Below are 56,849 nucleotides of genomic sequence, written 5' to 3'. Positions count from 1 at the left end.
CTGGATTCCGCCCGGGTCAAAACCGCGAGGTTTACCCTGCAGTAATCATCCTACCGTGAGCCTCAAGGGCCTGTCGCTGCGGACATGCTTTTTTGCAAAATATGCCGCTGCGTAACGTTTATTCCCCGCCGTTGCGCAGATTTTTACCATCATTGCCGTTAAAATAGGCGTTTGCAGGGGCTTAATGAGACACTATCATGGCGTTTACCGAAGTCGTCCTCGTCAATGAGCGCGATCAGTGCGTGGGCAGGATGGAAAAACTCCAGGCGCATCGCGAGGGGCTGCTGCATCGGGCGATCACGGTATATCTCTTTAATCCACGCGGTGAGCTGCTGCTTCAGCAGCGCGCCGCCGGCAAATACCACTGCGGCGGTTTATGGAGCAATACCTGCTGCGGCCATCCCATACCCCACGAGGATACCCAGACCGCGGCCCAGCGCCGCCTGCATGAGGAAATGGGCCTGCGCTGCGCCCTGACGCCGGTGTTTAAGCTGCAATACCGCCTGCCGCTGGCCAATGGGCTGATAGAACATGAATTCGATCATGTTTTTTTCGGCGTCAGCGCGCAGGCGCCGACGCTTAATCCAGAAGAAGCCATGGCCTGCCGCTACCAGCCATTGCCGGCGGTGCTGGCGGATATCAAGGCGCGTCCGGCGCGGTACACGCCCTGGTTCAGGCTGACGCTGGCCGCCATTCCAGGCCATATAACCGAATTTATGCGCCTAAAGCGCGCCGGTTAAGGTTATTCTGCCCGCGATCTCCCCGCGAGCCTTAATGTTGTCTCCATACTTTCGGTTCTATTCTTATGCTTTCTTTTTTAATGAATAAATTCTAATTTGAACTATTCTTTCAAGAACATAATATCCGTTCAACCGCTGCGGATAATTTACCAATACCTCTGAGGGGAATGAAAATCATGGTCAATTTTTTTCATCACGGACGAGCGCTGTGTCTTGCCGCAGCCATGCTGGGTATGACCGCCGGCGCTCAGGCGGCCGATTCGGCGGTACGGGTGGGATCGAAGATCGATACCGAAGGTTCGCTGCTCGGCAATATCATTGTCCAGGTTCTGGAGTCCCACGGCGTCAAGACCATTAATAAATCCCAACTGGGCACCACCCAGGTATTACGCGGGGCCATCACCGCCGGCGAAATAGATATCTACCCCGAATATACCGGCAACGGCGCGTTTTTCTTCAGCGATGAAAAAGATCCCGCCTGGAAAGACGCCAACGCGGGTTACCAGAAAGTCAAAAAACTCGATTATGACAAGAATCATATTGTCTGGCTGGAACCGGCGCCGGCGAATAATACCTGGACCATCGCCATCCGCGAGGACCTGGCCAAAAGTAAAAATATCAATTCACTGGCCGATTTGGGCGGTTATCTGAAAGCCGGCGGCAAATTCAAGCTGGCCGCCTCGGCGGAATTTATCGAACGCCCCGACGCCTTGCCCGCCTTTGAAAAAACCTATGGCTTTAAACTGCAGCAGGATCAGCTGCTGTCGCTGGCCGGCGGCGATACCGCCGTGACGCTGAAGGCCGCCGCCGAACAGACGTCCGGCGTCAACGCCGCCATGGCCTACGGTACCGACGGGCCGGTGGCCGCGCTCGGGTTGCATACCCTGGCCGATCCGCAGGGCGTACAGCCTATTTACGCGCCGGCGCCCATCATCCGCGAGGCGGTGCTCAAACAGCATCCTGATATCGCGGCCTGGCTGAAACCGGTATTCGCCTCGCTGGATACCCAGACGCTGCAAAAGCTCAATGCCGGCATCGCGGTGGAAGGACAGAATGCCAGCAAAGTGGCGGCGGATTATCTTAAACAAAAAGGGTTTGTCAAATCCTAACCCTCCCGGCGCCGGGGAGAGCCGCCCTGCGTGGTTAAAAACCGCGTCCTGCTGACCCTGTCGCTATTGGCGATTGCGGCGGGCGTTTGGCTGCCTTTTGTCAACTATGCGCCGAACCGCCTGATGTCAGGCCAGGGCATCGGGCTGGCCGCCCTGCTGGGCGGTGGGTGGTTACTGCTGCTGGCGCCGGTTGCCGCGCTGGTGGCGCTGTGTTTTGTCGCGCCCTCGCGCCGCGCGCAGCTGGCGGTTATGCTGCTGGCGGAGGTATTGCTGTGGTGCCTGGTGGCGCTGGCCGGCGACACGGCCACGCAACTGGCCGGGCGGGGCGGGCATTTGGCGCGCACCTCGTTCGGCAGCGGTTTCTGGCTGCTGCTCGCGCTGTGCCTGCTGATCGCCGCCGACGCCATCGGCCGCGCGACCGCCAGTCATACGCTGCGCGTCGTGGCCAATGCGCAAATCTGGCTGCCGCCGGTGGCGCTGATCTGGACCGGGCGGCTGGATCAACTGTCGTTATTTATCGAATATGCCAACCGGCGGGAGATTTTCCAGCAGGCGCTGGGCGAACATCTGACCCTGCTGTTCGGCACCCTGGTGCCGGCTATCGTTATCGGCATTCCGCTGGGGCTGCTTTGTCATCGCTCGGCGCGCTGGCGCCCGGCGCTGTTTTCCACCCTCAACATTATCCAGACGATACCGGCCATCGCCCTGTTCGGCCTGCTGATTGCGCCGCTCAGCGGCCTGGCCGCCGCCTGGCCGTGGCTGCGCGACGCGGGGGTAGGCGGTATCGGCCTGGCGCCGGCGCTGATTGCCCTGGTGCTGTACGCGCTACTGCCGCTGGTGCGCAGCGTGAACGCCGGGCTGACGCAGGTACCCGCCGAGGTGATTGAAACCGCGCTGGGCATGGGCATGACCCGCGGGCAGATATTCCGCCGTATTCAGGTGCCGCTGGCGCTGCCGGTGATCCTCTCGGGCATCCGCATTATCGCCGTGCAGACCGTCGGCATGGGCATGATCGCCGCCCTGATCGGCGCCGGCGGTTTCGGCGCGCTCATGTTCCAGGGCCTGCTCAGCAGCGCGCTGGAGCTGGTCTTGCTTGGGGTGATCCCGGCTATCGCGCTGGCGGTGCTGGTGGACACGTTGTTTAAACTGATCATCTCTTTTCTTGAGACGGTACACCAATGATTCAATTTCAACATGTCAGTAAAATTTTTCACGGCAAACCGGCGGTGGAAGACCTGAACCTGAACATTGCCGAAAGCGAGTTTACCGTGCTGATTGGTACTTCCGGCTCAGGTAAGTCCACCACGCTTAAAATGATTAACCGTTTAATTGAACATGACCAGGGCAAGATTTTGTTCGCCGGCGATGAGATCCACAGTTTTAAACCGCAGGAACTGCGCCGGCGCATGGGTTACGCCATCCAGTCCATCGGCCTGTTCCCGCATTGGACGGTGGAGCAGAATATCGCCACCGTGCCGCAGCTGCTGAAGTGGCCGAAGGCTAAAATACGCGATCGCGTCACCGAATTGTTGGAACTGCTGCATCTGGACGCGGCGCAGTTCCGCGGCCGTTATCCCCACCAGCTTTCAGGCGGGCAGCAGCAGCGGGTGGGCGTGGCGCGCGCCCTGGCCGCCGATCCGGAGGTGCTGCTGATGGATGAGCCTTTCGGCGCGCTCGATCCGGTTACCCGCGCCGCGCTGCAGGCGGAAATTGCCCGTATTCACCAATTGTCCGGCCGCACGGTGGTGCTGGTGACGCATGATATCGACGAGGCATTGGCGCTGGCGGACCGCATTGTCTTGCTTGACCAGGGGCAGGTGATCCAGCAGGGTACGCCGCGTCATTTACTCACCCAGCCGGCCAATGTCTTTGTCAGGGATTTTTTCGGCCGCAGCGATATCGGCATTAAATTACTGGCGCTGGGCGCGGCGGGGAGCCATGCGCGCAAAGGCGAGCGCTTGCCCGGCAAACCGATAGCGGCCGCCATGACTCTGCGCGAGGCCCTGTCGGAGTTTGTCTCCCGCCAGACCGAACTGCTGCCGGTGGTGGATGAGCAGGGCGCATCGCTGGGCGTGCTCCATTTCCGCGATTTGGTCAAACCCGGGAAGGAGGAATAGCATGCTGCGCCGGGTAATTACCGATCCGCTGTTATGGTGCGCGCTGCTGCTGCTGGCGCTGATGTTCGGCATGACCAGGCTGGACTGGCTGTTCTCGCAGTTGTTTCCGGCGCTGGATCGTCCGGTCTATCTGCAGGACAGCTTTGCTTCGCTGGCCTGGGCCCATGTCCAACTGGTATTGCTATCAAGCCTTATCGCCGTGGCGATTGGCGTCGGCGCCGGTATCGGCGTGACGCGGGCGGCCGGCCGGGAGTTTCGCTCGCTGGTGGAAACCATCGTGGCGGTCGGCCAGACCTTTCCGCCGGTGGCGGTGCTGGCCGTCGCCGTGCCGGTGATGGGCTTTAGCGAACAACCGGCGATTATCGCGCTGGTGCTCTACGGCCTGTTGCCCATTGTGCAGGGAACCATCACCGGCATTGAAACGGTGCCGGCATCCATTCTGGAAACCGCCACCGGCGCCGGCATGAGCCGCTGGCAAATATTGCGCCGGGTGGAGCTGCCGCTGGCCGCGCCGGTTATCATCACCGGCATCCGCACCTCGGTGATTATTAATATCGGCACCGCCGCCATTGCCTCCACCGTGGGCGCCAAAACGCTCGGTTCGCCGATAATCATCGGCCTGAGCGGCTTTAATACCGCCTATATTCTACAGGGCGCGATGCTGGTGGCCCTGCTGGCGGTCATCAGCGATATGCTGTTCGAACGCTGGCTGCGCTGTTTTCACCCTACCTGATGGCCGCAGGGACGTCCTCAGCTATGGACGATGACGATATAACCGGCCAGCATGACGCCGCCGATGGCGCCGAGGGCGCACAATGAGATCAGGCCGAACACGCCCGCTTTGATAAGATTCATACCCTTCCTTAAGGTCGCGATTCACTTCATTATAAGTGCTGCGCGCAGCGATACAAGCGCGATGGGGCGGCGCAGGTTACACCCCAGGCGTGGCTTATGCGCCTCAACCCGCCCGCGGCCCCTGGCCGTCTGGGCTGGATCCCGGTTCCAATACCGGTTGATAACTGCAGATATATACAGCATAAGGCTGACGCCGGAGCCGGTCTGTGGGACAATAACCCCATCCCGTATTGAGAAGATAAAGGCTCATGCCGCTGTCCGTCGCTACCAAAGCGCAAATCCATGATTGGTATAAAGCGCTGCAAAAACATATCCCGGATTTTATATCCCGCACGCCGCAGCGCCAGATGATTGCCGAAGTGGCGAAAGCGCTGTCCGGGGATATCGAACGCCATTTAGTGATTGAGGCGCCCACCGGCGTGGGGAAAACGCTGTCTTATCTCATCCCCGGCATCGCCATCAGCCGCGCCGAGGATAAGCCCCTGGTGGTCAGCACCGCCAACGTGGCGCTGCAGGACCAGATTTTCAGTAAAGACCTGCCGCTTTTGAAAAAGCTGATCCCGGATTTGAAATTTACCGCCGCCTTCGGCCGCAGGCGCTATGTCTGTCCGCGCAACCTGGCGGCCATGGCGGCGGACAACGTATTCCAGGGCGACCTGAAGCTGTTTCTCGATGACGGCCTGGTCCCCGCCGACGGTAAAGAGCGCACGTTATGCGGCAAAATGCAGCAGGATTTGGCCCGTTTCGCCTGGGACGGCCTGCGCGATCATTACCCCAAGTCGGTGAGCGACGGGCTGTGGGGTAAACTTAGTACCGATAAAGCGAACTGTCTCGGACGTAATTGCCATTATTTCCGCGACTGTCCGTTTTTTATTGCCCGCAAGGAAATTGAAAGCGCCGATGTCGTGGTGGCTAACCATGCGCTGGTGATGGCGGCGCTCGACAGCGAATCGGTACTGCCCAATCCCAAGCATATGCTGCTGGTGCTCGACGAGGGGCATCATTTGCCCGACGTGGCGCGGGACGCGCTGGAAATGAGCGGCGAAATCACCGCCGGATTTATCGCCCATCAGCTGGAGCTGTTTATGCGCCAGACCGAACAGACCCTGGCGCAGTTCAAGCCGGCCAAGCCGCCCCTGCTCAGCGGCGGTGAACGCCTGAAGAACCACTGCGCTGAAATCCAGGAACTGGTGGCGCTGTTCGAACGGCAGGCGGTCTCCGTGCTGCCCAGGGACAGCGTGGCGGGGGAGTTTCGTTTTGCCATGGGGCAACTGCCCATCGCCATGAGCGAGCTGGCCGCGCGGCTGTTCAAGCTTACCGACGCGCTGCGCATGCTGACCGAGTTCCTGCTGAATGATTTGAGCGAGAAAACGGGCAAGCAGGATATTGTGCGCCTGCACCAGGCGCTGCTTCATACCAGCCGCACCCTGGGTTATTGGGAATCGGCCAGCAGGTTATGGAAGCTGGCGGCGCAGGATAAGGCATCCAATGCGCCGATCTCCAAATGGCTGACCCGTGAAATGTCCGATGGAGGCGCGCATATCTTCCTGCACTGCGTCGGCATCCGCGTCAGCGATCAGCTGGAAAAGCTGCTCTGGTCGAAGATACCCCATGCGGTGGTGACCTCCGCCACCCTGCGATCGCTTAATAGTTTTGCCCGGCTGCAGGAGCTTTCGGGGTTGCAGGAACGGGCGGGGGATCGTTTTGTTACCCTCGGGTCGCCGTTTGATCATCGCCATCAGGGCAAACTGGTGATCCCGCAGATGCACAACGAACCGGTGATGGCGCGGGAGGGCGAACATCTGGCCGAAATGGCGGCCTTTTTCCGCGCTGAGCTTGCCGCCGGCGCGCATCGCGGCATGCTGGTCCTGTTTGCCAGCCATCGCGCGATGCAGCTTTTCCTGACCCATGTCGTCGATCTGCGGCTGCAACTGCTGGTACAGGGCGACCAGCCGCGCTATCGCTTAATTGAAGAACACCGCCGGTGCGTGGATCAGGGCAAGACCAGCGTACTGCTTGGCCTGCAGTCCTTTGCCGAGGGGCTCGACCTGAAGGGCGAACTGCTGACCCAGGTGCATATCCACAAAATCGCCTTCCCGCCCATCGACAGCCCTGTGATCCTGACCGAAGGGGAGTGGCTGAAAACCCAGAAACGGCATCCGTTCGAGGTGCAAAGCCTGCCCAGCGCCTCGTTTAACCTTATCCAGCAGGTGGGGAGGCTTATCCGCAGCCATGAATGCACCGGTGAAATCGTTATCTATGACCGGCGTCTTATCACCAAATCCTACGGCGCGCGGCTGCTGGCGGCGCTGCCGGTCTTTCCCATCGAGCAGCCGCCGATGCCGATGCCGGCCGATGCCAAGCCCGGGACTGTCACGGCCAAGGGCTGAGAAACCGGCGGGCGGCTGGATGAGCCGCCTGTTCAGGCACGGCTTTCATTGTCCAGCTTTTGCGCTATGGCATGTTCCGCGGCCAGGGTAACCCGCGCCACCAGCCCCGGACAGTTAAACAGCCTTTCGTACACCCGGTCGGCAACAGGGCGAATAAGGTCAGGGCAATCCATCTGATGGTTATTCATATACAGCCTTACCACCGCGACGGTGGACGTTGCGGAGCCGTTCTCAATGCGGGTGATATGGGCATATTGGCGCCAAATTCCCGTTTTGGTCATGGCCTGCTGGATAATATCCCGGTTAAACGTCGGGGTAAGATTCAACGGCTTATTTTCCTTAAGCCGGGCGTCCATGACCTGATCGATGGTTTTATTTATCTGCGCCGGAAGATAAAGTGCAAATTCATTTGATTTCCATTCTAGTTTATCTTTTTGTTCTTTCAATAAACCGGATTTCATTTCTTTCACTATGCCTTCCGCGGTTTGGCTAATAAAGGTTTCGCGATCGACCGGTCGGTCGTGTAATAATTCCAGCGGCAGATGCCTTTTCAACTGAAGCTGGTCGTAAGCGGCGTCCCTGTTTTTTTGCGCGGCGCTAAGATCATAACGTTTACTGTTACAACCGACGAAGGCCGGTATAAAAGATTTAACCCCTCGGCCTGGCGAGGAACCGCCGCCGTTCCTTGACTCTGACGCGGCTACGCTATCGTCGTCTTCCGCTAGCGCATTATAGCTTTCCTCGCTATCCATGCTGGATTTAGCTGCAGCCCTTGCCGAATAGCTCCTGATATTAACCAGTTTTTTGATCACGGACGTTAATACATGGGTCCTGAGTGTAACCTGGCCCTCATTCCATGATGTGATTTTCGTAAAGAAGGAGGAATTCATACCCGTTATATGCATAATGTTTTCCTGATAATAAATAACAAAATAGAAAGGTAAAAAAGTCATTTTTTTATATCACGCATCAATGTTGCATTCGATGTTTTTACTACCCATTGAGCGTTATCTACAAGTCCGGTTATAAAAGAGAGCCATTTTGGCCTTTTTAATTAAACTTCAGTAAAGAATATTAAATTTTTAGCGGCAAGGCGTGCCGCGCGAGCGACGGGCCCAGACCGGACATAGGACAGGTTATGCGCGGCATGGTCGCGGCGACGCTGAACCCGGTTATCCCTATCCCGGCGCTGTATTTGCTAGGAATAAGTTGAAGCACTTTATTAGCGCGTTAATGAAAGGTATTGTGGATTGAGACATCCGCGTGATCGCGGCGGATGGCAGAGGTTGAACTTTACATGCGTATTGGAAACGGTCGGTTATGGATTATAGCAAGGTCATAAAAGAAGTCGGACGGGGAAAAAATCATGCCCGCGATCTGGAGAGATCCACCGCTGTTGCACTCTATCGCGCCATCCTGGCCGGAGAGGTGCCGGAGCTGGAGCTCGGCGGGCTATTAATTGCCTTTCGTATCAAAGGCGAGGCCGAAGAAGAGATGCTGGGCTTTTATGAGGCGATGCAGGAGCGGGTGATGGCGCTGCAGGCGCCGGCGGATATGCCGCCGCCGGTGGTTATTCCCAGCTATAACGGCGCGCGCAAACAGGCCAACCTGACGCCATTGCTGGCGATGGCGCTCGCGCGCCTCGGCTTTCCGGTCGTGGTGCACGGCGTTACCGACGATCCGGGCCGGGTGACCAGCGCGGAAATTTTCCGCGCCCTGGGCGTAGCCTGGCACGATAACTCCCTGGCGGCGCAAAGCGCGCTGGTCATGGCGCGTGCGCCGGTATTTATCCCGGTGGGCCATCTGTGCCCGGCGCTGGACGCCCAGTTAACGCTGCGCTGGCGCATGGGGGTACGCAACAGCGCCCATACGCTGGCCAAACTGGCGACGCCGTTCCATCATCATCTGCACTGGCGCCTGTGCAGCGTATCGCATCCGGAATATATCACCCGTATCGCCGCCTTTTTCAACGCCATCAACAGCAGCGCCCTGCTGATGAACGGCACCGAGGGCGAAACCTACGCCAATCCGCAGCGTCTGGCGAAAATCTATGCCCTGCACCAAGGGCGGCAGCAGGTCATACTGGACCCGCTGGCCCATCCGCTGCCGCCGCTGGAAAATCTGCCGCGCGCGCGCGACGCGCTGACCACCGCGCGCTGGACCGAAGCCTGCCTGCGGGGCGAATTCGCCTTGCCGGAGGCTATCCGGCTGCAGTTGGCCGCCATATTGCTTGCCACCGGGCAAGCTCCCGCGCTTGACCAGGCGCTGGCGACTGTCGATCGCGCGATACCCCACGACTGACGGCGTACCCTGAACCAGAGCGGCATGGGCAAGCGCCTTTTGCCCTGACTGAGAAATGAAGCAATACCTGTTATCAGGAGATGTTATGCAACAGGCAGTAGCGTATTTTAACGCGCTGAACCGCGATTACCTGGCGGTTCATCAGACCAAGGAAGACCTTTTCTGGCAGCATTATATGGCCATCGGCGGCGAGGACGTCGCGGATCGTTTCGCCGCGGCGGAACAAGCGTATAAGCGGTTTATCGCGGCGCCGGCGCGCCCGGCGGAAATTCGCCGTCATATCGCCGCGCTGGAACTGCTGCCGCCAGGCCGGGAACGTGACGACACCCTGCACGGACTGCGCGGCTGGTTGCGTTTTTTTGACTGCAACGTAATTGAGGATGCCCGGGCGCAGACCCTGATGGATGACCTTATCGCCGCGGAAAACGACCTCTACGCCCGGCGCAAAACCCTGGCGCTGACCCATATCAACGATAAGGGCGAACGGGTGGCGGCCTCGTTGGGCGAACTGATGACCAATCAGGCCAATAACGCCGATGAATCAGCGCGCCAGAGCTCGCAGCAGGCGCTGCGCGAGCTGGAGCAATGGCTGTTGCATAACGGTTTTCCGGCGCTGGTGCGCCTGCGTAACCGCTTTGCCCGCCAGATGGGCTATCGCAATTACTTTGACTATAAGGTCAATAAAACCGAGCGGATGACGCCGGAACAACTGTTCGCCATTCTGGATCGGTTTGAACGGGAGACGCGGGAGGGTAATTTACGCAGCCTGCGGCAATTGGCGGCGGTAAAAGGCGAGAACGCGCTGCAACCCTGGAATATCCGCTACCGCACAGCCGGCGACGTGACCCGCCAGCTGGATCCCTACCTGCCGTTTGCCGAGTCCCTGGGCCGCTGGGTGGACAGCTTTAAACGGCTGCATATCGGCTTTAACGGCGCGCGGTTGCAGCTCGATCTGCTGGTGCGCAAGGATAAGTACGAAAACGGTTTTATGCATGCCCCCGTGCCGCCGTTCCGGCGCCAGGGCGAGTGGGTCCCGGCGCGCATCAATTTTACCAGCCTGGCCAAACCGGACCAGATCGGCAGCGGCATCAGCGGTATCAATACGCTGTTTCACGAGGGCGGGCACGCGGCGCATTTTGCCAATATCCGCCAGAACGCCCCGTGTTTTTCCCAGGAGTTTCCGCCCACCTCTATGGCCTACGCTGAAACGCAGTCCATGTTTTGCGACAGCCTGCTGGACGACGCCGACTGGCTGAAACGCTATGCCCTTAACGGCAACGGCGAGCCGCCGCCGGACGCGCTGATCCAGGCCGCCATCGCCGCGCGCCAGCCTATGCGCGCCTTTAACGAGCGCCATATCCTGCTGGTGCCTTATTTTGAATGGGCGCTGTATCAATGGGACGATGACCAGCTGACGCCCGACGCCATTACGCGGCTGGCGCGGGAAACAGAACAACGCATCCTGGGGATTGACGGCAGCCCGCGGCCGACGATGGCGATTCCGCATCTGTTATCGCAAGAGTCCGCCTGTTCTTATCAGGGCTATCTGCTGGCGCTGATGGCCGTGGAGCAAACCCGGCAGTTTTTCCTTAAGCGCGACGGGTATCTCACCGATAACCCGGCCATCGGGCCCGATCTTGCCGCCCATTACTGGCATCCGGGCAATAGCGTCGCCCATGACGATACGCTCAGGAGCCTGACCGGGGAGGGATTTAATCCGCTGTATTTGGCGGCGGCCTGCAACCAGACGGTGGATCAGGCTTGGCGTCAGGCGCAGGAGACCATCGCGCGCGGGATGGCGCGGCCGCAGCCGGCCGCCGATTTTGCCCTGGACGCCGTCATCACCGTTATCGACGGCGAGCGGGTGCTGGCATCCAACGCGCAGGGCGATGAGCAGATGTGCCGGGAGTTTGCCGCGGCGATTCGTCAGGCGTATTGATCCGCGGGTAAGCCGCTGCGATCAGTTTTTATGATAAACCGGGCTGTAGCCTTCGATAGCCTGGTTTTTTTCCGGGGAAAAAACCTGGCGCGGGCAATTGCCGGCGGTACTGGCGGTGGTTTTATTGATGCAGGCGCTGTCCGCGCGCGGGTTGCGCGGCATATCCGGCAGCCGATAGGCGGGCAGGGCGTAAGCCGCAGCGCTGAGCATCACAAGCAGACTGGCAAGGATTGTACGTTTCATAATAATCACGCTGTAAATAATATCATATCGGATGCTTATGATACGCTTGTTACATGGATTTTACAGCCGTGATTATTGATAAATTGCATCAGTAAATTTGATGGACAGTGACCGGCGTGTCTTGACGGACAAAGCGGCCGCCGCCCTGGGGTTAACGCGCGGGGCGATCGTCCGGACGCACTTTATCAAAGCGCTGCTCGTCCGAAATGCCGTAATACGCGCTCGGCCCTCCGGCGCGCAGTATGGGATGCGCGGCGGCGGTTTGGTATACGCCCTGCTCATTAAACAGCTTTTTATCAATATGTACCGCTACGACTTCACCCAATATCAGCCAGCTTTCGATTAATCCGCCCTGGGCGTCCTGCAACTGGATGCATTGGGTTAACTGGCACTCAAAATTGACCGGGCTTTCGGCGACCCGGTGCGCGGCCACCCGCGTGCCCTTGATGGGCGTCAGGCCGGCAAAGCTGAATTCGTCCTGTCCTGCGGGCAGCGAGGCGGAGCTGTTATTCATCGCATCGGCCAGTTCGCGGGTCGCCAAATTCCAGACAAACTCCCCGGTGGCGGTGATATTGGCCACGCTGTCCTTCCAGCCGACGCTGCAAAATCCGATGATCGGCGGATGGTAGTTAAAACCGTTGAAAAAACTATACGGCGCCAGGTTGCGCTGCCCTTGCTTATCGACCGAGGCGATCCAGCCGATAGGCCGCGGACCGATAATAGCGTTAAACGGATCGTGCGGCAGGCCGTGCCCGTGACGCGGTTCATAATAATAACGGGAAGATGAACTCATGGTTTCTCCAACACTATGGACATTTACGCCGGCGACGGGCATCGGCTTCTGTGCCGCCGGTAGCGGGCTTCGCACCGTGGTTAACACGTGGGATCGCGTGGGAAAGGGCGGCAATCCCCGACGTGGCGAGGTTGCAATAATAGTGTACTCAGGGAGCGCTCAGCGCAACTGGCTGTCTTTACTTCCCCGGCGGTTATAGCCACTGTGGGCCAGCTGTTTTTTATCTTGTTCGGACTGGCAATGCACGCACAGCTGCACACCGGGCAACGCCGCGCGCCGCGCCTGCGGAATAGGTTCGCCGCACTCCTGGCAATGATGGGCGCTTTCTCCTTGCAGCAGAGCGCTGCGCGCCCGCTGCACCGCGTCGTTGATGGTGGAATCGATTTGATCTTGTACCGCGCCTTCCGGCGCCCAGCCGCTTGCCATGGGATCGCTCCTCCCGTTAAGCCGGTGTGAAAAGTCAAAAAAGCCGGCAAGGTCATTACGCTGCCGGCTTTTGCTGCATTCAACTGATTAGCCGGCGCTAGTGCATCGCACCCACCGGCGAAGCAAGGTATTATTCGATATTAGACTCGATAAACCACAAGAATTTATCCAGATCGCGCGAAGCGGCGGTCAAGATATCAGCCGTATCTTCGTCGTCTTCTGCTTCGGAAATCGCCTTGCGGGTGTCGTTCGCCACCACGCCATAACGATCCGCCAGCGCTTTCAGATGATCCTGAACGCTGTGGATATTGGTCGGATAGCTGGTCAGCGGGGTCTTGTCATTGGTGACCTGTACGGTACCCAAGGCGACGCCGCCTAGCTGGACCACGCGTTCGGCGATGGTGTCCTGATGATCCTGGATAACGGTACGGAAACCATCAAGCATTTCGTGTACCGCGATAAAATTCGCGCCGCGCATGTTCCAATGGGCTTGCTTGGTGATCAGCGCCAGGTCGACATACTCGATCACCAGACGGTTTAACAGCGCGATACTGGAGACCTTGACCGACTCTTCCAGATCGTTACGCGTATAAATAAGTTCGGAAGATTTCGTTTTAACCAGTTTAGCGGTACTCATCATTAATCATCCTCTTAATTGATCATTATTAATTTCGTTCAGGCATAAAGTATAACAGCGTTTCGCAATCCTGCATCCTATCACTCATATCGCCGATACCTCTCAGTGTCGCCACCGCTGAACGCATTAAACAGCTTAGCAGGATAAAAGACATCAACCATGAGAGTACTCCCGGCATCACAACCGCGTTTTGTTGTTTCGGGCCGGTAATACAAATGGTTTTCATTTAAAATAATGTCTCTAATAATTATTATAGCAAAAAGTCTCTGGTTCAGCACAGCGTGCCGCAGAAACAGGCGCTGAAAATCAGGCAGAACGGCTGTGAAAGGAGATGCATTTTGTGTTCCAAAATGCCGTAATAACATAATTAAATAGTAGTGGCGGTTTTTATGAGCAGAAAATATGAGGGCGGCGACATGAGTTGCGAAAAAAAATCACGCGCATTGCACGATAGTGGTCTATTTTTTAGTCATTCAGTTCGGATTAATCTGGATATGTTGTAAGGATACGTAAAGTCTGATTTGTGACATATAGCACAAAACATAAGTAAAATGAATGGGATAGAAAGCTTTGAAAACTTATGTTACACGATACGTTTACTTGGACAACATTTATTAAGCAGAGTTTCGTGCTACTTTTTGTTATATTTTCATGGTTAGGACGTAAATTCACATTTGAGGTGGTTATGAACAAAATTGCATGTCTTTCAGCGTTAGCTTGTGTATTGGCAGTAGCGGCGGGTTCGGCGACTGCGGGCGAAAGCACCGTTTCCGCGGGTTATGCCCAAGGTGATATGCAGGGCGTCATCAACAAGGCATCGGGTTTTAACCTGAAGTACCGTTATGAAATGGATGATAGCGCGCCTTGGAGCATGATCAGCTCCTTCACCTACCTGGAAAAGAACCAGGCTGAACAAGGCACCTACGAAAAAGGCACTTACTACGGCATCACCGCCGGTCCGGCTTACCGCATTAACGATTGGGCCAGCGTATACGGCGTAGTCGGCATGGGCGTGGGCCAATTTACCGACAACGCGCAAGACGGCCGCGATTCACACCGCACCAGCGATGTTGGCGTAGCATACGGCGCAGGCTTGCAGTTCAACCCGATGGAAAATGTCGCGTTTGACGTTTCCTACGAACAAAGCCGCATCCGCAGCGTAGACGTTGGCACCTGGATCGCAGGCGTTGGTTACCGCTTCTAATTTCCCTTCTGCGATCGGGCGGCGCCGGTTTTCCGGTTAACGACCCCGGTGTGGACATGATAAGCATGGCTGAGCATTTCAGCCATGCTTTTTTTTTATCCCGGCCGCGCCCTCCCTGCTTGGGCGGCGACACTTATCCCGTATCGCCCATCCACCCTCCGGCCCGTATCAGGGCGCGCATGCTGTTTATCGAGCAGCTGCGTTTTTATATTCTTCCTGCCGCCAGAGCAGTATTTTAAAGAAGGGCAATGGTGAGCCGGGAATAATGGGCTATGGCATGCCACACCGCTATAGTGTCTCTCTTTTATCCTGCCTGACGGGACGCCCTTATTTATCGGTTATGCATTATTAGCGGTCGCCCTGGCGGGATGCTGGCGAAATGACACTGTATTTATCCTGCTCGGCGGGTAAATAAGGTATACCCTTATGATATGACAACCCTGATATTTATTGATGATGTTAATATGACAAAATATTAAATCAAATAATAATGCCTTATATTGGTTAGCGGGCCGAAAGAGGCGCGTAAGTGGCGGCCATCAGGGGCCGTTTTGCCGGCCGCGAACGCGGGCCGCGGAGCGCTAACCCGGCTCGGGGCCGCGCCGGGCACGCCAATTTTAATGCTTATGGCCATGGGCGCACACAGAGAGAGCAATTTTACAACGGAGTGTGGCATAATGTGGTTAATGTCACGTTTTTAATGAAGAGTACCTCCTTTTGCTAATCTGTAACAACATCACCATGCAATTCGGTAGCAAACCGCTATTCGAAAATATTTCCGTTAAATTTGGCGGCGGCAATCGCTACGGCCTGATTGGCGCCAACGGCTGCGGTAAATCCACCCTGATGAAAATCCTGGGGGACGACCTGGTGCCCAGCGGCGGCCATGTCAGCCTTGACCCGAATGAACGCCTGGGCAAGCTGCGCCAGGATCAGTTTGCCTTTGAACAGTATACCGTGCTTGATACCGTCATCATGGGCCATGCCGAGCTCTGGGCGGTGAAAGAAGAGCGCGACGCCATCTACGCCATGGCCGAGATGAGCGAGCAGCAGGGCTATCGGGTTGCCGATCTCGAAGTCCTGTACGGCGAGATGGATGGTTATACCGCCGAGGCGCGCGCCGGTGAGCTTCTGTTGGGCGTCGGCATTCCTCTTGAGCAGCATTACGGTCCGATGAGCGAAGTGGCGCCGGGCTGGAAACTGCGCGTGCTGCTGGCGCAGGCGCTGTTCGCCAATCCGGATATCCTGCTGCTTGACGAACCTACCAATAACCTGGATATCAATACCATCCGCTGGCTGGAGCAGGTATTGAACGAGCGCAACAGCACCATGGTCATTATTTCCCATGACCGGCACTTCCTGAATATGGTCTGCACCCATATGGCGGATTTGGATTACGGTGAACTGCGCATTTATCCCGGCAATTACGACGATTATATGACCGCGTCCACCCAGGCGCGCGAACAGCTGATGTCCGGCAATGCCAAGAAAAAGGCGCAGATTGCCGAATTGCAGTCCTTTGTCAGCCGCTTTAGCGCCAATGCGTCCAAATCACGCCAGGCAACCTCCCGCGCCCGCCAGATTGAAAAAATCAAGCTGGACGAGGTGAAGGTGTCCAGTCGCCAGAATCCATTTATCCGCTTCGAGCAGGATAAAAAATTGTTCCGCAACGCCCTGGAAGTACAGCAGCTGACCCAGGGTTATGACGGCCAGCCGCCTCTGTTCAGTAAAATAAACCTGATGCTGGAGGTGGGCGAAAAGATGGCGGTGCTCGGTCCCAACGGCATCGGTAAAACCACCCTGCTGAAAAGCCTGGTGGGCGAGCTGCCGCCGGTGGGCGGCACCATCAAGTGGTCCGAGAACGTCAGCATCGGTTATTATGCCCAGGATCATTCCAGCGAGTTCACCGAAAACATTAACGTGTTTGACTGGATGAGCCAATGGAAACAGCCCAGCGACGACGAACAGGCGGTGCGCAGCATCCTTGGCCGGTTGCTGTTCAGCCAGGACGATATCAATAAACCGGTCAGCGTCTTATCCGGCGGCGAAAAGGGCCGCATGATGTTCGGCAAGCTGATGATGGAAAAACCCAATATCCTGCTGATGGACGAACCTACCAACCATTTGGATATGGAATCCATTGAGTCGCTGAACTCGGCGCTGGAACTGTACCAGGGGACGCTGATATTTGTGTCCCATGACCGCGAATTCGTCAGTTCGCTGGCGACGCGCATCCTGGAATTAACGCCGGAAAAAGCGATAGATTTCAGCGGTAACTATGAAGATTACCTGCGCAGCCAGGGTTTAAACTAAGCTGATGACGGTTTAAACGCCGTTTTAAGCGCCGGCCCTGGTTGCGCGGGGCCGTTCCATTTCTCCTATTGCCGCGCAGTGTTCGCCGGAGCAACGCCGCCCGCGCCAAACGCGATTTTCCTCTCAGCCGGGCGACGCCGTCCCACACACGGCGCAATGCGGATCCCGCGGCAGCACCATCTCCCGAAACTGCAGCGTCATGGCGTCATACATGACCAGCCGGCCGGCCGGCGGCTTGCCGAACCCTGTCAGCAGCTTGATAGTCTCCATGGCCTGCAACGAGCCGATAATGCCCACCAACGGCGCCATCACGCCGGATTCCGCGCAGGTGAGGCTGCCTGCGCCGAACAATCGGCTCAGGCAGCGATAGCAGGGTTCGCCGGGCTGGTAGGTAAAGACGCTGATTTGCCCCTCCATACGGATCGCCGCACCGGACACCAGCGGCGTCTGGCGGGTAAAACACAGCCGGTTGAGCTGCTCGCGCGTCGTCACGTTATCGGTGCAATCCACCACGACGTCATGCTGCGCGATAAGCTCGGTCAGCGACTCGTCGTCCAGGGCGGCGTTGCGCGTGGCGATAGTGACATGGGGGTTAACCGACGCCAGGGCAAGGGCGGCGGAATCGACTTTAGCCATGCCGATGCGCCGATCGTCGTGCAGTATCTGGCGTTGCAGATTGGACAGCGCCACAATGTCGAAATCCAGCAGGGTGAGCCGTCCTATGCCCGCGGCAGTGAGATACAGCGCCGCGGCGCAGCCCAGCCCGCCCAGGCCCACCACCAGCGCACCCGCGTTTTTCAGCCGTTCCTGGCCGTCAAAATCAAAGCCGCGCAGCATGATTTGCCGGTTGTAGCGCAGCATTTCCGCATGAGTTAATTCGTCCGCCACGGTCCGGCCCTATGATAACAACAGATGATTAAAGGGTTCGATATCCACCCATTCGCCCACGGCCACGTCATCCTGCTCGGCCGGCAGCACGATAAAACAGTTGGCGGCGCTGAAGGAGCTGAAAACATGGGATCCCTGCGCGCCGGTGCTGGCGACCTCGATATCGCCGCGGGGCGTGGTATGGAACACGCCGCGCTGAAAATCCATCCGGCCGGGCGTTTTTTTAAGCCGCGTCAGCGTTCTGGCGCGCAGCCGGGCGGGTAACCGCCAGTGCGCCCGCCCGGCGAGCCTGGCTATCAGCGGCTGCACCAACTGGTAAAACGTCACCGCCGCCGACACCGGATTGCCCGGCAGGCCGCAGAACCAGGCGTGCTCCAGACGGCCGAAGGCAAAGGGTTTGCCGGGTTTCATCGCCAGTTTCCAGAAGCTGATTTCACCCAGTTCTTCAAGGATGGTTTTGGTATAGTCCGCTTCACCCACCGACACGCCGCCGCTGGTAATCACCAGGTCGGCCCGGTTGTCCGCCTGGCGGAATGCGTCGCGCAGGGCCTGGGCGTCATCGGCGATAATGCCCAGATCGATAACCTCGCAGCCCAGCTGGCGCAGCATCAGGCGTACGGCGAACCTATTGGTGTCGTGGATTTGCCCGGCGGCCAGGGGCGCCCCTATGGGCTGTAATTCGTCGCCGGTGGAAAACAGCGCCACCCGTGGCCGTCGCACCACGCTGATGTCCGCTATGCCCAGCGACGCCAGCAGCGGCAGCTCGCTCACCCCCAATGCGCGACCGGCGGACAGGACCTGGTCACCCAGGCGGATATCGTCGCCGATACGGCGAATATTCTGTCCCGGTTTTACCGGGGCGGTAAAACACACCCCATCGCCGGATAATTCGGCCTGCTCTTGCATTATTACCGCCTCCGTCCCGGGGGGAACGGGCGCGCCGGTCATGATGCGCACCACGCTCCCCGGCGGCCAATCGGCCGCGAAGGGCTTGCCGGCAAACGCTTTACCGGCTACCGGCAGCGGCGCGCCGGCGGCGATATCGGCCAGGCGCACCGCATACCCGTCCATGGCGGAATTATCAAACGGGGGAACGTTTACCGGGGAAATTACCGCGGCGGCGGTGATGCGCCCGGCGGCGTCGGTCAGCGCCAGCGTTTCGCGTCCGGCGAGCGGCCCGACCCGGGAAAGCATTTTTTCCAGCGCCTGTTCAAGCGTAAGCAGGGACGAATTCAAGGATGCCATATCAACTCCTGTAGCGTCGGCCGTTAATCCAGCGGCCGGAAGGGCAAGTATGCCGTGGCTTATTATGCCAGAAAACCTATGCCAAAAAATAAGGCGGGGAAGTAAATGCGCAAGGGATTGGCTTTGCCGCTTTTTCGCTAAGCTTAAGCGGCGATTTTACCTAACGAAAGGCCATTATTGTTGATGCCGTCAATAGTGACATTTCCGCTTTACACTGGCGGGCTGGGTTAATATAGTCAAAAATAATAACTAAATCGTTCTATGTCACATTTATTTAATTAACAACTAAAGATTGTCCGGGGCCTTCGCTGCTTCGCCAGCCGGACGCCCCGTCCCTTGACCACCGATTGCAGGGTACGTTATTTGATGAGCAAAGCAGTCATAGTTATCCATGGCGGCGCCGGCGCCATTGCGCGCCAGGCCATGAGCACCGAGAAAGAACAGCACTATCGCCAGGCGCTGGCCGGTATCGTCGAGCGCGGACAGGCTATCCTGGCGGCGGGCGGCGCCGCCCTCGACGCGGTGACCGAGGCTGTGCGCCTGCTTGAGGAGTGCCCTTTGTTCAACGCCGGCAAGGGCGCGGTGTTTACCCACCAGGGCGGTCATGAGCTCGATGCCAGCATTATGGACGGCCACACGCTTGCCGCCGGCGCCGTATGCGGCGTGACCCATATTCGTAATCCCATCCTCGCCGCCCGCGCGGTGATGGAGCACAGTGCGCATGTGATGTTTACCGGCGATGGCGCGGAAGCCTTTGCGTTTGCCCGCGGCCTGGAGCGGGTGGAACCGGAATTTTATTATACCGCCGAACGCTACGCCCAACTGCAGCGCGCCCTGGCCGATGACGCCGGCGCCATTCTCGATCATGATGCCCCGTCAGGCGGCGATCCCCTGGATCCGGACCGAAAATTCGGCACCGTGGGCGCGGTGGCCTGCGATAGTTTCGGCCATCTGGCGGCGGCCACCTCCACCGGCGGCATGACCAACAAACAGACCGGCCGGGTGGGAGACTCGCCGATTATCGGCGCCGGATGCTATGCCGATAACGCCACCGCCGCCATCTCCTGTACCGGCAGCGGTGAAGTGTTTATGCGCGGCGTGGCCGCTTATGACGTGAGCGCGCGCATGGCGTACGGCGGACTATCGCTCGAGGAAGCCGCCGGGCAGGTGATTTTCGATAAGATCCTGGCTCTTGGCGGCTCCGGCGGGCTGATTGCGGTGGATGCCGCGGGCAACGTGGCGCTGCCATTCAATAGCGAAGGCATGTACCGCGGCGTCGGTTATGTCGGCGCTACGCCCGATATCGGCATCTACCGCTGATGGCCGATCCTATGGCAACAGGACGCCATCCGGTTCCGTCACCGGCGGCAGCGCCCGGTTTACCGGAGGAACAGGTATTGTCGGTGCGTGACCTGAGCGTGCATTTTTCCCATGAAGGCCAGCGCATCGAGGCGGTGCGGCGTATTTCATTTACCATCAACCGCGGCGAGACCCTGGCGATTGTCGGCGAGTCCGGCTCCGGAAAGTCGGTCACCGCCTTATCGATTATGCGGCTGGTGGAGCTGGGCGGCGGCCGGGTGGACAGCGGCGTCATGCTGTTTCGTCGCCGTGGCGGCGAGGTGCTTGATCTGGCCCGGGCCGGACAATCCACGTTGCGGGGCCTGCGCGGCGCCGATATGGCGATGATTTTCCAGGAGCCGATGACGTCGCTGAATCCGGTGTTTCCGGTGGGCGAGCAGATAGCCGAATCCATCCGCCTGCATCAGGGCAAAGACCATCGCAGCGCCCGGCAGGAGGCGCTGCACATGCTGGATTTGGTGCGCATTCCCAACGCCGCAAGCATGCTCGATCGCTATCCCCATCAACTCTCCGGCGGCATGCGCCAGCGGGTGATGATTGCCATGGCGCTGTCGTGCAAGCCGGCGCTGCTGATTGCCGATGAGCCCACCACCGCCCTGGATGTGACTATCCAGGCGCAAATCCTGCAGTTGATCCGCACCCTGCAGCGTGAAATGCAAATGGGGGTGATGTTTATCACCCATGATATGGGCGTGGTGGCCGAAATGGCCGACCGGGTGCTGGTGATGTATCAGGGCAATGATGTGGAGTCGGCCCCGGTCGACACGCTATTTGCCCACCCCCGTCACCGCTATACCCAGGCTTTGCTGGCGGCGGTGCCGAAGCTGGGTTCGATGGCCGATAGCGATTTCCCGGCGAAATTTCCGCTGCTCAACCCACAGGACGCCGCGCCTGCGGATATCGAGGCCGCGGCCAGGGCGCCTGATTCTCCCGCGCTAAGCGCGGCCAGGGGGCAAGATACCGTGCCGCCGCGCGCCGCGCCGATTTTGCAGGTCAAGGATTTGGTCACCGGTTTTGATATCCGCGGCGGTATTTTCAACCGTGTCCGGCGCCGGGTGCACGCGGTGGAAAAAGTCAGTTTCTCCCTGTATCCCGGCGAAACCCTGGCGCTGGTGGGCGAATCCGGCTGCGGAAAATCCACGACAGGCCGCTCGCTGCTGCGCCTGGTGGAGAGCCAGAGCGGCGATATTATTTTCAACGGCCGGTCGATTACCGCGCTCGCGGGACATGAATTGCAGCATTTGCGCCGCGATATCCAATTTATTTTCCAGGATCCGTACGCCTCGCTCGATCCCAGGCTCACCGTCGGTTATTCGATTATGGAACCGCTGCTGGTGCACGGCGTGGCGCAGGGCCAGGAAGCGCAACGGCGGGTGGAAACGTTATTGACGCGGGTAGGGCTGCTGCCCGAACACGCCCAGCGTTATCCCCACGAGTTTTCCGGCGGTCAGCGTCAGCGTATCTGTATCGCCAGGGCGCTGGCGCTTAATCCTAAGGTGGTGGTGGCCGATGAATCGGTCTCGGCGCTGGATGTCTCGATACAGGCGCAGATCATTAACCTGATGCTCGATTTGCAACGTGAATTCGGCATTGCCTTTTTGTTTATTTCCCACGATATGGCCGTGGTGGAGCGGGTCAGCCATCGGGTGGCGGTCATGTATCTGGGGCAAATCGTCGAGATCGGACCCCGTCGCCAGGTTTTCGCCAACCCGCAGCATCCTTATACCCGCAAATTAATGTCGGCGGTGCCTGTTCCCGATCCCACGCGCCGCCGGCCGGAACATGCTTTACTGGTAGATGAGATTCCCAGCCCCGTCAGGGCGCTGGGAGATGAACCAATCGTTGCGCCGTTGGTTAAGGTCGGGGAGGGGCACTATGTGGCCCGTCATCCGATCGGCGGCGCCTACTGACAGGGATATTCTTGGAGAGTGCAACCTTATGATAAAAAACACGGTTAAGCGTAATATGCTTATCGCCTCGGCGGTGATGGGCGCGTTGGCATCGGTACCGGCCTGGGCGGCCAAGGACGCGGTGATTGCAGTGGGTTCCAACTTTACCAGCCTGGACCCGTATGACGCCAATGATACCCTGTCGCAGGCGGTGGCCAAGTCGTTCTACCAGGGGCTGTTTGGCTTCGATAAGGATATGAAGCAGGTTAACGTATTGGCGGAAAGTTATCAGGCCAGCGCCGACGGCCTCACCTATACCATCAAGCTGCATAAAGGCGTGAAGTTCCAGGACGGTACTGATTTTAATGCCGAAGCGGTCAAGGTGAACCTGGATCGCGCCAGCAATCCGGACAACCATCTCAAGCGCTACAATCTGTTCAAAATGATCGACAAGACCGAGGTGGTCGACCCGTTAACGGTAAAAATTACGCTGAAAACGCCGTTCTCGCCGTTTATCAATAATTTGTCCCATCCGGCGGCGGCGATGATTTCCCCCGCGGCACTGCAAAAATACGGCAAGGAAATCGGCTTTCATCCGGTGGGCACCGGCCCATACGAATTTGAGGTGTGGAACCAGACCGATTTTGTCAAAGTGAAGCGTTTTGACGGCTACTGGCAAAAAGACGCCGCCAAGCTCGACAGCATCACCTGGCGACCGGTGGTGGACAACAATACCCGCGCGGCGATGCTGCAAACCGGCGAAGCCAATTTTGCCTTCCCGGTCCCTTACGAACAGGCGGCCTTACTGGCAAAAAGCACGAAGCTGGATGTGGTGTCGGCGCCCTCCATCCTGCAGCGCTATATCAGCCTGAATGTAACGCAAAAGCCGTTTGACGACGTCAGGGTGCGCCAAGCCGTGAACTACGCCATTAATAAAGACGCGCTGATCAAAGTCGCCTATGCCGGTTATGCCGTGCCCGCCGAGGGGCCGCTGCCCGCAGGCATTGATTATGCGGTTAAATACAAACCCTGGCCCTACGATCCGGCCAAGGCGCGCGAACTGCTGAAGGAAGCCGGTTATCCGGACGGGTTCACCACCACCCTATGGTCATCGCACAATACCAGCACCTTCCAGAAGGCGCTGCAGTTTACCCAGCAACAGCTGGCCCAGGTGGGGATTAAAACCACCGTTACCGCCATGGATGCCGGCCAGCGCGCGGCCCAGGTCGAGGCCAAAGGGGTGAACGAAACCGGCGTGCGCATGTTCTATACCGGCTGGTCCGCGTCCACCGGCGAGGCCGACTGGGCCCTGACGCCGCTGTTCGCCAGCACCTCCGCGCCGCCTGCCATCTTCAATACCGCCTTTTACAGTAATCCGCAGGTGGATAAAGATTTGACCGAGGCGCTGAAAACCACCGACCGCGCCGAGAAAACCCGGTTGTATAAAGACGCGCAGGATAAAATCTGGGCTGACGCGCCCTGGGTATTCCTGCTGACGGAAAAAATGCTGTACGCGCGCAGCAAGAATCTGACCGGTTTTTATGTCATGCCGGACAGTTCATTTGATTTCACCCACGCTGATATGAAATAACCCGGCAGAATGCTGAATTATTTTATTAAGCGCTTATTGGGGCTGATCCCGACCCTGCTGATCGTCGCGGTGCTGGTGTTCCTGTTTGTCCACCTGCTGCCGGGCGATCCGGCCAGGCTGGCGGCGGGGCCGAACGCCGATGCCTCGGTGGTGGCGCTGGTGCGCCAGGATTTGGGGCTGGACCGGCCCTTGCCGGAGCAGTTTGTCCATTTTATCGCCAATGCCGTACGCGGCAATTTCGGCACCTCGCTGGTGTCGAAACGGCCGGTCAGCGCCGAGATAAGCTCGCGGTTTATGCCCACATTCTGGCTGACCGTCGCCAGTATGGCGTGGGCGGTGATTCTGGGCATGGCGCTGGGCATCGTTTCGGCGGTATGGCGTAACCGCTGGCCGGACCGCATCGGCATGACGCTTGCGGTCTCGGGGATTTCTTTTCCCGCCTTTGCGCTGGGCATGCTGCTGATGCAGGTGTTTTCCGTCGGCCTGGGCTGGCTGCCCACCGTGGGCGCGGACACGCCGCGGCATTATATCCTGCCCGCCATTACTCTCGGCGCGGCGGTGGCATCCATCATGGCGCGCTTTACCCGCGCCTCTTTTGTCGAGGTGATGCAGGAAGACTATATGCGCACCGCCCGGGCCAAGGGCGTGGGCGAATTCTGGGTGGTGGTGAAACACGGCCTGCGCAACGCCATGATTCCGGTGGTGACCATGATGGGCCTGCAGTTTGGTTTTCTGCTGGGCGGTTCGATCGTGGTGGAGGCGGTATTTAACTGGCCGGGACTGGGACGTTTGCTGGTGGATTCGGTGGAGATGCGCGATTATCCGGTGATACAGGCCGAGGTACTGCTGTTTTCGCTGGAATTTATCATTATTAATTTACTGGTGGACATGTTATATGCGGCAATCAATCCGTCTATCCGGTATCAGTAAGGACCGGCGATGAAATTCTGGCGACGAAACGCCGCCCTGGCGGCGATGCCGGTGCTTAATCCTCATCGCGTGCGCACGCCGTGGAGCGAGTTCTGGCGGCGCTTTAAACAGCAGCCGCTGGCGCTGGCGGCCGGGATATTTGTGCTGCTGCTGATAATCAGCGCGTTATTGGCGCCCTGGCTGGCGCCGTTTGACGCGGAAAACTTTTTTGATTATGACCGGCTTAACGAAGGGCCGTCGGCCATGCACTGGCTGGGGGTGGATTCCCTGGGGCGCGATATTTTCAGCCGTATCCTGATGGGCACGCGCATTTCGCTGGCGGCGGGCTTTTTTTCCGTCTTGCTCGGCATGGTCATCGGCACGGTGATGGGCCTGGTGGCCGGGTTTTATGAAGGCTGGTGGGACCGGCTGATTATGCGGATCTGCGACGTGCTGTTTGCCTTTCCGGGTATTTTGCTGGCTATCGCCGTGGTGGCGATTATGGGCAGCGGCATGGCGAATGTGATTATCGCCGTGGCGATTTTCAGCATTCCGGCGTTTGCCAGGCTGGTGCGCGGCAATACGCTGGTGCTCAAGCACCAGACCTTTATTGAATCGGCGCGCAGTATCGGCGCGTCGGACCGCACCATCCTGCTGCGCCATATTCTGCCGGGGACGATGTCTTCCATCGTGGTGTATTTTACCATGCGTATCGGCACCTCGATTATCACCGCAGCCAGTTTGTCATTCCTGGGGCTGGGCGCGCAGCCGCCGATGCCTGAATGGGGGGCGATGCTGAATGAGGCGCGGGCGGATATGGTGACGGCGCCGCATATTGCCATTTTCCCGAGCCTGGCGATTTTTTTGACGGTGCTGGCGTTTAATTTGCTGGGGGATGGGTTGAGGGATGCGCTGGATCCGAAGTTAAAGAATTAAGGAGAAGGTTGCCCTGGCGGGGGCCGCGTGCGCTTTTTGGGCTTTTACTGGTGGCGCTGATGGGGTGGGTTTGCGAGGCGGAGGCTTCGTTTGCCGGAGTGGGGTTGTCAATGGGTGAGGTGGGGATTTCGCTTGCCGCGGGCGGCGGTGTTTTATGGTGCCCCGTGCGGACAAGCGACGAGGGGCCGGCAGTCGCCCCGGCCCCCTCGACCCCCGGGCTACCGGCAGATCGCACGCCGCTGCGCGGTGCCTTCCGTCCCGGCTCCCGCCCTGCGGCCCGCACGGCACGCGCTCCCGGCGCGGGCCTAAGCTCTCGCCGCATCCCTGCGGCTCGTCCGGTCGTGAACCGTGCCGTCAGCGTGCTTGATGCCGGTCCAACGTCAACGTCAAAATCAACGACCAAGTCAACGTCAAAATCAACGACCAAGTCAAAGTCAATGTCAAAATCAACGACCAAGTCAAAGTCAATGTCAAAATCAACGACCAAGTCAAAATCAAAATCAAAGTAAAAATCAAAGTGAAGGTGAAGGTCAAAAGCAGGTGGCAATAGAAAATGGCACTATCTATAGCAAGAGCCAGTGCCAAAAATAAATGCCATTGGCAGAAGCGGCAGTCAATGATAAAAGCAACTGCCACGGACCATTACCCGCAGTGCCAATCCTTCCCTATTTCCCATCCCAGGCATCGATTCTCTCCTCCCTGATCTTCACCTTGCCCTCATCATTCACCTTAAAGTAATCCTGCGCCATGCCCCCCTCCCAATCGCCATAGCTGGGATTGGGCAGCACAATATATTTGCGCCCGAATTCCTCCTGGTGACGGTTAACAAAATCCCGCCGTTGGGTATTCAGTTTATGATAGGTCTCGCCGCTGAAATCATTCAGGTTATCGCCGACATACACCACGATATCATAGCCTTGTTTTTCCACCGCCGCGAAACGCTCAACCTTATTGGAGCTGCCGCCGGTAGGTTTCAGTAATACTGTTTGCGGGGTGACGTCGGCAAAACCCAACGCCTTGAGATTATCCACCGTGGCGGTGTAGTCAGCCTGCGCGCGGTTGGAGACATAAAAAATACGACCGCCGTGCTCCAGCACATAGTGGGAGAACGCCACCGCGCCCGGCAGCGCCTTGGCCTCGCGCGCCTGGTTCCATTTGCTCCAGGTAGCGTCGGTAAAGGGCTGGTGATGCTTGATCTGCCAGCCGGCATAGGCGCTGTTATCGATCATGGTCTCATCCAGATCCACCACCACCGCCTTCTTCAGGCCGGGGCGGGCTTTGGCTTGGGTAAATGCCGTTTCGGCGGTATTGAAAGCCTGGTAGGACAGGGCGCTGATTTCGCCCGATTGCTGCATCCAGTTAACGGCAAATACCGTTTGTTCCGTGAGCTTTTGCTGTGCCGTCTCAGGCGCGGCGGCTTGCTGATGAGGAGCGCAGCCGCTTAGCAGCAGGCTGAGGGTCAAAGCGGCGAACCCGCATTTTACAGTATGCATTGTTTCTCCTTGTCGTATCCCGAAACTGTCTATAGCTCGACCCATCGAAGCGGGTAATTTCAGTGTTGTCTGGCAGGGGGTATCAATTTTCAAGATAACTTAGTTATTTATAAATTAATAACATGCATTTTATTAATTATGAAACTAAAAACATCGTGCGATTGGACACGGGAACCACGCGAGGGAATAACGGTAATGTCAGTAAGTGTAAATCCGGCGGTGATTTATCGCGCAACCGGCGGGTCATTTCTACGCTTAAGGGGAACGATAAAATGGAGAGAACACCATGCGTTGGATAACACCTCTGCTGCTGTCGGCCGGCCTGGCGTTTTTCAGCGGCCGGCTCATGGCGGCGGAACTTCAGGTCACCCAATTGCTCACGGGTATGGATCACCCCTGGTCCCTGGCATTTTTGCCGCGGGACGGCGGTATGTTGATTACCGAACGACCGGGACGGCTACGCTACTGGCAGCCCGGCCAGCCCCTTTCGGCCCCCATCGCCGGCGTGCCAAAGGTCTACGCCCACGGCCAGGGCGGGCTGTTCGATGTGGTCCTGGCCCCGGATTTTGCACAGTCGCGGCGCATTTATCTTAGCTATGCCGAAGCGGGCAAAGACGACGCGGGGACGGCGGTAGGGTATGGCCGTTTATCGGAAAATAATCTGCAACTGACCGATTTTAAAGTGATTTTCCGCCAGCAGCCCAAACTGTCCAGCGGCGAGCATTTTGGCGGACGGCTGGTATTTGACCGGCAAGGATTTCTGTTTATCAGCCTGGGCGAAAATAATCGCCGCCCCACGGCGCAGGATATGACCAAACACCAGGGCAAAATCGTCCGTTTAACCGCCGATGGCGAAATACCGCCGGATAATCCTTTTGTCCACGACGATAATGCCCGTCCGGAAATCTGGTCCCTGGGGCATCGCAATCCGCAGGGAATGGCATTAAATCCCTGGACCGGCGTCATCTGGGAGAATGAACACGGCCCTCAGGGGGGCGATGAAGTGAATATCATCACCAAAGGCGCTAACTTTGGCTGGCCGATCGCCACTTACGGCATTAACTACTCGGGTTTGAAAATCCCCGAAGCGCAGGGCGGTGTGGTCGCGGGCACGGTGCAACCCGCCTGGTATTGGCAAAAATCGCCGGCGATAAGCGGTATGGCGTTCTATAACGCCGATCGATTTCCGCAGTGGAAGAACTCGCTGTTTATCGGCGCATTAAAACAACAGGCGTTAATCAGACTGACGCTAAAGGGAGACGTTGTGAAGTCTGAACAACGCTTGCTGGAAGACCGCCATGAGCGCATCCGCGATGTGCGCGTGGGACCCGACGGCTTCGTCTACGCGCTCACCGACGAGCGGGACGGTAAATTGCTCAGGCTTGGGCTGGAATAACCACCGGCCTGATAGCCGATGGCTGCGGTATTTGAACAGCGTAACGCACGCATGACGGGCAACGGCCGCCACGGGGATCGGGCGCTTCCGCCCGGGCCCGCATCTCGTCATCATGCCGGTCGGCAGGCCCGGGTTAGCTCAGCGGCAGCATGACCCGCGTCTTGAAGGCATGACGGGAAGAAATGGCGTCATACCAGGTTTGCAGATGGGTACGTGGTTTGCGCTCGATATCAAGCGTAAACCAGTTATACGCCAGGCATCCGATGGGAATGTCGCCGATGCCGAATTTTTCCCCGGAAAAATAGGGGTGTTTTTCCAGAGCGGTTTCAGCGATATCCAATAATTCCTCGCATCGTTTAATGCCGTTTTCTATCAATTGTTTATCACGCTTGGCCGGTGGCGTGCGGATAAGATTGATATACACCGGCTGTAACGCCGGCGACAGGCTGGATAACGTCCAGTCCATCCATTTTTCAGAGGCGGCGCGTACCGCCGCATCCGCTAATAGCCACTGGTCCTGGCCGAATTTTGCCGCCATATAGCGTACGATGGTATTGGATTCCCAGAGCACCAAATCGTTATCATCATCCTGCAGGCAGGGCACCAGGCCGTTGGGATTTAACGCCAGGAACAGCGGATCCTTGTTTTTACCGTATTCGCCGCCAGCCGGTATTACGTTGAACGCCAGTTCAAGTTCCGCGGCGCACCACAGTACTTTTTTCACGTTCACTGAATTCTCACGACCCCAGATTGTCAACATTGCGCCTTCTCCGTTATATTTTTCTAAATAGTTGGGCAATCTTCAGCGTGGCCTAACAGGGGGTTATGCCGTAAAAAAACCGGTTTACCTGCTCCGCCTTTTATCGCCGTATTAAGCCTGATTTTAGCGCATAAAAAGAAAATGAGCTTTTCCCGGACATATCTTCATGGTTTAACCGGTCTTCATAAATTATAACCTGTAAACTATTGCGCTAATTGATAATTATCTAAACATGCATCTTTAAACGATATTTTGTTTCAAAAAAAAATAGCGCGGCAAGAATCCGCGATGTCCGCCTGGGAATTATGCTTTAATCATGGGTTTTACGGCCATTGGCCGGGTCCATTCATTTAGGGAAAGGTATCGTTATGACAGTGATAAAAATCGTGCGCGCGGTTTTATCCGTAGGGCTGTTTGCCCTGGGGTTGCAATTGGCCCAGGCGAACAGCGATCCAAAAACCATTGTCTTCGGCGTCGCGCCGGGTCCTTATGGGGATATGGTGAAGCAGGCCATCAAGCCTGAGCTGGTAAATAAAGGCTATACGGTGGAGGTGCGGGAGTTCAGCGACTATGTGCAGCCGAATATGGCATTGGCCAACGGCAGTATTGACGCCAATCTTTTCCAGCATACGCTGTATCTGGAAAAGTTTGCCGCCGACAAAAACCTGAAGGTGAGTAAACTTATCACCGTGCCCACCGCCAGCATGGGTTTCTATTCGCATAAAATCACCGCTATCCGCGAGCTCAAGAAGGGCGATATCATCACGCTATCAAATGATCCCACCAACCTGGCGCGCGGCCTGCGTTTTCTGGAAAAACTGGGTCTGATTAAAATCAAGGCGGATATCGACCCCACTAAAGCCTCCGAACGCGATATCGCCCTGAATCCGCGCGGCCTGGTATTCAAGCCGCTGGAGGCCGCCCAGTTGCCGCGCACCCTTGACAGCGCCAGCGGCGCGCTGGTCAACGGCAACTTTGCCATTGCCGCGGGCCTGAAGATGTCATCGGCCCTGGCGCTGGAAACGCTGGATGAAAATCTGAAAAATGTCATTGCGGTACGCACCGACGATTTGGATAAACCTTTTGTCAAAGACATCAAGGCCGCGGTGGAATCGCCGGCGTATGCTGCGGTGATTAACCAACCCGGCTCGATGTTCAGCCAATTCCAGAAACCCGAATGGATGCAGGCCGCCCCCCAGGTTAAACCCTGACCAAGCCCCTGCCGGCACTCTTGTCCGGCAGGCGGTTTTCCGCTTTGGATGTGATTTTGGAGTATGCGGATAATGATTCAGTTAGACCATATCAGCGTGGATTTCCCACAGGGAAAGCAACCGGGCGCCCGTGCGGTGGACGACGTCAGCCTGCGGATTAAACGCGGTGAAATCTACGGTATCGTCGGCGCCAGCGGGGCGGGCAAAAGCACGCTGCTGCGCACCATCAACCTGCTCCAGCGGCCAAGCGCCGGCGAGGTTATCGTTAACGACGTCCGGGTCAGCGCGCTTTCCGGCGGCGCGTTGCGCCGGCAACGGCAAAAAATCGGCATGATTTTCCAGCATTTTAACCTGATGCATACGCGCACGGTGGCGGCGAACGTCGCCTTCAGCCTGCGGGCGGCCGGCAAATCCTCCGGTGATATCGCCCGGCGGGTACCGGAAATCCTGGCGCTGGTGGGCCTGGCCGATAAGGCGGCGGCCTTCCCGGCACAGCTTAGCGGCGGGCAAAAACAGCGGGTCGGCATCGCGCGCGCCATCGCTAACCAGCCTGAGGTGTTGCTGTGTGACGAGCCGACCTCGGCGCTGGATCTGGAAACATCGGCATCAATACTGACGCTGCTTAAGGAAATCAATGTCCGCCTCGGCATTACCATTGTATTGATTTCCCATGAAATGACGGTCATCAAGACCATCTGCGACCGCGTGGCGGTGATGACCGGGGGGAAAGTGGTGGAGGAAGGGGCGGTTTTTGACATTTTCGCCACGCCCCGGCACGAATTTACCCGGCAACTGGTTTCGCATACCTTTAATCTTGAGCTGCCGCCCCGCTTAATGCAGGATTTACGCGGTACCCTGTTGAAAATATTGTTTGTCGGCGCCTCCGCCGAGCAGCCGGTGCTGTCGGATGTCGCCACGCGTTTCGGCGTGTCGGTGAATATCCTGCACGGAAAAATTGAGTATATCGGCTACCGCGCGTTGGGCGTGCTGGTGGCGCTGTTAACCCATCCCACCAGGTCGGAACAGGTTGCCCTGGCGGTCGCCTATATCCAGGAAAATACCGCGCGCGTGGAGGTGCTGCATGGCTGATTTATGGCTCGATCTTTTTGCCGCGTTTGGCGAAACCTTCCAGATGGTAGGGATCGCCACGCTGTTTGCCATTATCGGCGGCCTGCCGCTGGGCTTTCTCATCTATGTCACCGACCGCCATCTGTTCTGGCAAAACCGCGCCCTCTATCTTAGCGGCACGGTGCTGGTAAATATCATCCGTTCGATACCCTTTGTCATCCTGCTGGTGCTGCTGCTGCCGTTAACGCAATTGTTGCTGGGCAACACCATCGGGCCCATCGCCGCGGCCGTGCCGTTATCCGTGGCGGCCATCGCGTTTTATGCCCGTCTGGTGGATGGCGCGCTGCGCGAAGTGGATCCCGGCATTGTCGAGGCTGCCGAAGCCTTTGGCGCCAGCCCGATGCGCATCATCTGCACGGTGTTATTACCGGAGGCGCTGGCGGGTCTATTACGAGGGTTGACCATCACCCTGGTCAGCCTTATCGGCTATTCCGCCATGGCGGGGATTGTCGGCGGCGGCGGGGTGGGCGATCTGGCCATCCGTTTTGGTTATTACCGCTACGAAACCAACGTCATGATAATTACCGTGGTGGCGCTGGTTATTTTAGTCCAGATAGTCCAGGTGTTGGGCGACGCCCTGGCACAACGCGCCGACCGGCGCAGTAAACGCTAAACCGCCGCCCGCCGTCAGGCGGCGGTAAGATAAAAAAATGTAAAAAGAGCTGAAAATTGATCGCCGTTGCGGCAAAGTTGAACTGTTTCGCATAGACTTGATGTGTTTGCACGGCTGACAAACCAGCACACAAATTTAAAACGGGTATGATGATCAGGAACATCGCTGTGTTTATGGTTTTGCCCATCATCCCAAGGTATGGCTTTGTCATCAAACTCTGTTGGGATCTCTACCGTGAGTAACGCGGTTACCATTGTTGAAGGGATACTCTGGCCACGCCATGAAGAATGACATTTTTCCACAAAAAAAAACCACCCTGACCCTGGGCGCACTGCTGGTGCTGGCCCTCATCCCCGCAGCCCGGGCCGATACGCCGCCCGCCGCGCCGGAAGTAAACGCCAAGGCGTTTATCCTGATGGATTATCAAAGCGGCAAAGTGCTGGCGGAGTCAAATGCCGATCTGCGTCTCGACCCCGCCAGCCTGACAAAAATCATGTCCAGCTATGTGATTGGGCAGTCCCTGAAGGCCAAAAAAATCACGGAGCAGGATAAAGTCACCATCGGCAAGGATGCCTGGGCCACGGGTAACCCCGTACTGCGCGGATCGTCGCTGATGTTCCTGAAGCCCGGAGAGCAGGTCTCCGTGGCGGATCTGAACAACGGGGTGGTGATCCAGTCGGGCAACGATGCCAGTATCGCCCTCGCGGATTATGTCGCCGGCAGTCAGGATGCGTTTGTCAGCCTGATGAACAAATATGTCGACGTCATGGGATTGAAAAATACCCATTTCCTCACCGTGCATGGCCTGGATGCCGAAGGGCAATACAGCACCGCGCGGGATATGGCGATCATCAGCCAGGCGCTGATTCGGGATGTCCCGGACGAATATGCCCTGCATAAACAAAAAGAATTCACCTATAACAAGATTAAACAACTCAACCGCAACCGGCTGTTATGGAACAGCAATCTCACCGTGGACGGCATCAAGACCGGTTATACCGATGGCGCGGGCCATAACCTGGTGGCGTCGGCTATCACCCCTGGCGGCATGCGGCTGATTTCGGTGGTGCTGGGCGCGCCCACCGACGGGGTGCGTTTTCGCGAGAGCGAAAAAATCCTCACCTGGGGCTTCAATTTTTATGAAACGCTGACGCTGATTCCCGCCGGCAAACCCTTTACCCGCCAGCGGGTCTGGTTCGGCGATCGCAGTGAGGTGGACTTGGGCGTGGCGCAGGATGCGTCTGTTACCTTGCCTAAAGGCCAGATGAAAAACCTGAAGGCGTCATTTACCCTGGCGTCTCCTCATCTTGAGGCGCCGCTGGCTCGCCACCAGGTGGTAGGAACCATTGATTTTCAACTGGACGGCAAGGTTGTCGAACAACGCCCGCTTGTGGTGCTCGATGAAGTGCAGAAAGGCGGCTTTTTCCGCAACATCTGGGATTGGATCCTACAGACCATACACGGCTGGTTTGGCAAATAGGCCGTCTCGTCTTCCGTTATTATGATGCCTCCCAGCGGGAGGCATTATCCCACCTTATTCCAGCAGCTTATACAGAATCGCCGACAGCGCGATAAAGCCTATGGCCCAAACAAAATAATTGCTGGCCGCGCCGCGATAGCGGGCCATGGCCGGCACCTTGGCTATGGCATACATGGGCAGCAGAAAAAGCAGCATGGCGATAATCGGGCCGCCCAGCATTTCAATAATACCCAGGATGCTGGGGTTGATGGTCGCCACCAGCCAGGTCGACGCCAGCATAAACAGCCCCGTCAGCCGGTGCAGTGTAACCTCATGGACGGTTCTGCCCGGCTTGCGCAGCGCCTTATCCAGCAGGCTGATAAAGCCCTCGCTGGCGCCGAGGTAATGGCCGAGGAAGGATTTGGTTATCGCGACAAACGCCACGACCGGCGCCAAAAAACCGATAAAGGGATTGTTGAAGTGATTGGCCAGGAAGGACAGGATGGAGATATTTTGCGTTTTGGCGTGCGCCAGGTCCTGGGGCGAGAGGCTAAGGACGCAGCTGAAAACGAAAAACATCACCGTCAGCACCATCAGGATGTTGCTGTATAATAAAATGCGCGAGCATTTTTGCTCGGCGTTATCGCCGTATTCCTTTTTTTTCGACATGGCGAAGGCGGAAATGATGGGTGAATGGTTAAACGAGAATACCAGCACCGGCACCGCCAGCCACAGGGTATGCCATAACCCGCCGTTTCCTGTGCCGCGAAGCGGCAGGGCGGTATGGAAAATGTCGGTGCTCCAGTGGGGCATCAGGAACGCGCCCAGGAACAATAGCACCGCGACAAAGGGAAATACCAGCATACTCATGACCTTGACGATAATCTCCTTACCCAGGCGGATGACGGTCATCAGGCCCATGATCAAGATCAACGACAGCAGCGCGCGCGGCGGCGCGGTAAGGTGCAATTGATGGGTAATAAAACTGTCGACGGTATTGGTGATGGCGACGCCGTAGACCAGCAGAATGGGGTAAATGGCAAAAAAATAAAGCAGGGTAATCACCTGGCCCGCCCGGGCGCCGAAGTGTTGCTCAATCACGTCGGTAATATCCCGGCACGCGCCGTCGCCCGACAACACCAGGCGGCATAAAGCGCGATGGGCGAAAAAGGTCATGGGGAACGCAATCAGCGCCATGATGATCAGCGGCACCAGGCCCCCGATACCCGCATTGATGGGCAAAAACAGCACCCCGGCGCCGATAGCCGTGCCATAAAGCCCCATCATCCAGACAGCATCCGTTTTGCTCCAGGATGCCGACGCGGTCCGATGGGCCAGTGTTTCCGTGGTGGCTTGAGTTGTATCCATTATATCTCCAAAAAACAAAGCGGAACGAATAATATATAAACTGCAAAGGCTTATTACATAGCCGCTTTTATTGCAATAGCAGTTACGAAAAACAGTAAGAGCGAGTCATCAGGTAAATAATATTGGGCGGTGAGATCAGATGGACATAATATAGAATTTGTTCGGGATATTCATGCGCTATGTTGATTTTTTTGATCTAAGTCGATTATTTAATGGTGCAGTACGGGTTAGGTTAATGCGTAATAATAATAACTCCTGCTATAATATTTGTAATGGTTCATTAACGTTAAAGTTAACTAACGCTTTAATATAATGATATTTTTTGACATCGGCGGCATTTTTTTCGACCTGCCGCCGTCATGAGATTAATGCCTGCCCAATAGCCTGCACCCCTATAACGCTATTGTGCGGCCAAGCACCTAATGTCGGCATTTATTATTGCTGTTATTATGAATTATCTTTTAATTAATTTACTGTAATTGAATTAGTCATTTTTCGTGGAATAATAGGGGATAATACGGCCCCGGCCCAACGACCAGACTAAAAAATCGCTGTCCGGCCTGCAGGTGGCGGCGTCAGCGCAGGGGCGCAGAGGTGCAGATTGTAGCGGGGAAACCGCCGCTCGATGCGCCAGGCAACCGTTATGACCGGGGGAATGGCGGACAATAAAAAACCCGAAAGTCTTGAACCTAATAGGCGGGACGATCGGGCTCCTCAATTTGGGGACATCAAAGAAAAGCAGTGGCACATATTCAGACTGCGGCCATAAGCGAAAGTTCTGCGTTAGATCAAAAAAATCTCATTTCCGACCGGCGCCATGAGCGCCGGGCTTATGCGTCGGCGCCCGCGCCGTACGGCAGCAGCCGGCAACGCGTACGGCCGGCGCGGCGCGCGCGGCCGGTGGCTGCTGTTTATGTAAAAAAATTAATGTAAGAGGGCGACGTGTCATCATAAGAAAAAACTGAAATTTTCATTTTATTGCGACGCCGCCATGGATAGAAAGGGTCTGATGGTGGCAAAAAGCGTTTCAGCGCCGCGCCCTGGGCAAAAAAAGAAATTATTTTATTTACCGTAAAAAAGTCAGTCTAATGACAAGGTTGGAAGCGTATCATCGGTATTATATGTCCATCGGGGTGTGATTGTTCTCTCACAATGAATAACAAAATTTCATTCTTGCGTAACAAATCGGCCACCTTAATAAGCATGGACCATAACTTTATTGTTACTAGCAACTATTTGATAATTATGATATTATCAAGTATATTTATTAGAATAAAATCTGAGAATACACCATTATTGCCGCCAGGGAAGCGTACCGGGATTTGACGGTTACCGGACGTTTGCCTTTGGCGTTGTTTTTCCCTTGTCGCCGGGAAAATATACGCCATTTTATCGCGGTAAACATTTTTCTGCCGATGACCGGCGGCCGGGATGAATTGGGCGGCATTCATCATCGGGAAACCGCGTTTTTTTTCTATGGCGTTTTGATCACAGCGTGAATTATGGGAGGCAAAAATGGCGCTCTACCGGCATTGGGCTGGAACCATAAGCAGTGCTGTACTGTTCGGCGTAATCTTTGCCAGCCAGGTCAGCGGCTTCGAAGTGATGAAGACCGGGGATCACGGCGCGGCATTTGGCCTGCTGCTGTTTTTACTGCCCGGCATCGTCGGCAGCCTGCTGTTGCATGAGAATAAAATCATCAATCCGATCGTGGGCGCCCTGATCGCTTCGCCTTTTTGCCTGCTGCTGTTTTACCTCGGCCATGGTTTATCCATCAGCCTGTGGTATCAGCTTGCCTACATGTTAAGCGCGGTATTCTGGTGCGCCTGCGGCGCGCTGGGGTGTTACTTTGCCGGCGTGATATACAAAGGGGCTGCGCATTGACGGCGGCGTAAAAGATTAAAGCCAGCCCGGGCTGGCTTCCATCGCAGTGATGCAGTAATAAAGCAGTGCGGATTATTGCTGGTAAAGGCTGAGGTTTTCTTTCGCGTAAGCTTCAAAATCAGTGCAGCCGCCGATATGAACCTGATCGACGAAGATTTGCGGCACGGTTTCCACGGGTTTGCCGACGGTTTTCGACAGGTCGGCCTTGGATATGCCTTCCGCATGGATATCGACATAACGGAAAGAGAAGTCATCCCGTTCAGCGGTCAGTTTTTCAGCCAGCTCTTTAGCGCGCACACAATAAGGACAGCCCGGACGTCCAAAAATGACAGCAAACATATACACTCCTTAACGCATAAAAGAAAAAACGAAACGAATCTTTGCACTCGGTTATGCTTTTCGCTGTCAGCTACTATGCCTGTGACCTGCGTCAAAAAAAAGCAGAAAATACCTTTTAGTCCAATGCATCCCGCCTATCTGTTTCATACGCGTGCAAACCGTCTTTGGACGCTAAACTTTTCTCGACCCGCGCCCGCGGGCGGATTATTATGAGCCGGTCCACTATGATCAATCTGGGTAAACCGTGAAAATAGCCATTTTATCCCGGGACGGCACCCTGTTTTCCTGCAGGCGACTGCGGGAAGCGGCCGAATTCCGACGTCATAGCGTGGATATCATCGATCCGCTCTCCTGCTATATGAACATCAATTGCGACGCGCCTGCCATTCATTACCGCGGCAATCGCCTGGCGCATTACGATGCGGTTATCCCGCGTATCGGCACCGCCATCACCTTTTACGGCACCGCGGTCTTGCGCCAGTTTGAAATGCTGGGCAGCTATGCGCTGAACGGTTCTTCGGCCATTACCCGCGCCAGGGATAAACTGCATTCCCTTCAACTGCTGGCAAAAGAGGGCATCGATCTGCCGGTGACGGGCTTTGCCGATTCCCCGGACGATACCGGCGATCTGATTGCCATGGTGGGCGGGGCGCCCCTGGTGGTGAAGCTGGTGGAAGGCACTCAGGGCATCGGCGTGGTGCTGGCTGAAACATCCCAGGCCGCCAAGAGTGTTATCGACGCCTTTCGCGGCTTGAAGGCGCAGTTTCTGGTGCAGGAATATATTCAGGAGGCGAAAGGCTGCGATATCCGGTGCCTGGTGGTGGGCAACCGGGTGGTGGCGGCTATCGAACGCCAGGCCGAAGCGGGAGATTTCCGCTCCAATCTTCATCGGGGCGGTTCGGCCCGCAAAATTGTCATTACCCCCCGGGAGAGGGCGGTGGCCATCAAGGCGGTTAGCACTTTGGGGCTTGATGTGGCCGGCGTCGATATCCTGCGGGCGCGGCGCGGGCCCTTGGTGATGGAGGTCAATGCCTCGCCGGGCCTGGAAGGGGTGGAAACCGCCACCGGCACCGATATTGCCGGAATGATGATTGAATACATCGAACAGCACGGCCAGAAAATGTTAAAACCGGGCAATACCTTGTAAATCCACCGTACCCGCGGCAAAAAGGGCATTTTCAGATTTTGTCCCGGGGGGCGGACATTGGTCTGACCTATGGTGATTAATGAGAAAGCTATCTATTAAAAATCAATATGATGTTGTTTGCCGCGCAATAGCGCGCCGCGCGCCGCTACGCCCGGATAACCGGCCGGGCCGACTGTTAAAATAATTTCCTGCGTTTGTCCATGGCACCTTTGACGATTATTCCGTAAGCTATGCCCCGTTTCGCATTTTTCATTTAGAGGTTGGCCTTCATGGATTCACTTGTTGTCCCGGATCTGGACATCCTTAGACGCTGGCTGGAAAAGCTCAGCCTGACGTTTTTCGAGTGTGACTCCTGCCAGGCGTTGCATCTGCCGCATATGCAAAATTTTGACGGCATCTTCGATGCCAAAGTTGATTTGGTCGATAACGTCATTTTATTTTCCGCCCTGGCGGAGGTGCGTCCCACCGCGCTGATAGCGCTGGTGGGGGATTTAAGTCAGATAAATGCCAGTTCGCTGACGGTGAAGGCCTTTATCGATATTCAGGACGATAACTTGCCCAAGCTGGTGGCGTGCCAGGCGTTAAGCATTGAGGTGGGCGTGACCTTTGGTCAGTTTAAACATTTTATGCAGCAGTCCGAAGAACAGATTTCCATGCTGATTCTGGAAGCGCGTGCCAATGATTTGCTGTTTATTGACGGCGAAGAACAGCCCGCCGACGCCAAAAATACCCTTCCGGTTATCCATTGATCTGCCGCCTGCCGCAGGCGGCGTGCCCTCCCGGTACCTTCCCATCATTTATGCTGTCGTTGCGCCCGCGCGAGCGCAGATCCTTTGTCATTTATGCGTCCAATACCAGATTTGTTCACTAATTAGTGAATAATTAATCGATTAAAGCCATTTTTTTTGCGGATCGCTGGCGTCGCAGTGGCGCTGCGGTTATGCTTGCGATGCTGCGCGTGATCCGTCGGACAACCGTTTTCATAACGTTATCTCCCCGCGCGCGTCCGCGGGGGATCGGCTATTCACGGTGCCGCCAACAGCCGCTGCGCTTATTTAAGCACTGTATACCGGCGACGTTATACAGAAATATCTTTTATTGACCGGGATTTGGAGGAAGCAACGGATGTTCACCCAACGTAAAAAATGGTTGTCGGGTATAGTTGCCGGCCTGCTGATGGCTGCGTCCGTCACCGCATCAGGTGCGGAACAAAAAACGCTGCATGTCTATAATTGGTCGGATTATATTGCGCCGAACACCGTGCCGGATTTTGAAAAACAAACCGGCATAAAAGTCATCTATGATGTTTTCGACTCCAATGAAGTATTGGAGGGTAAACTGATGGCCGGCAGTACCGGCTTTGACGTGGTGGTGCCTTCCGCCAGTTTCCTGGAGCGACAGTTAACCGCCGGGGTATTCCAGCCTTTGGATAAAAGTAAACTGCCGAATTATAAAAATCTGGATCCGGAATTATTGAAACTTATCAGCCAGCATGATCCTGATAACAAATATGCCATTCCCTATATGTGGGCTACCACCGGCATTGCCTATAACGTCGATAAGGTCAAAGCCATTCTGGGCGCGGACGCGCCGGTAAACAGCTGGGATCTGGTGTTAAAACCGGAAAACCTGGCGAAGCTGAAAAGCTGCGGCGTTTCATTCCTTGATGCGCCCTCGGAGATATTCGCCACCGTCCTCAATTACCTGGGCAAGGATCCGAACAGCGCCAACGCCGCGGATTATACCGGGCCGGCCACCGATCTGCTGTTAAAGCTGCGCCCCAGCATCCGTTATTTCCATTCCTCGCAATATATCAACGATTTGGCAAATGGGGACATTTGCGTTGCCATCGGCTGGGCCGGCGACGTGATGCAGGCGGCAAATCGCGCGAAGGAAGCGAAGAACGGCGTTCATATCGCCTATAGTATTCCTAAGGAAGGCGCGCTGGCGTTTTTTGACGTGCTGGCGATTCCGGCCGACGCCAAAAATACCGACGAGGCCTATCAGTTCCTTAATTTTCTGATGGACCCCCAGGTTATTGCCCAGGTCAGCAATCAGATATTCTATGCCAACGGCAATAAAGCGGCCACGCCGCTGGTCAATGAAGAGGTGCGCAATAATCCCGGCATTTATCCGCCGCCCGAGGTGCGCGCTAAATTATTTAGCCTTAAAGTTCAGCCGCCGCAAATAGACCGGGTTATCACCCGTGCCTGGACCAAGGTAAAAAGCGGCAAGTAATCTGCCCGCCGCAGGGTTGACATTATGCTAACCAACAGGCGGTTTCATACCGCCTGTTATGCTATTTCAGAGACGGTAGACGATTAACGATTATCCGTTTCTTCTGTTCCGGAGAGTCATGTCAGTGAACGATGCTATACCCCGCCCACAGCCCAAAACCCAGAAAATGGTAACGCCATTGCTGGAGATTCGCAATTTGACCAAAACCTTCGACGGCCAGTCGGCGGTCGATGATGTCAGTTTAACGATCTATAAAGGGGAAATGTTTGCTTTATTGGGCGCGTCAGGCTGTGGTAAATCCACGCTGCTGCGGATGCTGGCGGGCTTTGAACAACCCACCCATGGCCAGATTGTGCTCGACGGCCAGGACCTGTCCCATATGCCGCCGTATCAACGGCCCATTAATATGATGTTCCAGTCCTATGCGCTGTTTCCGCATATGACGGTGGAACAGAATATTGCCTTCGGCTTGAAGCAGGATAAACTGCCGCGCGCCGAGATTAAGCAACGCGTGGCGGAGATGCTGGCGATGGTGCATATGCAGGAATTCGCCGCCCGCAAGCCCCATCAGCTTTCCGGCGGCCAGCGCCAGCGCGTGGCGCTGGCGCGCAGCCTGGCTAAACGGCCAAAGCTATTGCTGCTTGACGAACCGATGGGCGCGCTGGATAAAAAATTACGCGACCGCATGCAGCTGGAAGTGGTGGATATCCTGGAACGCGTCGGGGTGACCTGCGTGATGGTCACGCACGATCAGGAAGAGGCCATGACCATGGCCGGACGCATCGCCATTATGAACCGGGGCAAGTTTGTGCAAATCGGCGAGCCGGAAGAGATTTATGAGCACCCCAACAGCCGCTTCAGCGCCGAATTTATCGGTTCGGTCAATATGTTCGACGGCCTGCTGGTTGAGCGTCACGACGATGCGCTCATTATCCAAAGTCCCGGCCTGGTGCATCCGCTGCAGGTGAATTCCGATGTGTCGGTGGTTGACGGCGTGCCGGTGCATGTGGCGCTGCGGCCGGAAAAAATCATGCTGTGCGAGGAGGTGCCCGCGGACGGCTTTAACTTTGCCGTCGGCGAAGTGGTCAATATCGCCTATCTCGGCGATCTCTCCATTTACCATGTGCTGCTGCAAAGCGGCCAGACCATCAGCGCGCAGCTGCAAAATGCGCACCGTTACCGAAAAGGCACGCCGACCTGGGGGGATGAAGTGCGTCTCTGTTGGGATGCGGACAGCTGTGTTGTGCTGACGGTATAGGACAGGGGAACATCATGTCTGCATCTGACGAAAAATTACTGCCCCCGCCGGCCGTCGAGCGGGTCAACACCCCCCGCATCTTGACAAGGCTGCAGATGCGCCATGGGCGCAAGGCGGTGATTTTTCTGCCGTACCTGTGGCTGTTGCTGCTGTTTATGCTGCCGTTCCTGATTGTTTTCAAAATCAGCATGGCGGAGATGGCCCGGGCGATCCCGCCCTACACCGACCTGGTCAGCTGGCTCGACGGTAAGCTGGATATCTCGCTGAACCTGGCCAATTACCTGCAACTGCTGGACGATCCGCTGTATATCGAGGCGTATCTGCAATCACTGCAGGTCGCGGCCGTTTCCACCTTTTTCTGCCTGCTGATAGGCTACCCGATGGCCTGGGCGGTGGCCCACAGTAAACCCTCGACGCGCAATATCCTGCTGTTGCTGGTTATCCTGCCGTCGTGGACGTCATTTTTAATCCGGGTCTACGCCTGGATGGGGATCCTGAAAAACAACGGTATTCTCAATAACGTCCTGCTGTGGCTCGGCGTTATCGATCAGCCGCTGGTGATCCTGCATACCAATCTGGCGGTATATATCGGAGTGGTCTATGCCTATCTACCGTTTATGATCCTGCCCATTTATACCGCGCTGACACGGCTGGATTATTCCCTGGTGGAGGCATCGCTCGATCTCGGCGCCCGGCCGATGAAAACCTTTTTCCAGGTGATTGTTCCCCTGACCAAAGGCGGCATTATCGCCGGCTCGATGCTGGTGTTTATTCCGGCGGTGGGCGAATACGTAATTCCAGAGCTGCTCGGAGGCCCCGACAGCATCATGATCGGGCGCATTTTATGGCAGGAATTTTTCAATAACCGCGATTGGCCGGTGGCGTCCGCGGTAGCGGTTATCATGCTGCTGCTGCTGATTGTGCCGATTATGTGGTTCCATAAACATCAGAATAAAACCCTGGGGGATCGGGCATGAATACGCTACCTGTCGTGCGTTCGCCCTGGCGCATCGTGATTTTAATCACCGGGTTTACCTTTTTGTACGCCCCGATGCTGATGCTGGTCATCTACTCGTTCAATAGCTCGAAACTGGTCACGGTATGGGCCGGATGGTCGACGCAGTGGTATGGCGTCCTGGTCAATGACCAGGCGATGCTAAGCGCCGTGTCGCTCAGCCTGACGCTGGCGGCCGCCACCGCCACCATGGCGGTGATCCTGGGTACCCTGGCGGCGGTGGTGATCGTGCGTTTCGGCCGCTTTCGCGGTGCCAACGGGTTCGCCTTTATGCTGACCGCGCCGCTGGTGATGCCGGATGTGATAACCGGCCTGTCGCTGCTGCTGCTGTTCGTGGCGCTGGGGCACGCCATCGGCTGGCCGGCGGAGCGCGGCATGTTCACCATCTGGCTGGCGCACGTGACGTTTTGTACCGCCTACGTGGCGGTGGTGGTCAATTCCAGGCTGCGCGAGCTGGATGCCTCCATCGAGGAAGCCGCGCTGGATCTGGGCGCCACGCCCATCAAGGTGTTTTTTATTATAACGCTGCCGATGATTGCCCCGGCCATAGTATCCGGCTGGCTGCTGGCCTTTACCCTGTCGCTCGATGATCTGGTGATCGCCAGTTTTGTCGCCGGTCCGGGGGCCACCACGTTGCCGATGCTGGTGTTCTCAAGCGTCAGGATGGGGGTAAATCCGGAAATCAATGCCCTGGCCACCATCATCCTGGGCGTGGTCGGCATTATCGGCCTGATCGCCTGGTGGCTGATGTCCCGCGCTGAAAAGCAACGCCTGCGGGATCGCCAGCGGGCGGCCCGTGGCTGATTGCGCAGATTACTGCTAGTCTTTATCCGTGTGCCGCTGTTTAATACGGCGTAATAACAAGGAGAAAGGCCATGTCGGACATCCTGAGGGATGGCAATACGGACCCGCTGCATTGGCGTATGCTAAAGCGCGCCGCGGCGGAACGGACGCGCTGGCGCGGTAATGTGCCGGTGGCGGTATTGGTCGCCGGCAGCGCCATCGTCGCCACCCGCTGCCTGGGCATGCTGATGTTGACCAGCAACCTGGGCGTGGAGGGGGTGCGCAGTTTTATCGAGACCAGCAGCCGCTCGTGGGATTTGACGCTGCTGTTTCTGGCAAGCCTCACGGTGCTGTTCGTCGAGTTGCGCTGCGGATTTGCGGTGATGCGCGGTCATTCCTGGGCGCGCTGGTATTTTGCCGGGTGCCAGGGCCTGAGCGCCGGCTATTTGTTCCTGGCCACCTGGAATGGTTTTTATCCTGAAATGTTCGCGCTGCCGGGCGCCAGCGCCGCGGAGATCTCCGGCGAACTGCTGATGCATAAACTGCCGGATATGGTGATCGTGCTGCTGTTATTCGCGCCGATCTCCAGCCGGCGGTTTTTTAAACGCGGCCGGTGATTTTTACCTAAAACCGGTGGTACAATGCGCGCCCGTTTAACCGGCCAGAAAACCTATGCATTGCGAACTTTTCAGCGCGGATCGTTGCCATTCCTGCCAGTGGCTGGATAAACCCTATGCGCAGCAGTTGGCGGATAAACAGGCCGCCCTGGCCGGGTTATTGTCGGCCATGCCCGTTGCGCAGTGGCTGGCGCCGGTGGCTTCGCCGCCCGCGGCGTTTCGCAATAAAGCGAAAATGGTGGTAAGCGGCAGCGTAGAACGCCCGGTGCTGGGCATCATGGCGCGGGACGGAGAGCCGCTGGACCTCTGCGCCTGCCCGCTTTACCCCCCCACCTTCGCGCCGGTATTCGGCGTGCTTAAACACTTTATCGCCCGCGCCGGCCTGACGCCTTATCACGTGGCGCGCCGGCGCGGCGAGTTAAAATTCCTGCTGTTGACCGAAAGCCGGCATGACGGCGGCATGATGCTGCGTTTCGTGCTGCGCTCGCAGGCCAAGCTGGACGCACTGCGCGCCCAATTGCCCTGGCTGCGGGAGCGTGTGCCCCAGCTTCAGGTGATATCGGTGAATCTCCAGCCGGTGCATATGGCCATTCTTGAAGGTGAAACTGAAATCATCCTGACCGAGGATACCGCGCTGGCGGAACGGCTCAATGATGTGCCGCTGTTTATCCGCCCGCGCGGTTTTTTCCAGACCAACCCGTCGGTCGCCGCGCGCCTGTACGCCGCCGCCCGGCAGTGGGTTGGCGAGCTGGAAATCAGCAGCCTGTGGGATTTGTTTTGTGGGGTGGGGGGGTTTGGTTTGCACTGCGCGCGCCCGGATATGCGCCTGACCGGCATTGAAATCAGCGCCGAGGCGATAGCCAGCGCGCGCCAGTCGGCGCAGCTGATGGGGCTGACCCAGGTGATGTTCCAGGCGCTGGATTCCACCCAGTTCGCGCGCTCAAGGGCGGAGGTGCCGGATCTGGTGCTGGTCAACCCACCCCGGCGCGGCATTGGCGCGGATTTATGCCGCTATCTGGAGAGCATGGCGCCCCCGTATATTCTTTACTCCAGCTGCCAGGCGGAAAGCCTGGCCCGGGATCTGCAGGCCCTGCCGGCATACCGTATCGTCAAGGCGCAGTTATTTGATATGTTTGCGCATACCGCCCATTACGAGACGCTGGTTCTGCTGCAACGCATTCCCTCAGTTACGTCGTTCAAACCGTAACGCCCGATGCTCGATCAAACGCATCAGCAGGGTCAGCACGCCGTTAACGCACAGATAGATAATGCCTGCGGCGCCGAACACCATGACGTCGTAGGTGCGACCATACATTAACTGCCCATGGCCCATGATATCCATCAGGGTAATGGTGTAGGCCAGCGAGGTACTTTTAAACACCAGCACCACTTCATTGGAGTAGGACGACAGCGCCCGCTTGATGGCGAACGGCATCAATAAGCGCAGGGATTGCAGGCGCGACATGCCCAGCGCCGCGCATGACTGCCATTGTCCGGCGGGAATGGCGCGCATAGCGCCGGTAAAGAGCTGGGTGCTGTAGGCGGCGCTGTTAAGCGCCAGCGCCACCATGGCGCACAGCCATGGCTGCGAGACCAGCGCCCATAACCAGGGAATGGCGCGCAGGGCGGCGAATTGCCCGGGACCGTAATAAATCAAAAATATCTGCACCAGCAGCGGCGTGCCGGTGAACAGGGTAATGTAGATTTTGATTAACGGCGTCAGCACCGGCGTCTTCAGGCTGATAACCAGGGTAAACAGCAGCGCCAGCAGCAAGGCTATGATGATGGCGCACAGCGTCAGCGTCAGGCTGGTGGGCAGCCCCTTCAGCAGTTCGGGCAGGTAGGCCAGCATCAGGAATCCCTCGTCTCGAAACGGGTGGAACGGCGCTCGAACGCCCGCAGGATGATCTGGCTGAACAGGGTGATGACCAGATACACCGCCGCCGCGACCAGGTACCAGGTAAAGGGCTGCTGGGTGAAACTGACGATACTTTTGGTTTGCAGCATCAGGTCATTAACGCTTATCAACGACACCAGCGCGGTATCTTTCAACAGCACCAGCCATTGATTGCCCAGACCGGGCAGCGCATGGCGCCACATCTGCGGCATCACCAGGCGGAAAAAAACCGTGCTTTTTTTCATGCCCAGCGCCTGGCCCGACTCCCACTGTCCCTGCGGGATGGCTTTCAGCGCGCCGCGCAGCGTTTGCGAGGCATAGGCGGCATACAGCAACGCCAGGGCAATCACGCCGCAGACAAAGGGACTGACGTTAAAGTTATCAATCGGCAGGCGCACCGGTATACGCGCCGCAATCAGGTTGAGGCTAAAGCCGTCGGCAAGTATCACCAGCAGTTGCGAGGCGCCGAAATAAATAAACAGTACCACCAGAATTTCCGGCAGGCCGCGCAACAGCGTCACCACGGCGGTGCCGATAAGTCCCAGCCATCTCCAGCGGACGGATTCCCAGGCGGCAAAACACATCGCCAGAAACAGCCCGGCCACCAGCGCGCACAGCGCCAGGCCGACGGTGGTCCCGGCGGCGCTGGCTATGGGTTGAAGTTCATTCATGAAAGGCGATTACTGCTTAAACCATTTCTGGTAGATAGTCTGGTAGGTACCGTCTTGCTTGACTTTATCCAGCGCCGTATTGAACTGGTCGCGCAGCTCATTATTGTTCAGGCGCATGGCAATGCCCAGGCCGGTGCCGAAATAGGCTTTATCGGTGATTTTATCGCCGACGGTGGCCAGGTCGGCGTCTTTCTTCAGCCATTCATTGACCACGGCGGTATCGCCGAAGACGGCGTCCAAACGGCCGTTTTTCAAGTCCAGGATGGCGTTCTGATAGCTGTCGTAAGGCACGGCGGTGATTTCAGGATGTTTATCCAGCAGGAATTTCTGATGGGTGGAGCCGTTCTGCATGCCGACACGCTTATCTTTCAACGCGGCCAGATCGGCGAATTTGCCTTTTTGCGCCACGAAAATGGCGGAGTTTTCATAATAAGGCTGGCTGAACGTCACCTGCTGCAAACGGTCCGGCGTGATATCCATGCCTGAGATCACCGCGTCGAAACGACGGAATTTAAGGCTTGGGATCAGGCTGTCGAAAGCCTGGTTGGTAAAGGTGCATTCGGCTTGAAGCTGTTTGCAGAGCGCATTGGCCAAATCGATATCAAACCCCTGGATTTTGTTATTGGCATCAACAAATTCAAACGGAGGATAAGAGGCTTCCGTGGCGAAACGAATGGTCTGCGCCGCGGCGGCGGAAAACGTCATTCCGGCCAGCACTGCGGCAATAATCAATTTTTTCATTTTTTTATTCCAACAATTAATGCGACAAATAGTGAGCAAACGCCTCGGTGTGGGGGGTGGCGAAATGCGTGGCATCGCCTTGTTCCACAATGTGGCCGTTTTCCATATACACGATGCGACTGGCAGTCTTACGCGCTACCTCTACTTCATGCGTCACAATCACCTGCGTGATGCCGGTTTGGGCCAGTTCACGAATGATGCTGACGATTTGTGCGGTAATTTCCGGGTCCAGCGCCGCGGTCGGCTCATCAAACAGCAGCACCTGCGGTTCCATCATCAGCGCCCTGGCTATCGCGACCCGTTGCTGCTGGCCGCCGGATAAATGCAGGGGAAAACGATCGGCGAAATCGGTTAAACGCAGGCGATCGAGCAGCTTGTCCGCCCGTTCGTTGGCCACGGCGCGCGACAGGGCGAGCACCCGGCAGGGCGCCTCGATCAAATTCTGCCGCACGGTTAAATGCGGCCAGAGGTTGTATTGCTGGAATACCATGCCGACGTTTTGACGCAGTTCGCGAATGGCTTTCTCGCCGGGCGCCTGGATAAAATTGAAATGGTTGCCGGCGATCGACAACTGACCGGCGCGGGGCATCTCCAACAGGTTGAGTACCCGCAGTAAAGAACTTTTACCCGCCCCGCTGGGGCCGAGCAGCACCAGCGTTTCTCCCGCCGGGCAGTCAAGGGTGATATCAAACAGCGCCTGGGTGGCGCCGTAAAAACAGTCAATGCGGTTTAGTTGAATACTCATGCGAAGAAACTGAATAGCCATTAAGGCGGCAGATGTTAACGTCGACGGCCTGTCGATGCAATCCGCCGCGATTAAAATTTACATTTAGGGGCGTAATAATATCACGAACAGCACAAAACGTCATTCCTCACCGCCGCATTGCCGCGATGTGCTGCATTTTATCCCAGCGGGCAGTGGACGCAGCGCCCGCTGGCGCCCGCGGCAGCAAGAACCGCTGGCTACATGCGATTAACGTTCTTCCAGCGTTTGGCGCAGGGTGCCGGCGGGATGGGGAGATAGCGTGCCAAGGTAGCGTACGTCGTCCAGCACCCAGCAGTTGCCTTCGCGGATCATCAGCACTTCATCCTGCCAGCGCACCGATTGGCCGTTGCTGCCCTGGCTGCGGGACAGGTCTACGCGCAGGGGGATATTTTTCGCATCGGTATTGAGGATACGCGAGGCGCTGTGAACCTCGGCCGTGGCGGGTCCGTCGGCCTGGCTGCTGAAGATATCCCCGGGCGGCAAGGCGGTAAGCTTGGCCTGCGCTTTACGATCCGTGGTCAGTACGTGGAACAACCGTTCGCTGAGGTAGGGGCGGTACTGCCCCAGCTGCGAGGCGCTGGGTTTGCCCTGCGGCTGCGCGATGCGCAGATTGTAGAACGCCTGCGCCACCGTATCCGGCCCGCCGTCGACGCAGGGCGCGCTGCGCGTGCCGATATCCTTAAACGCCGGATCGACCTGGGTGCATGCGGCAAGAATCAATGCCAGCGGCAAGAGGGCATAAAGCTTATTGTTCATTATTAACCTTCACGATAGAGGATGGCGATAGATCAGTACCATCGAGTATAATTAAAAATCAGATGGTTGTGTGAGGATCGGCACGTTTGGCTAAAGACGGGGACGCGCCAGGCCCGGTTAAGATGGCGCCTGGCGTTATTCTGGCGGGCAATGGGGTGGGATAGCGGTCTTAAAATCGTTTTATCCCAAGGTATTGTGCGGGTGAATATCTTTATCATCCTTGGAAAATGCGCTTGCATTAAACTTCAAGTGGATGTTATTGCTCAATTTTTCCTGATGTTTTTTAATCTGCATTAATTCAGGGCAATCGGCGGGTATTTCATCATTTTTGCCGTCTTGCGGTGGCGCCTGTAAATCATCAATTTCTTTATGGTTTAACGCGCCTGTAGCGGTTTTTAATCCTTGGTATTGTCAAGACCGGAAAATCCCGAGCGCTGCTTTCGCGCCGAGGGGAAAGGATATTTATCAGCCGCGGCATGCGTTGCTGGCGACAGCGTTGAAAATAATTAAATCGTAAACAGGATAGCCGGCCCGATACCTGGCGTATATCATTTACAGCGCGTCACCGTCGGGTGATATGACTCAACAGGATTAGGTGCTTGATGGATATTGGCATGATGAGCAGCGGCGCGCCGGGCTGTCAGGCCGGCGGGCCGAAACCAACGATGCCATGGTGGGCCATGACCCTGTTAATCCTGTGCATCGCCGGCTGCCAGCAGGCAATAACACCGCCGGCCCATGAGGCGGCTTACCGGGTGGACGATTCACGGCGCGCGCATGGCGCGGATGAGCGGGTGCAGTTTTTAGTCATCCATTATACCGCCGAGGATTTTGCCGCGTCGCTGAGCACCCTGACCGCCGAGCAGGTCAGCGCCCACTATCTTATCCCGGCGGTGCCCGGCGGGGCGCCGGGCGTACCCACCGCGCTACGGCTGGTGGATGAGTCCCGTCGCGCCTGGCACGCGGGCGAAAGCTATTGGCGCGGACGCACGCATCTTAACGATACGTCGATTGGCATTGAAATCGAAAACCACGGGTACCGGCGTACCCTGACGGGCGCGCGCGCGACCCCCTATCCCCCGGCGCAAATCGCACTGGTCATTGCCCTGAGCCGCGATATCATCCACCGGTATCATATCCTGCCAGGCAATGTCGTGGGGCACAGCGATATCGCCTGGCGGCGCAAACAGGATCCCGGCCCGTTATTCCCCTGGCGGCAATTGGCGGCGGCGGGCGTTGGCGTCTGGCCGGATACGCGGCGGGTAGAGCATTACCTGGCGGGGCGCGACCCCAACTCGCCGGTGGCGATGGCGGGCATAATGACCCGGATGGCGCAATACGGTTACGATGTAGCGCCGCAACTGCCGGCGGCGCTGCAGCAAAAAGCGCTGGCGGCGTTCCAGATGCATTTTCGCCCGCGGGATTTCCGCGGCCTGGCGGACGCGGAAACCGAGGCGATCCTGGATGCGTTACTGGAAATACACGCCGGTGAGCGGGGCGCCGGATAGCTGTGCCTGATGGCGCAGGAATTCCTCCCAGCAGCCCACCACCTTTTCCAGATCGGCGCGGCTGATATTTAAATGGGTGACCAGGCGGGTAACCGTGCCGGCGGCCACCACAATATCATGCTGTTTCATCCAGGGGCCGAGTTTGGCGGCCAATTCCGCCGGCTGGCGGATAAACAGCATATTGGTTTGCGCGCCCGGGGCCACGATCTCAACGCCCAGTGCCGATAGCCGCTGTTCCAGCCAGCGGGCGTTATCATGATCCTCGCGCAGCCGCTGCACATTATGCTCAAGGGCGTAACGGCCCGCCGCCGCCAGGATCCCCGACTGACGCATCCCTCCGCCCACCATCTTGCGCCAGCGCCGGGCCTGGTGGATATAATCCGCGCCGCCGCACAGCAGCGAGCCCACCGGCGCACCCAGTCCTTTTGATAAGCAGATAGTCAGCGTATCGCAATATTGCGTGATTTCGCTGAGCGGGATTTGCAGCGCCGCCACGGCATTGAAAATGCGCGCCCCATCAATATGCAGCGCCAGACGGTGGTCGCGGGTAAACTGCCAGGCCTGCCGCAGGTATTCCTGCGGCAGCACTTTACCGTTATGGGTATTTTCCAGGCTTAACAGGCGCGTGCGGGCGAAATGAAAATCATCGGGTTTGATGGCCGCCGCCACCTTATCCAGCGGCAGGGTGCCGTCGGCGTCGGCGTCCAGCGGCTGTGGCTGGATACTGCCCAACACCGCCGCGCCGCCGGCTTCGAAGCGGTAATTATGCGCCTGCTGGCCGACGATGTACTCTTCCCCGCGCTGGCAATGCGTCAGCAAGGCCACCAGGTTGGCCTGGGTGCCGCTGGGGAAAAACAGCGCCGCGTCTTTGGCGCTGAGCCGGGCCCCGTCGGCTTCGAGCGACGCCACGGTGGGATCGTCGCCATAAACATCATCGCCAACCTCGGCTTCCGCCATCAGCCGGCGCATGGCGGCGCTTGGCAAGGTGACGGTATCACTGCGTAGATCAATCATGCTCACTCCGTTACGTTCTTGATACGGGCGTTAACACCTGTGCCCTAATGATGCCGCCGCCCGGCAAAGGGACCCTGATGCCGGGCGTATCATACCGGGCCCTAGCGCAGCCAGTTGGTTTTGGCCAATTCTACCACTTCATCGCCGCGGCCGTTAATGATGGCCCGCAGCATATACAGGCTGAAACCTTTTGCCTGTTCGAATTTAATCTGCGGCGGCATGGCCAGTTCTTCCTTGGCGGTAATCACATCCACCACCACGGGTCCGTCGGTGGCAAACGCCTCTTCCAGTGCGGCGTCAAGATCAGCGGATTTTTCCACCCGGATGCCCTTGATCCCGGCGGCGCGGGCGATGGCGGCAAAATCAGGGTTCTGCAGGTCGGTGCCGTCGGTCAGATAGCCGCCCGCCTTCATTTCCATGGCGACAAAGCCCAGCACGCTGTTGTTGAAAATCACGATCTTAACCGGCAGCTTCATCTGCGCCATGGATAAAAAATCGCCCATCAGCATGGTGAAGCCGCCGTCGCCGCACAGGGCGACCACCTGGCGCTTGGGATAGGCCGCCTGAGCGCCCAGGGCCTGCGGCATGGCATTAGCCATGGAGCCATGGTTAAAAGAGCCGATAAGCCGGCGCTGCCCGTTCATTTCCAGATAGCGTGCCGCCCATACGGTCGGCGTACCCACATCGCAGGTGAAGATGGCATCGCGGGCGGCCAGGCGGCTGACCTGCTGCGCCACGTACTGCGGATGAATAGGTTTATTGCCGTTGGGTTTGGCCAGGGCATCGAGATCCCCCCTGGTGGCGTGATAATGCTCCAGCGCCTGATCAAGATGATGGCGCCCGGTTTTCTCCGTCAAGCGCGGCAACAGTACCGCCAGCGTGGATTTGACATCGCCGACCAGCGCCATGTTCACCGCGCAATGGGCGCCCAGGCTGCCCGGATCGATATCAATCTGGATGATATTGGCGTTGGTGGGATAAAAGGCGCGATAGGGGAAACGGGTCCCCAGCAGGACCAGCGTGTCGGCGTTCATCATGGCATGATAACCGGATGAGAAGCCAATCAGGCCGGTCATGCCGACATCATAGGGATTATCCCACTCCAAATGCTCCTTGCCGCGCAGCGCATGGACGATCGGCGCCTTGAGCAGTCCGGCCAGCCTGACCACTTCATCATGGGCGCCGGCGCAGCCGCAGCCGCACATCAGCGTGATATTTTCCGCCTGGTTCAGCACCGCGGCCAGTTTTTCCAATTCGCCCACCGGCGGGACACTCAGGGACGGCTGCGGGGTATACCATGACGGCTGATAGTCTTCCGGCGCCGGTTTCAGCGCCACGTCCCCCGGCAGCACGATCACCGAGACGCCGCGGTTGAGAATGGCCTTGCGCATGGCGATGCCCAGCACCTGGGGCAGTTGTTCCGGATTGGAAATCAATTCGCAGTAATGGCTGCATTCGCGGAACAGTTCTTCCGGGTGGGTCTCCTGGAAGTAGCCGCTGCCGATTTCGCTGGAGGGAATATGGGCGGCAATCGCCAGCACCGGCACCTGGTTGCGGTGGCAGTCATACAACCCGTTGATCAAATGCAGGTTGCCCGGCCCGCAAGAGCCGGCGCACACCGCCAACTGACCGGTGACATGGGCTTCCGCCCCGGCGGCGAAGGCCGCCACCTCTTCATGACGGGTGCCCATCCATTGAATGGTGCCCATGCGATTAAGACTGTCGCTCAGGCCGTTAAGCGAATCGCCGGTGACGCCCCAGATACGCTTGACGCCGGCTTGCTCGAGGGTTTTGGCAATGGCTGCCGCAACGGTTTGTTTCATGGCTTTCCCCTTTAAAATGAGTCGGGACTAAGACAAAAAAAATCCCATGCCGGTAAAGCTTAGTCCTTTTAAACGGGGAAGTGCAGTGCCTGGCCGGTCAGGCGGAGAATAGCGCGATAAGAACCGGCGCCAGCAGGCTCAATAAAAAGCCGTGCACAATGGCCGCCGGCACCACTTCCAGGCCGCCGCTGCGTTGCAGCACCGGCAACGTGAAATCCATCGACGTGGCGCCGCACAGGCCCAGGGCGACGCTGCGGCTGCGGCGCATCAGCCCGGGAATCAGCATGATGGCCAGCAGCTCGCGTATCAGATCGTTAAAAAATGCGGCGCTGCCCACCACCGGGCCAAAGGCATCGGTCATTAAAATGCCGGAAAGGGAATACCAGCCGAAAGCAGAGGCCATGGCCAGTCCGGTAAGCAGGGGCAACCCAAGGATCATTGCCGCGCCGGCGCCGCCGAGCATCGCGCTAGCAGCCACCACCAGGGCGATATTGGCGCCGCGCCGGTTCAGCAGTATCTGCCGTAGCGTCATGCCGCTGTTGCGCAACTGCATCCCCACCAGCAGCAGCAGCAGGATCAGGGCGAATTCGCTGGCGCGCGAGGCGACGCTGAGCCAGCGCCATTGGGTCAGGCCGATGGCAAATCCCGCCGCCACCACCAGGCAGAGCTTGAGCGAATCCATGGCCATGCGCAGCCGGGAGGGAGGCGTGTCCTGATGGGTGGGCGCCGGCCAGGGCGCGCGCTTCTCCAGCCACCACAGCGCGGCGCCGTTAACCGTCAGGATGCACAGGGCGCTGATGCCGGCATACCAGGCAATCAGCAACAGGTTGCTGGCCAGGTTATCTAAAAATGCCAGGCTGATGCCCATGAAGAACAGAATGATATAGACCATCGCGCTCAACAGGCGGTTGACGGCCCGCAGCACCCCTTGGCGCAGGCGTGGCAACAGGTAGCCGAGGAGTAAAGGAATGAGAATAATCAACAGGCCGGAATACATAGTGGGGTCACATCCTTTTGTGCGGCGGGGAAAGCTGCCTTAAACTAACCAAAACCGGGATAACTGTAAAGGCGGCGTGGGGCGATGGTGTCTCGCGCGGATGAACGTGATAAGTACGCACGGCGCTGCCGCCTGGGACCAGGCGGCAGCCGGCTAGTCCCTGGCGAAATGCGCGTTGATTTGTCGGGCAAGCTGGTCCAGCAGCTCATATCGGCGTCGGTATTCGGCGCGTTTTTTGCTGGGCACTGTTTCCAGAGGCTTGCGCGGGATGCTTAATGGCAGATGGAAATAACCCTGTTCGTCGCGTTGACCATTGAGGGATAGCCAGAAATTGTCGTAGTCAGCGTGCAGGAACCGCCTTTTTTTAGAAGAGTAACGCCGCGCCCGGTACATATGGCTATTATTGCCCACGGCGAGAATGCGCTGGATATCCAGGTTGGCCGCCAGCAGCATTACCGTCTCGAGCGCCAGCCGCTTGGGAAACAGGCCGTGGCAGGATTTTGTGGCGGCATGTATCGCCTCGTGGGCCACCTGCCGCCCCGCCCCCTGCAGGCCGCCGATAAAGAGCGTGGCGCCCTGGCCGGGGGTAATGGCAAAGGTTATCTCGGCCAGCATGACATGGTGTTCATCGGTAAGCAGCACGGTGGCCTCGCCTTCGCGGTTTAAATGGTCCAGCGAGTCGAGGCGCAGGTAAAAACGCCGCCCGTCCCTGGCCGCAAGCTCCGCCAGGATGATGCCTGCGCCCGTCAGGTGTCCGTTGAGCAGGGCCGGGGGGAGATGCGCCTGGGTATAGGTGTAGTGAAACAGCAGGGCGTCCAGCCGTTGTTTACGGCGCATGTTCGCGGCGAGATAGGGGCGGTGCAGCTTACAGGGCAGCCCCGGCTGTGAGGCGAGCATCTGCGGCAACAGCGGGGATTGCGCCAGGTATGCCAGCCAGGGCGCGGAATACGCGAACGTGCAGAGATAGCGGAGCATGAACTTGCAGCGATAAACCGGGCGGGCCCAAGCCGCGCCCGGCATCAGCTTGCCGAAAAACAGGGCCAGCGCCAATTGCCAACCGGTTAATGAATCCGGTTTTTCCAGACTGGATACAAGCTGTGACATATCTGTATGACCTGGTTTAAAACAAAAGCCTATTTCAACAAGGCCTTGTTAAACGGTTGGTCAATATGGCGGGGGGATGAAGAAGAGATAATAACTTGTTTACCATATGTTTATGGTGCAGGGCTTGGACCGCAGGATATCGCGTCAGCCGGGGGTGAGATGGCGGGAGGAGGGAATCGGCGCGCGCGGGGAAAACTTAAGGCGATTTAGTGATTGCTACTGATATAATTATGCTTGCGTCTTAAAAGAAAAATGTTATACCTTGAGTATGCAGGGACCAGCTTGCGAAAAAAATGCCAGCGATTCACTGGCATTTCACTAGCATCCTTAGGCATTAATCGCGAGGCGCGTCATCAGGCAACAGTCTCGGTTTCAACAGGCACAATCAGACTCGCATGGTTCCCCTTGGGACCCTGATGAACGTCGAATCTGACCACTTGCCCGGCTTTGAGCGTGCGATAACCGTCCATTTGGATTGTTGAGTAATGCGCAAATATATCCTCGCCGCCGCTTTCAGGACAGATAAACCCAAAACCTTTGGCGTTATTGAACCATTTTACTTTACCCGTCTCCATGCTTCTACATCCCTCGCAACCGAATCTTATATGTGATGAGGATTGTTGACGTCGTAAGCCTGATTGGTCAAAACAGCAGCGGCTTACGCAAGTACACTCTAGAGGATAGGAAGCACAGGTCAAGAGGATGCTGGAGGAGTTGGCTGATGACATTACTAAACTTTGAAGCAGGTAACGATATTGACGCTTTTTTGACAAAATCTCAAGGCGCCGGTCGCGATCAAAATCCTATTATTGTTATAGGTTTTAGCAGGCGGCGGTTTTGAACATCTAATGGTAGACTGTTAACCATGATGGGGCTGCGCTCCGGGGTAGCCGGCGGTTGCAGCGGTATATCAAGAAAGAGCAACGTATTGACGGAAAGGCGATGGGTAACACAAGCGAAAGGCCAGGCGAACAGAATT

At 57.3% G+C, this 56,849-nt stretch carries 54 protein-coding genes and 1 pseudogene (2 of these 55 only partly in view); 32 read left to right on the top strand and 23 right to left on the bottom strand.

Annotated elements, in window-relative coordinates:
- The 6 genes from bglX to ABUK12_RS09065 form a co-directional block, all read left to right on the top strand.
- Positions 1-45: the final stretch of a beta-glucosidase BglX gene (gene bglX / locus ABUK12_RS09090; RefSeq protein ID WP_410015969.1), read on the top strand. It extends 2,247 nt beyond the left edge of the window; 45 of the gene's 2,292 nt are visible here — the last part of the coding sequence; the start codon falls outside the window, past its left edge; the stop codon is at positions 43-45.
- A gap of 152 nt (positions 46-197) precedes the next feature.
- Entirely contained in the window at positions 198-740 is a 543-nt protein-coding gene (gene idi, locus ABUK12_RS09085) for an isopentenyl-diphosphate Delta-isomerase (RefSeq protein WP_410015968.1), read from the top strand.
- Between the two features lie 176 nt (positions 741-916).
- On the top strand, positions 917-1,849 hold the full coding sequence (locus ABUK12_RS09080) for an ABC transporter substrate-binding protein (RefSeq protein ID WP_410015967.1): 933 nt from the start codon (positions 917-919) through the stop codon (positions 1,847-1,849).
- Positions 1,850-1,879: 30 nt separating this feature from the next.
- Entirely contained in the window at positions 1,880-3,031 is a 1,152-nt protein-coding gene (locus tag ABUK12_RS09075) for an ABC transporter permease (RefSeq protein ID WP_410015966.1), read from the top strand.
- Complete coding sequence (locus tag ABUK12_RS09070; RefSeq protein WP_410015965.1) at positions 3,028-3,966, top strand: ABC transporter ATP-binding protein; 939 nt, start codon at positions 3,028-3,030, stop codon at positions 3,964-3,966. The genes ABUK12_RS09075 and ABUK12_RS09070 overlap by 4 nt, the downstream gene beginning before the upstream one ends.
- 1 nt (position 3,967) lies before the next feature.
- On the top strand, positions 3,968-4,699 hold the full coding sequence (locus ABUK12_RS09065) for an ABC transporter permease (protein ID WP_410015964.1): 732 nt from the start codon (positions 3,968-3,970) through the stop codon (positions 4,697-4,699).
- A 17-nt stretch (positions 4,700-4,716) separates the two neighbouring features.
- On the opposite strand, the gene ABUK12_RS09060 is transcribed toward ABUK12_RS09065, so the two are convergent.
- Positions 4,717-4,821 (bottom strand): hypothetical protein, encoded by a 105-nt coding sequence (locus ABUK12_RS09060; RefSeq protein WP_410015963.1) that lies wholly within the window; start codon positions 4,819-4,821, stop codon positions 4,717-4,719.
- A gap of 248 nt (positions 4,822-5,069) precedes the next feature.
- On the opposite strand from ABUK12_RS09060, the pseudogene dinG reads away from it, so the two are divergent.
- A pseudogene (gene dinG / locus ABUK12_RS09055) lies at positions 5,070-7,166 on the top strand (ATP-dependent DNA helicase DinG); the annotation flags it as partial.
- 77 nt (positions 7,167-7,243) lie between these two features.
- Here the strand turns inward: dinG and ABUK12_RS09050 are convergent.
- Entirely contained in the window at positions 7,244-8,164 is a 921-nt protein-coding gene (locus ABUK12_RS09050; RefSeq protein ID WP_410015962.1) for a hypothetical protein, read from the bottom strand.
- Between the two features lie 367 nt (positions 8,165-8,531).
- Here ABUK12_RS09050 and ybiB point away from each other — a divergent pair, with 367 nt between their 5' ends.
- Positions 8,532-9,512: a DNA-binding protein YbiB gene (ybiB, locus tag ABUK12_RS09045; protein ID WP_410015961.1), complete on the top strand. Its 981-nt coding sequence runs from the start codon at positions 8,532-8,534 to the stop codon at positions 9,510-9,512.
- A gap of 85 nt (positions 9,513-9,597) precedes the next feature.
- Positions 9,598-11,451 (top strand): M3 family metallopeptidase, encoded by a 1,854-nt coding sequence (locus ABUK12_RS09040; protein WP_410015960.1) that lies wholly within the window; start codon positions 9,598-9,600, stop codon positions 11,449-11,451.
- Positions 11,452-11,472: 21 nt separating this feature from the next.
- Here ABUK12_RS09040 and ABUK12_RS09035 read toward each other — a convergent pair whose 3' ends face one another.
- From ABUK12_RS09035 to dps, 4 genes are all read right to left on the bottom strand, one after another.
- Complete coding sequence (locus tag ABUK12_RS09035) at positions 11,473-11,694, bottom strand: hypothetical protein (RefSeq protein WP_410015959.1); 222 nt, start codon at positions 11,692-11,694, stop codon at positions 11,473-11,475.
- Positions 11,695-11,845: 151 nt separating this feature from the next.
- Positions 11,846-12,487: a flavin reductase family protein gene (locus ABUK12_RS09030; RefSeq protein ID WP_410015958.1), complete on the bottom strand. Its 642-nt coding sequence runs from the start codon at positions 12,485-12,487 to the stop codon at positions 11,846-11,848.
- Positions 12,488-12,646: 159 nt separating this feature from the next.
- Entirely contained in the window at positions 12,647-12,913 is a 267-nt protein-coding gene (locus ABUK12_RS09025) for a DksA/TraR family C4-type zinc finger protein (RefSeq protein WP_410015957.1), read from the bottom strand.
- 130 nt (positions 12,914-13,043) lie between these two features.
- The gene (gene dps, locus ABUK12_RS09020) at positions 13,044-13,550 is read right to left on the bottom strand and encodes a DNA starvation/stationary phase protection protein Dps (RefSeq protein WP_410016595.1); all 507 of its coding nucleotides are present in this window, start codon (positions 13,548-13,550) and stop codon (positions 13,044-13,046) included.
- Positions 13,551-14,235: 685 nt separating this feature from the next.
- On the opposite strand from dps, the gene ompX reads away from it, so the two are divergent.
- Both ompX and ABUK12_RS09010 read left to right on the top strand, forming a co-directional pair.
- The gene (ompX, locus tag ABUK12_RS09015; RefSeq protein ID WP_410015956.1) at positions 14,236-14,754 is read left to right on the top strand and encodes an outer membrane protein OmpX; all 519 of its coding nucleotides are present in this window, start codon (positions 14,236-14,238) and stop codon (positions 14,752-14,754) included.
- Positions 14,755-15,471: 717 nt separating this feature from the next.
- Positions 15,472-17,067 carry an ABC-F family ATPase gene (locus tag ABUK12_RS09010; RefSeq protein ID WP_410015955.1) on the top strand — a complete coding sequence of 532 codons (1,596 nt, stop codon included), beginning with the start codon at positions 15,472-15,474 and terminating at the stop codon, positions 17,065-17,067.
- 123 nt (positions 17,068-17,190) lie between these two features.
- On the opposite strand, the gene moeB is transcribed toward ABUK12_RS09010, so the two are convergent.
- Both moeB and moeA read right to left on the bottom strand, forming a co-directional pair.
- Complete coding sequence (gene moeB, locus ABUK12_RS09005; protein ID WP_410015954.1) at positions 17,191-17,955, bottom strand: molybdopterin-synthase adenylyltransferase MoeB; 765 nt, start codon at positions 17,953-17,955, stop codon at positions 17,191-17,193.
- Between the two features lie 9 nt (positions 17,956-17,964).
- Positions 17,965-19,200 carry a molybdopterin molybdotransferase MoeA gene (gene moeA / locus ABUK12_RS09000; protein WP_410015953.1) on the bottom strand — a complete coding sequence of 412 codons (1,236 nt, stop codon included), beginning with the start codon at positions 19,198-19,200 and terminating at the stop codon, positions 17,965-17,967.
- Positions 19,201-19,566: 366 nt separating this feature from the next.
- Between moeA and ABUK12_RS08995 the strand changes: the two genes are divergently transcribed.
- The 5 genes from ABUK12_RS08995 to gsiD are packed head-to-tail and all read left to right on the top strand — an operon-like array spanning position 19,567 to position 25,884.
- Positions 19,567-20,520 (top strand): isoaspartyl peptidase/L-asparaginase family protein, encoded by a 954-nt coding sequence (locus tag ABUK12_RS08995; RefSeq protein ID WP_410015952.1) that lies wholly within the window; start codon positions 19,567-19,569, stop codon positions 20,518-20,520.
- 11 nt (positions 20,521-20,531) lie between these two features.
- Entirely contained in the window at positions 20,532-22,469 is a 1,938-nt protein-coding gene (locus tag ABUK12_RS08990; protein ID WP_410015951.1) for a dipeptide ABC transporter ATP-binding protein, read from the top strand.
- A gap of 28 nt (positions 22,470-22,497) precedes the next feature.
- Positions 22,498-24,039, top strand: coding sequence for a glutathione ABC transporter substrate-binding protein GsiB (gene gsiB, locus ABUK12_RS08985; protein WP_410015950.1), 1,542 nt, complete (start codon positions 22,498-22,500; stop codon positions 24,037-24,039).
- A gap of 9 nt (positions 24,040-24,048) precedes the next feature.
- Positions 24,049-24,969, top strand: coding sequence for a glutathione ABC transporter permease GsiC (gsiC, locus tag ABUK12_RS08980; protein ID WP_410015949.1), 921 nt, complete (start codon positions 24,049-24,051; stop codon positions 24,967-24,969).
- 9 nt (positions 24,970-24,978) lie between these two features.
- A complete protein-coding gene (gene gsiD, locus ABUK12_RS08975; protein ID WP_410015948.1) occupies positions 24,979-25,884 on the top strand; it encodes a glutathione ABC transporter permease GsiD in 906 nt (301 codons plus the stop codon).
- 665 nt (positions 25,885-26,549) lie between these two features.
- Here gsiD and ABUK12_RS08970 read toward each other — a convergent pair.
- The gene (locus ABUK12_RS08970; protein WP_410015947.1) at positions 26,550-27,377 is read right to left on the bottom strand and encodes a 5'-nucleotidase, lipoprotein e(P4) family; all 828 of its coding nucleotides are present in this window, start codon (positions 27,375-27,377) and stop codon (positions 26,550-26,552) included.
- 286 nt (positions 27,378-27,663) lie between these two features.
- Here ABUK12_RS08970 and ABUK12_RS08965 point away from each other — a divergent pair, with 286 nt between their 5' ends.
- Positions 27,664-28,773: a PQQ-dependent sugar dehydrogenase gene (locus ABUK12_RS08965; RefSeq protein ID WP_410015946.1), complete on the top strand. Its 1,110-nt coding sequence runs from the start codon at positions 27,664-27,666 to the stop codon at positions 28,771-28,773.
- A 133-nt stretch (positions 28,774-28,906) separates the two neighbouring features.
- Here the strand turns inward: ABUK12_RS08965 and ABUK12_RS08960 are convergent, their stop codons facing one another.
- Positions 28,907-29,533: a glutathione S-transferase family protein gene (locus ABUK12_RS08960; RefSeq protein ID WP_410015945.1), complete on the bottom strand. Its 627-nt coding sequence runs from the start codon at positions 29,531-29,533 to the stop codon at positions 28,907-28,909.
- 368 nt (positions 29,534-29,901) lie between these two features.
- Here ABUK12_RS08960 and ABUK12_RS08955 point away from each other — a divergent pair, with 368 nt between their 5' ends.
- From ABUK12_RS08955 to ABUK12_RS08940, 4 genes are all read left to right on the top strand, one after another.
- The gene (locus tag ABUK12_RS08955) at positions 29,902-30,744 is read left to right on the top strand and encodes a MetQ/NlpA family ABC transporter substrate-binding protein (RefSeq protein WP_410015944.1); all 843 of its coding nucleotides are present in this window, start codon (positions 29,902-29,904) and stop codon (positions 30,742-30,744) included.
- 72 nt (positions 30,745-30,816) lie between these two features.
- The gene (locus ABUK12_RS08950) at positions 30,817-31,833 is read left to right on the top strand and encodes a methionine ABC transporter ATP-binding protein (RefSeq protein ID WP_410015943.1); all 1,017 of its coding nucleotides are present in this window, start codon (positions 30,817-30,819) and stop codon (positions 31,831-31,833) included.
- Complete coding sequence (locus ABUK12_RS08945; RefSeq protein ID WP_410015942.1) at positions 31,826-32,485, top strand: methionine ABC transporter permease; 660 nt, start codon at positions 31,826-31,828, stop codon at positions 32,483-32,485. The genes ABUK12_RS08950 and ABUK12_RS08945 overlap by 8 nt, the downstream gene beginning before the upstream one ends.
- A gap of 280 nt (positions 32,486-32,765) precedes the next feature.
- The gene (locus ABUK12_RS08940; RefSeq protein ID WP_410015941.1) at positions 32,766-33,965 is read left to right on the top strand and encodes a serine hydrolase; all 1,200 of its coding nucleotides are present in this window, start codon (positions 32,766-32,768) and stop codon (positions 33,963-33,965) included.
- A 54-nt stretch (positions 33,966-34,019) separates the two neighbouring features.
- Here ABUK12_RS08940 and ABUK12_RS08935 read toward each other — a convergent pair whose 3' ends face one another.
- Both ABUK12_RS08935 and ABUK12_RS08930 read right to left on the bottom strand, forming a co-directional pair.
- Positions 34,020-35,312: a serine/threonine transporter gene (locus tag ABUK12_RS08935; protein WP_410015940.1), complete on the bottom strand. Its 1,293-nt coding sequence runs from the start codon at positions 35,310-35,312 to the stop codon at positions 34,020-34,022.
- A 1,232-nt stretch (positions 35,313-36,544) separates the two neighbouring features.
- A complete protein-coding gene (locus ABUK12_RS08930) occupies positions 36,545-36,766 on the bottom strand; it encodes a hypothetical protein (RefSeq protein ID WP_410015939.1) in 222 nt (73 codons plus the stop codon).
- Between the two features lie 61 nt (positions 36,767-36,827).
- On the opposite strand from ABUK12_RS08930, the gene ybjM reads away from it, so the two are divergent.
- The gene (gene ybjM / locus ABUK12_RS08925; protein WP_410015938.1) at positions 36,828-37,196 is read left to right on the top strand and encodes an inner membrane protein YbjM; all 369 of its coding nucleotides are present in this window, start codon (positions 36,828-36,830) and stop codon (positions 37,194-37,196) included.
- A 72-nt stretch (positions 37,197-37,268) separates the two neighbouring features.
- Here ybjM and ABUK12_RS08920 read toward each other — a convergent pair whose 3' ends face one another.
- The gene (locus ABUK12_RS08920; protein WP_410015937.1) at positions 37,269-37,535 is read right to left on the bottom strand and encodes a GrxA family glutaredoxin; all 267 of its coding nucleotides are present in this window, start codon (positions 37,533-37,535) and stop codon (positions 37,269-37,271) included.
- A 244-nt stretch (positions 37,536-37,779) separates the two neighbouring features.
- Between ABUK12_RS08920 and rimK the strand changes: the two genes are divergently transcribed.
- From rimK to rlmC, 8 genes are all read left to right on the top strand, one after another.
- Complete coding sequence (gene rimK / locus ABUK12_RS08915; RefSeq protein WP_410015936.1) at positions 37,780-38,682, top strand: 30S ribosomal protein S6--L-glutamate ligase; 903 nt, start codon at positions 37,780-37,782, stop codon at positions 38,680-38,682.
- A 269-nt stretch (positions 38,683-38,951) separates the two neighbouring features.
- Positions 38,952-39,431: a YbjN domain-containing protein gene (locus ABUK12_RS08910; protein ID WP_410015935.1), complete on the top strand. Its 480-nt coding sequence runs from the start codon at positions 38,952-38,954 to the stop codon at positions 39,429-39,431.
- 376 nt (positions 39,432-39,807) lie between these two features.
- Complete coding sequence (potF, locus tag ABUK12_RS08905; RefSeq protein WP_410015934.1) at positions 39,808-40,920, top strand: spermidine/putrescine ABC transporter substrate-binding protein PotF; 1,113 nt, start codon at positions 39,808-39,810, stop codon at positions 40,918-40,920.
- 124 nt (positions 40,921-41,044) lie between these two features.
- Positions 41,045-42,178 (top strand): putrescine ABC transporter ATP-binding subunit PotG, encoded by a 1,134-nt coding sequence (gene potG, locus ABUK12_RS08900; RefSeq protein WP_410016594.1) that lies wholly within the window; start codon positions 41,045-41,047, stop codon positions 42,176-42,178.
- Positions 42,179-42,192: 14 nt separating this feature from the next.
- Complete coding sequence (gene potH, locus ABUK12_RS08895) at positions 42,193-43,155, top strand: putrescine ABC transporter permease PotH (protein WP_410015933.1); 963 nt, start codon at positions 42,193-42,195, stop codon at positions 43,153-43,155.
- Positions 43,152-43,997 (top strand): putrescine ABC transporter permease PotI, encoded by an 846-nt coding sequence (gene potI, locus ABUK12_RS08890; protein WP_410015932.1) that lies wholly within the window; start codon positions 43,152-43,154, stop codon positions 43,995-43,997. The genes potH and potI overlap by 4 nt, the downstream gene beginning before the upstream one ends.
- 71 nt (positions 43,998-44,068) lie before the next feature.
- A complete protein-coding gene (locus tag ABUK12_RS08885) occupies positions 44,069-44,593 on the top strand; it encodes a YbjO family protein (RefSeq protein ID WP_410015931.1) in 525 nt (174 codons plus the stop codon).
- 55 nt (positions 44,594-44,648) lie between these two features.
- Positions 44,649-45,800, top strand: coding sequence for a 23S rRNA (uracil(747)-C(5))-methyltransferase RlmC (gene rlmC / locus ABUK12_RS08880; RefSeq protein WP_410015930.1), 1,152 nt, complete (start codon positions 44,649-44,651; stop codon positions 45,798-45,800).
- Here rlmC and artM read toward each other — a convergent pair.
- The 5 genes from artM to ABUK12_RS08855 form a co-directional block, all read right to left on the bottom strand.
- Complete coding sequence (gene artM / locus ABUK12_RS08875) at positions 45,777-46,445, bottom strand: arginine ABC transporter permease ArtM (RefSeq protein ID WP_410015929.1); 669 nt, start codon at positions 46,443-46,445, stop codon at positions 45,777-45,779. The two genes, rlmC and artM, sit on opposite strands and share 24 nt — an antisense overlap.
- On the bottom strand, positions 46,445-47,161 hold the full coding sequence (gene artQ / locus ABUK12_RS08870; RefSeq protein ID WP_410015928.1) for an arginine ABC transporter permease ArtQ: 717 nt from the start codon (positions 47,159-47,161) through the stop codon (positions 46,445-46,447). The genes artM and artQ overlap by 1 nt, the downstream gene beginning before the upstream one ends.
- A gap of 9 nt (positions 47,162-47,170) precedes the next feature.
- Positions 47,171-47,902, bottom strand: coding sequence for an arginine ABC transporter substrate-binding protein (gene artJ / locus ABUK12_RS08865; RefSeq protein WP_410015927.1), 732 nt, complete (start codon positions 47,900-47,902; stop codon positions 47,171-47,173).
- A 16-nt stretch (positions 47,903-47,918) separates the two neighbouring features.
- The gene (gene artP, locus ABUK12_RS08860; RefSeq protein WP_410015926.1) at positions 47,919-48,647 is read right to left on the bottom strand and encodes an arginine ABC transporter ATP-binding protein ArtP; all 729 of its coding nucleotides are present in this window, start codon (positions 48,645-48,647) and stop codon (positions 47,919-47,921) included.
- 228 nt (positions 48,648-48,875) lie between these two features.
- Entirely contained in the window at positions 48,876-49,424 is a 549-nt protein-coding gene (locus ABUK12_RS08855; protein WP_410015925.1) for a lipoprotein, read from the bottom strand.
- A gap of 665 nt (positions 49,425-50,089) precedes the next feature.
- Between ABUK12_RS08855 and ABUK12_RS08850 the strand changes: the two genes are divergently transcribed.
- Entirely contained in the window at positions 50,090-50,932 is an 843-nt protein-coding gene (locus tag ABUK12_RS08850; RefSeq protein ID WP_410016593.1) for an N-acetylmuramoyl-L-alanine amidase, read from the top strand.
- Here the strand turns inward: ABUK12_RS08850 and ltaE are convergent.
- From ltaE to cspD, 5 genes are all read right to left on the bottom strand, one after another.
- Positions 50,894-51,946, bottom strand: coding sequence for a low-specificity L-threonine aldolase (ltaE, locus tag ABUK12_RS08845; protein ID WP_410015924.1), 1,053 nt, complete (start codon positions 51,944-51,946; stop codon positions 50,894-50,896). The two genes, ABUK12_RS08850 and ltaE, sit on opposite strands and share 39 nt — an antisense overlap.
- A gap of 101 nt (positions 51,947-52,047) precedes the next feature.
- Positions 52,048-53,769, bottom strand: a complete 1,722-nt coding sequence (gene poxB, locus ABUK12_RS08840) for a ubiquinone-dependent pyruvate dehydrogenase (RefSeq protein ID WP_410015923.1) — start codon at positions 53,767-53,769, stop codon at positions 52,048-52,050.
- A gap of 97 nt (positions 53,770-53,866) precedes the next feature.
- Positions 53,867-54,766 (bottom strand): lysine exporter LysO family protein, encoded by a 900-nt coding sequence (locus tag ABUK12_RS08835; RefSeq protein ID WP_410015922.1) that lies wholly within the window; start codon positions 54,764-54,766, stop codon positions 53,867-53,869.
- Between the two features lie 153 nt (positions 54,767-54,919).
- Positions 54,920-55,870 (bottom strand): VirK/YbjX family protein, encoded by a 951-nt coding sequence (locus tag ABUK12_RS08830; RefSeq protein ID WP_410015921.1) that lies wholly within the window; start codon positions 55,868-55,870, stop codon positions 54,920-54,922.
- Positions 55,871-56,223: 353 nt separating this feature from the next.
- Entirely contained in the window at positions 56,224-56,445 is a 222-nt protein-coding gene (gene cspD, locus ABUK12_RS08825) for a cold shock-like protein CspD (RefSeq protein WP_132922666.1), read from the bottom strand.
- Positions 56,446-56,812: 367 nt separating this feature from the next.
- Here cspD and clpS point away from each other — a divergent pair, with 367 nt between their 5' ends.
- A protein-coding gene (gene clpS / locus ABUK12_RS08820) for an ATP-dependent Clp protease adapter ClpS (protein ID WP_331122169.1) crosses the window boundary here: on the top strand, positions 56,813-56,849 show its 5' portion. The gene runs 284 nt beyond the window's last position; only the first 37 of its 321 coding nucleotides appear in the window; it begins with the start codon at positions 56,813-56,815; the stop codon falls past the right edge of the window.

Origin of the sequence: Sodalis sp. C49 (assembly GCF_046352915.1) — a bacterium.
Taxonomy (GTDB): domain Bacteria; phylum Pseudomonadota; class Gammaproteobacteria; order Enterobacterales; family Enterobacteriaceae; genus Acerihabitans.
The sequence above is the reverse complement of the archived record's forward strand: the minus strand, read 5'-3'. Positions and strand labels throughout refer to the sequence as shown.

What these genes read in the sequence shown, in the direction of transcription:
- ABUK12_RS08910 (WP_410015935.1), top strand. Translation starts at nt 38,952, where the DNA reads ATGGATTCACTTGTTGTCCCGGATCTGGACATCCTTAGACGCTGGCTG.
- ABUK12_RS09065 (WP_410015964.1), top strand. Translation starts at nt 3,968, where the DNA reads ATGCTGCGCCGGGTAATTACCGATCCGCTGTTATGGTGCGCGCTGCTG.
- ABUK12_RS08945 (WP_410015942.1), top strand. Translation starts at nt 31,826, where the DNA reads ATGGCTGATTTATGGCTCGATCTTTTTGCCGCGTTTGGCGAAACCTTC.
- artM (WP_410015929.1), bottom strand. Translation starts at nt 46,445, where the DNA reads ATGCTGGCCTACCTGCCCGAACTGCTGAAGGGGCTGCCCACCAGCCTG.
- potF (WP_410015934.1), top strand. Translation starts at nt 39,808, where the DNA reads ATGTTCACCCAACGTAAAAAATGGTTGTCGGGTATAGTTGCCGGCCTG.
- ABUK12_RS08935 (WP_410015940.1), bottom strand. Translation starts at nt 35,312, where the DNA reads ATGGATACAACTCAAGCCACCACGGAAACACTGGCCCATCGGACCGCG.
- ltaE (WP_410015924.1), bottom strand. Translation starts at nt 51,946, where the DNA reads ATGATTGATCTACGCAGTGATACCGTCACCTTGCCAAGCGCCGCCATG.
- ABUK12_RS09035 (WP_410015959.1), bottom strand. Translation starts at nt 11,694, where the DNA reads ATGAAACGTACAATCCTTGCCAGTCTGCTTGTGATGCTCAGCGCTGCG.
- ABUK12_RS09070 (WP_410015965.1), top strand. Translation starts at nt 3,028, where the DNA reads ATGATTCAATTTCAACATGTCAGTAAAATTTTTCACGGCAAACCGGCG.
- moeA (WP_410015953.1), bottom strand. Translation starts at nt 19,200, where the DNA reads ATGGCATCCTTGAATTCGTCCCTGCTTACGCTTGAACAGGCGCTGGAA.
- idi (WP_410015968.1), top strand. Translation starts at nt 198, where the DNA reads ATGGCGTTTACCGAAGTCGTCCTCGTCAATGAGCGCGATCAGTGCGTG.
- ABUK12_RS08990 (WP_410015951.1), top strand. Translation starts at nt 20,532, where the DNA reads ATGGCAACAGGACGCCATCCGGTTCCGTCACCGGCGGCAGCGCCCGGT.
- artQ (WP_410015928.1), bottom strand. Translation starts at nt 47,161, where the DNA reads ATGAATGAACTTCAACCCATAGCCAGCGCCGCCGGGACCACCGTCGGC.
- ABUK12_RS08855 (WP_410015925.1), bottom strand. Translation starts at nt 49,424, where the DNA reads ATGAACAATAAGCTTTATGCCCTCTTGCCGCTGGCATTGATTCTTGCC.
- ABUK12_RS08930 (WP_410015939.1), bottom strand. Translation starts at nt 36,766, where the DNA reads ATGATGAATGCCGCCCAATTCATCCCGGCCGCCGGTCATCGGCAGAAA.
- ABUK12_RS09030 (WP_410015958.1), bottom strand. Translation starts at nt 12,487, where the DNA reads ATGAGTTCATCTTCCCGTTATTATTATGAACCGCGTCACGGGCACGGC.
- ABUK12_RS08940 (WP_410015941.1), top strand. Translation starts at nt 32,766, where the DNA reads ATGAAGAATGACATTTTTCCACAAAAAAAAACCACCCTGACCCTGGGC.
- potH (WP_410015933.1), top strand. Translation starts at nt 42,193, where the DNA reads ATGTCTGCATCTGACGAAAAATTACTGCCCCCGCCGGCCGTCGAGCGG.
- ABUK12_RS08965 (WP_410015946.1), top strand. Translation starts at nt 27,664, where the DNA reads ATGCGTTGGATAACACCTCTGCTGCTGTCGGCCGGCCTGGCGTTTTTC.
- ABUK12_RS08950 (WP_410015943.1), top strand. Translation starts at nt 30,817, where the DNA reads ATGATTCAGTTAGACCATATCAGCGTGGATTTCCCACAGGGAAAGCAA.
- cspD (WP_132922666.1), bottom strand. Translation starts at nt 56,445, where the DNA reads ATGGAGACGGGTAAAGTAAAATGGTTCAATAACGCCAAAGGTTTTGGG.
- ABUK12_RS09025 (WP_410015957.1), bottom strand. Translation starts at nt 12,913, where the DNA reads ATGGCAAGCGGCTGGGCGCCGGAAGGCGCGGTACAAGATCAAATCGAT.
- ABUK12_RS08850 (WP_410016593.1), top strand. Translation starts at nt 50,090, where the DNA reads ATGCCATGGTGGGCCATGACCCTGTTAATCCTGTGCATCGCCGGCTGC.
- ABUK12_RS08960 (WP_410015945.1), bottom strand. Translation starts at nt 29,533, where the DNA reads ATGTTGACAATCTGGGGTCGTGAGAATTCAGTGAACGTGAAAAAAGTA.
- ybjM (WP_410015938.1), top strand. Translation starts at nt 36,828, where the DNA reads ATGGCGCTCTACCGGCATTGGGCTGGAACCATAAGCAGTGCTGTACTG.
- ompX (WP_410015956.1), top strand. Translation starts at nt 14,236, where the DNA reads ATGAACAAAATTGCATGTCTTTCAGCGTTAGCTTGTGTATTGGCAGTA.
- ABUK12_RS08970 (WP_410015947.1), bottom strand. Translation starts at nt 27,377, where the DNA reads ATGCATACTGTAAAATGCGGGTTCGCCGCTTTGACCCTCAGCCTGCTG.
- ABUK12_RS08835 (WP_410015922.1), bottom strand. Translation starts at nt 54,766, where the DNA reads ATGTATTCCGGCCTGTTGATTATTCTCATTCCTTTACTCCTCGGCTAC.
- potI (WP_410015932.1), top strand. Translation starts at nt 43,152, where the DNA reads ATGAATACGCTACCTGTCGTGCGTTCGCCCTGGCGCATCGTGATTTTA.
- gsiD (WP_410015948.1), top strand. Translation starts at nt 24,979, where the DNA reads ATGAAATTCTGGCGACGAAACGCCGCCCTGGCGGCGATGCCGGTGCTT.
- ABUK12_RS08830 (WP_410015921.1), bottom strand. Translation starts at nt 55,870, where the DNA reads ATGTCACAGCTTGTATCCAGTCTGGAAAAACCGGATTCATTAACCGGT.
- ABUK12_RS08955 (WP_410015944.1), top strand. Translation starts at nt 29,902, where the DNA reads ATGACAGTGATAAAAATCGTGCGCGCGGTTTTATCCGTAGGGCTGTTT.
- rlmC (WP_410015930.1), top strand. Translation starts at nt 44,649, where the DNA reads ATGCATTGCGAACTTTTCAGCGCGGATCGTTGCCATTCCTGCCAGTGG.
- ABUK12_RS08885 (WP_410015931.1), top strand. Translation starts at nt 44,069, where the DNA reads ATGTCGGACATCCTGAGGGATGGCAATACGGACCCGCTGCATTGGCGT.
- ABUK12_RS09060 (WP_410015963.1), bottom strand. Translation starts at nt 4,821, where the DNA reads ATGAATCTTATCAAAGCGGGCGTGTTCGGCCTGATCTCATTGTGCGCC.
- dps (WP_410016595.1), bottom strand. Translation starts at nt 13,550, where the DNA reads ATGAGTACCGCTAAACTGGTTAAAACGAAATCTTCCGAACTTATTTAT.
- gsiB (WP_410015950.1), top strand. Translation starts at nt 22,498, where the DNA reads ATGATAAAAAACACGGTTAAGCGTAATATGCTTATCGCCTCGGCGGTG.
- ybiB (WP_410015961.1), top strand. Translation starts at nt 8,532, where the DNA reads ATGGATTATAGCAAGGTCATAAAAGAAGTCGGACGGGGAAAAAATCAT.
- gsiC (WP_410015949.1), top strand. Translation starts at nt 24,049, where the DNA reads ATGCTGAATTATTTTATTAAGCGCTTATTGGGGCTGATCCCGACCCTG.
- ABUK12_RS08920 (WP_410015937.1), bottom strand. Translation starts at nt 37,535, where the DNA reads ATGTTTGCTGTCATTTTTGGACGTCCGGGCTGTCCTTATTGTGTGCGC.
- poxB (WP_410015923.1), bottom strand. Translation starts at nt 53,769, where the DNA reads ATGAAACAAACCGTTGCGGCAGCCATTGCCAAAACCCTCGAGCAAGCC.
- ABUK12_RS09080 (WP_410015967.1), top strand. Translation starts at nt 917, where the DNA reads ATGGTCAATTTTTTTCATCACGGACGAGCGCTGTGTCTTGCCGCAGCC.
- artJ (WP_410015927.1), bottom strand. Translation starts at nt 47,902, where the DNA reads ATGAAAAAATTGATTATTGCCGCAGTGCTGGCCGGAATGACGTTTTCC.
- ABUK12_RS09040 (WP_410015960.1), top strand. Translation starts at nt 9,598, where the DNA reads ATGCAACAGGCAGTAGCGTATTTTAACGCGCTGAACCGCGATTACCTG.
- ABUK12_RS09050 (WP_410015962.1), bottom strand. Translation starts at nt 8,164, where the DNA reads ATGACTTTTTTACCTTTCTATTTTGTTATTTATTATCAGGAAAACATT.
- artP (WP_410015926.1), bottom strand. Translation starts at nt 48,647, where the DNA reads ATGAGTATTCAACTAAACCGCATTGACTGTTTTTACGGCGCCACCCAG.
- ABUK12_RS08995 (WP_410015952.1), top strand. Translation starts at nt 19,567, where the DNA reads ATGAGCAAAGCAGTCATAGTTATCCATGGCGGCGCCGGCGCCATTGCG.